The 55,807-nt window shown below is 72.0% G+C and carries 60 protein-coding genes and 1 pseudogene (2 of these 61 only partly in view); 40 read left to right on the top strand and 21 right to left on the bottom strand.

Translation table 11 applies throughout. The features are described from left to right. Positions 1-775: the 3' portion of an NAD(P)H-dependent glycerol-3-phosphate dehydrogenase gene (locus ABD358_RS12790; protein WP_344631070.1), read on the top strand. It extends 227 nt beyond the left edge of the window; only the last 775 of its 1,002 coding nucleotides appear in the window; its start codon lies off the left edge, out of view; the stop codon is at positions 773-775. Positions 776-814: 39 nt separating this feature from the next. Then, positions 815-1,972 (top strand): D-alanine--D-alanine ligase family protein, encoded by a 1,158-nt coding sequence (locus ABD358_RS12785; protein WP_344631069.1) that lies wholly within the window; start codon positions 815-817, stop codon positions 1,970-1,972. Positions 1,973-2,045: 73 nt separating this feature from the next. Here the strand turns inward: ABD358_RS12785 and ABD358_RS12780 are convergent, their stop codons facing one another. Continuing rightward, a complete protein-coding gene (locus ABD358_RS12780; RefSeq protein ID WP_344631068.1) occupies positions 2,046-2,606 on the bottom strand; it encodes a DUF3515 domain-containing protein in 561 nt (186 codons plus the stop codon). A 20-nt stretch (positions 2,607-2,626) separates the two neighbouring features. After that, on the bottom strand, positions 2,627-2,860 hold the full coding sequence (locus ABD358_RS12775) for an Lrp/AsnC family transcriptional regulator (RefSeq protein ID WP_031508244.1): 234 nt from the start codon (positions 2,858-2,860) through the stop codon (positions 2,627-2,629). A 247-nt stretch (positions 2,861-3,107) separates the two neighbouring features. Here ABD358_RS12775 and ABD358_RS12770 point away from each other — a divergent pair, with 247 nt between their 5' ends. Further along, positions 3,108-4,052 carry a thiamine-phosphate kinase gene (locus ABD358_RS12770; RefSeq protein WP_344631067.1) on the top strand — a complete coding sequence of 315 codons (945 nt, stop codon included), beginning with the start codon at positions 3,108-3,110 and terminating at the stop codon, positions 4,050-4,052. A 92-nt stretch (positions 4,053-4,144) separates the two neighbouring features. Continuing rightward, complete coding sequence (gene thiD, locus ABD358_RS12765; RefSeq protein WP_344631066.1) at positions 4,145-4,951, top strand: bifunctional hydroxymethylpyrimidine kinase/phosphomethylpyrimidine kinase; 807 nt, start codon at positions 4,145-4,147, stop codon at positions 4,949-4,951. A 99-nt stretch (positions 4,952-5,050) separates the two neighbouring features. Here thiD and rpmB read toward each other — a convergent pair whose 3' ends face one another. Then, a complete protein-coding gene (rpmB, locus tag ABD358_RS12760; RefSeq protein WP_093662092.1) occupies positions 5,051-5,236 on the bottom strand; it encodes a 50S ribosomal protein L28 in 186 nt (61 codons plus the stop codon). Between the two features lie 270 nt (positions 5,237-5,506). Between rpmB and ABD358_RS12755 the strand changes: the two genes are divergently transcribed. From ABD358_RS12755 to mutM, 9 genes are all read left to right on the top strand, one after another. Further along, positions 5,507-7,204, top strand: coding sequence for a DAK2 domain-containing protein (locus ABD358_RS12755; protein WP_344631065.1), 1,698 nt, complete (start codon positions 5,507-5,509; stop codon positions 7,202-7,204). Positions 7,205-7,261: 57 nt separating this feature from the next. Beyond that, complete coding sequence (gene recG / locus ABD358_RS12750; RefSeq protein ID WP_344631064.1) at positions 7,262-9,517, top strand: ATP-dependent DNA helicase RecG; 2,256 nt, start codon at positions 7,262-7,264, stop codon at positions 9,515-9,517. A 128-nt stretch (positions 9,518-9,645) separates the two neighbouring features. Then, the gene (gene rsmD / locus ABD358_RS12745; RefSeq protein ID WP_344631063.1) at positions 9,646-10,227 is read left to right on the top strand and encodes a 16S rRNA (guanine(966)-N(2))-methyltransferase RsmD; all 582 of its coding nucleotides are present in this window, start codon (positions 9,646-9,648) and stop codon (positions 10,225-10,227) included. Positions 10,228-10,253: 26 nt separating this feature from the next. Further along, positions 10,254-10,733 (top strand): pantetheine-phosphate adenylyltransferase, encoded by a 480-nt coding sequence (gene coaD, locus ABD358_RS12740; protein ID WP_344631097.1) that lies wholly within the window; start codon positions 10,254-10,256, stop codon positions 10,731-10,733. A gap of 70 nt (positions 10,734-10,803) precedes the next feature. Next, a complete protein-coding gene (locus ABD358_RS12735) occupies positions 10,804-12,000 on the top strand; it encodes a cell division initiation protein (protein ID WP_344631062.1) in 1,197 nt (398 codons plus the stop codon). Between the two features lie 144 nt (positions 12,001-12,144). Beyond that, on the top strand, positions 12,145-12,804 hold the full coding sequence (locus ABD358_RS12730) for a YceD family protein (RefSeq protein ID WP_344631061.1): 660 nt from the start codon (positions 12,145-12,147) through the stop codon (positions 12,802-12,804). Positions 12,805-12,806: 2 nt separating this feature from the next. Next, entirely contained in the window at positions 12,807-12,980 is a 174-nt protein-coding gene (gene rpmF / locus ABD358_RS12725) for a 50S ribosomal protein L32 (protein WP_031508259.1), read from the top strand. 19 nt (positions 12,981-12,999) lie between these two features. After that, positions 13,000-13,818 carry a ribonuclease III gene (gene rnc, locus ABD358_RS12720; protein ID WP_344631060.1) on the top strand — a complete coding sequence of 273 codons (819 nt, stop codon included), beginning with the start codon at positions 13,000-13,002 and terminating at the stop codon, positions 13,816-13,818. 118 nt (positions 13,819-13,936) lie between these two features. Then, entirely contained in the window at positions 13,937-14,812 is an 876-nt protein-coding gene (mutM, locus tag ABD358_RS12715; RefSeq protein WP_344631059.1) for a bifunctional DNA-formamidopyrimidine glycosylase/DNA-(apurinic or apyrimidinic site) lyase, read from the top strand. A gap of 82 nt (positions 14,813-14,894) precedes the next feature. On the opposite strand, the gene ABD358_RS12710 is transcribed toward mutM, so the two are convergent. Beyond that, a complete protein-coding gene (locus tag ABD358_RS12710) occupies positions 14,895-15,794 on the bottom strand; it encodes a CAP domain-containing protein (protein ID WP_344631058.1) in 900 nt (299 codons plus the stop codon). 173 nt (positions 15,795-15,967) lie between these two features. Here ABD358_RS12710 and ABD358_RS12705 point away from each other — a divergent pair, with 173 nt between their 5' ends. The 5 genes from ABD358_RS12705 to ftsY all read left to right on the top strand — a co-directional run bounded on the left by ABD358_RS12705 (position 15,968) and on the right by ftsY (position 23,560). Continuing rightward, the gene (locus ABD358_RS12705) at positions 15,968-16,294 is read left to right on the top strand and encodes an acylphosphatase (RefSeq protein WP_344631057.1); all 327 of its coding nucleotides are present in this window, start codon (positions 15,968-15,970) and stop codon (positions 16,292-16,294) included. Positions 16,295-16,574: 280 nt separating this feature from the next. Then, a complete protein-coding gene (locus ABD358_RS12700) occupies positions 16,575-16,784 on the top strand; it encodes a hypothetical protein (protein ID WP_344631056.1) in 210 nt (69 codons plus the stop codon). A 182-nt stretch (positions 16,785-16,966) separates the two neighbouring features. Continuing rightward, a complete protein-coding gene (gene smc / locus ABD358_RS12695; protein ID WP_344631055.1) occupies positions 16,967-20,539 on the top strand; it encodes a chromosome segregation protein SMC in 3,573 nt (1,190 codons plus the stop codon). Between the two features lie 236 nt (positions 20,540-20,775). Beyond that, the gene (locus tag ABD358_RS12690) at positions 20,776-22,209 is read left to right on the top strand and encodes a sugar porter family MFS transporter (RefSeq protein ID WP_344631054.1); all 1,434 of its coding nucleotides are present in this window, start codon (positions 20,776-20,778) and stop codon (positions 22,207-22,209) included. 112 nt (positions 22,210-22,321) lie between these two features. Further along, entirely contained in the window at positions 22,322-23,560 is a 1,239-nt protein-coding gene (gene ftsY, locus ABD358_RS12685) for a signal recognition particle-docking protein FtsY (protein WP_344631053.1), read from the top strand. A gap of 117 nt (positions 23,561-23,677) precedes the next feature. Here the strand turns inward: ftsY and ABD358_RS12680 are convergent, their stop codons facing one another. Continuing rightward, entirely contained in the window at positions 23,678-24,358 is a 681-nt protein-coding gene (locus ABD358_RS12680; protein ID WP_344631052.1) for a bifunctional DNA primase/polymerase, read from the bottom strand. 370 nt (positions 24,359-24,728) lie between these two features. Here ABD358_RS12680 and nsdA point away from each other — a divergent pair, with 370 nt between their 5' ends. The 5 genes from nsdA to ffh all read left to right on the top strand — a co-directional run bounded on the left by nsdA (position 24,729) and on the right by ffh (position 32,184). Next, positions 24,729-26,228 carry a transcriptional repressor NsdA gene (nsdA, locus tag ABD358_RS12675; RefSeq protein WP_344631051.1) on the top strand — a complete coding sequence of 500 codons (1,500 nt, stop codon included), beginning with the start codon at positions 24,729-24,731 and terminating at the stop codon, positions 26,226-26,228. A 174-nt stretch (positions 26,229-26,402) separates the two neighbouring features. After that, positions 26,403-27,758: an ammonium transporter gene (locus tag ABD358_RS12670; protein WP_344631050.1), complete on the top strand. Its 1,356-nt coding sequence runs from the start codon at positions 26,403-26,405 to the stop codon at positions 27,756-27,758. Then, the gene (locus tag ABD358_RS12665) at positions 27,755-28,093 is read left to right on the top strand and encodes a P-II family nitrogen regulator (RefSeq protein WP_344631049.1); all 339 of its coding nucleotides are present in this window, start codon (positions 27,755-27,757) and stop codon (positions 28,091-28,093) included. Before ABD358_RS12670 ends, ABD358_RS12665 begins: the two co-directional genes overlap by 4 nt. A 25-nt stretch (positions 28,094-28,118) precedes the next feature. Next, positions 28,119-30,560 (top strand): [protein-PII] uridylyltransferase, encoded by a 2,442-nt coding sequence (locus ABD358_RS12660; protein WP_344631048.1) that lies wholly within the window; start codon positions 28,119-28,121, stop codon positions 30,558-30,560. Positions 30,561-30,633: 73 nt separating this feature from the next. Next, on the top strand, positions 30,634-32,184 hold the full coding sequence (ffh, locus tag ABD358_RS12655) for a signal recognition particle protein (protein ID WP_344631047.1): 1,551 nt from the start codon (positions 30,634-30,636) through the stop codon (positions 32,182-32,184). Positions 32,185-32,308: 124 nt separating this feature from the next. On the opposite strand, the gene ABD358_RS12650 is transcribed toward ffh, so the two are convergent. Further along, positions 32,309-33,118, bottom strand: a complete 810-nt coding sequence (locus ABD358_RS12650) for a class I SAM-dependent methyltransferase (RefSeq protein WP_344631046.1) — start codon at positions 33,116-33,118, stop codon at positions 32,309-32,311. 217 nt (positions 33,119-33,335) lie between these two features. On the opposite strand from ABD358_RS12650, the gene proS reads away from it, so the two are divergent. The 14 genes and pseudogenes from proS to ABD358_RS12580 all read left to right on the top strand — a co-directional run. Then, positions 33,336-34,751 (top strand): proline--tRNA ligase, encoded by a 1,416-nt coding sequence (proS, locus tag ABD358_RS12645; RefSeq protein WP_344631045.1) that lies wholly within the window; start codon positions 33,336-33,338, stop codon positions 34,749-34,751. Between the two features lie 175 nt (positions 34,752-34,926). Then, entirely contained in the window at positions 34,927-35,517 is a 591-nt protein-coding gene (locus ABD358_RS12640) for a hypothetical protein (protein WP_344631044.1), read from the top strand. A 202-nt stretch (positions 35,518-35,719) separates the two neighbouring features. Next, positions 35,720-36,157: a 30S ribosomal protein S16 gene (gene rpsP / locus ABD358_RS12635; protein WP_344631043.1), complete on the top strand. Its 438-nt coding sequence runs from the start codon at positions 35,720-35,722 to the stop codon at positions 36,155-36,157. A gap of 2 nt (positions 36,158-36,159) precedes the next feature. Then, positions 36,160-36,399 (top strand): RNA-binding protein, encoded by a 240-nt coding sequence (locus ABD358_RS12630; protein WP_344631096.1) that lies wholly within the window; start codon positions 36,160-36,162, stop codon positions 36,397-36,399. A 101-nt stretch (positions 36,400-36,500) separates the two neighbouring features. Then, positions 36,501-37,079 carry a ribosome maturation factor RimM gene (gene rimM, locus ABD358_RS12625; protein WP_344631042.1) on the top strand — a complete coding sequence of 193 codons (579 nt, stop codon included), beginning with the start codon at positions 36,501-36,503 and terminating at the stop codon, positions 37,077-37,079. Then, positions 37,076-37,885, top strand: coding sequence for a tRNA (guanosine(37)-N1)-methyltransferase TrmD (gene trmD, locus ABD358_RS12620; protein ID WP_344631041.1), 810 nt, complete (start codon positions 37,076-37,078; stop codon positions 37,883-37,885). The genes rimM and trmD overlap by 4 nt, the downstream gene beginning before the upstream one ends. Positions 37,886-38,017: 132 nt before the next feature. Continuing rightward, complete coding sequence (rplS, locus tag ABD358_RS12615; protein WP_344326965.1) at positions 38,018-38,365, top strand: 50S ribosomal protein L19; 348 nt, start codon at positions 38,018-38,020, stop codon at positions 38,363-38,365. Between the two features lie 76 nt (positions 38,366-38,441). Beyond that, positions 38,442-39,083 carry a signal peptidase I gene (lepB, locus tag ABD358_RS12610; protein ID WP_344631040.1) on the top strand — a complete coding sequence of 214 codons (642 nt, stop codon included), beginning with the start codon at positions 38,442-38,444 and terminating at the stop codon, positions 39,081-39,083. Further along, positions 39,076-40,131: a signal peptidase I gene (lepB, locus tag ABD358_RS12605; RefSeq protein ID WP_344631039.1), complete on the top strand. Its 1,056-nt coding sequence runs from the start codon at positions 39,076-39,078 to the stop codon at positions 40,129-40,131. The genes lepB (ABD358_RS12610) and lepB (ABD358_RS12605) overlap by 8 nt, the downstream gene beginning before the upstream one ends. Continuing rightward, positions 40,058-40,969, top strand: a complete 912-nt coding sequence (gene lepB, locus ABD358_RS12600; RefSeq protein WP_344631038.1) for a signal peptidase I — start codon at positions 40,058-40,060, stop codon at positions 40,967-40,969. The genes lepB (ABD358_RS12605) and lepB (ABD358_RS12600) overlap by 74 nt, the downstream gene beginning before the upstream one ends. Before the next feature lie 66 nt (positions 40,970-41,035). Then, on the top strand, positions 41,036-41,785 hold the full coding sequence (lepB, locus tag ABD358_RS12595) for a signal peptidase I (protein WP_344631037.1): 750 nt from the start codon (positions 41,036-41,038) through the stop codon (positions 41,783-41,785). A gap of 13 nt (positions 41,786-41,798) precedes the next feature. Next, complete coding sequence (locus ABD358_RS12590) at positions 41,799-42,122, top strand: DUF2469 domain-containing protein (protein ID WP_344631036.1); 324 nt, start codon at positions 41,799-41,801, stop codon at positions 42,120-42,122. Between the two features lie 141 nt (positions 42,123-42,263). Beyond that, positions 42,264-42,638, top strand: a complete 375-nt coding sequence (locus ABD358_RS12585; protein WP_344631035.1) for a YraN family protein — start codon at positions 42,264-42,266, stop codon at positions 42,636-42,638. A 1-nt stretch (position 42,639) separates the two neighbouring features. Continuing rightward, positions 42,640-43,620, top strand: a pseudogene (locus ABD358_RS12580) (YifB family Mg chelatase-like AAA ATPase); the annotation flags it as partial. A 387-nt stretch (positions 43,621-44,007) separates the two neighbouring features. On the opposite strand, the gene ABD358_RS12575 reads toward ABD358_RS12580, so the two are convergent. The 5 genes from ABD358_RS12575 to ABD358_RS12555 all read right to left on the bottom strand — a co-directional run bounded on the left by ABD358_RS12575 (position 44,008) and on the right by ABD358_RS12555 (position 47,309). Next, positions 44,008-44,640, bottom strand: coding sequence for a hypothetical protein (locus tag ABD358_RS12575; RefSeq protein ID WP_344631034.1), 633 nt, complete (start codon positions 44,638-44,640; stop codon positions 44,008-44,010). Positions 44,641-45,020: 380 nt separating this feature from the next. Next, positions 45,021-45,377, bottom strand: a complete 357-nt coding sequence (locus ABD358_RS12570; protein WP_344631033.1) for a hypothetical protein — start codon at positions 45,375-45,377, stop codon at positions 45,021-45,023. Between the two features lie 353 nt (positions 45,378-45,730). Further along, the gene (locus ABD358_RS12565) at positions 45,731-45,949 is read right to left on the bottom strand and encodes a hypothetical protein (RefSeq protein ID WP_344631032.1); all 219 of its coding nucleotides are present in this window, start codon (positions 45,947-45,949) and stop codon (positions 45,731-45,733) included. A 700-nt stretch (positions 45,950-46,649) separates the two neighbouring features. Next, a complete protein-coding gene (locus ABD358_RS12560; RefSeq protein WP_344631031.1) occupies positions 46,650-47,081 on the bottom strand; it encodes a hypothetical protein in 432 nt (143 codons plus the stop codon). Positions 47,082-47,084: 3 nt separating this feature from the next. Then, positions 47,085-47,309, bottom strand: coding sequence for a hypothetical protein (locus ABD358_RS12555; RefSeq protein WP_344631030.1), 225 nt, complete (start codon positions 47,307-47,309; stop codon positions 47,085-47,087). A 493-nt stretch (positions 47,310-47,802) separates the two neighbouring features. Between ABD358_RS12555 and ABD358_RS12550 the strand changes: the two genes are divergently transcribed. Continuing rightward, positions 47,803-47,967: a hypothetical protein gene (locus tag ABD358_RS12550; protein ID WP_344631029.1), complete on the top strand. Its 165-nt coding sequence runs from the start codon at positions 47,803-47,805 to the stop codon at positions 47,965-47,967. Between the two features lie 61 nt (positions 47,968-48,028). Here the strand turns inward: ABD358_RS12550 and ABD358_RS12545 are convergent, their stop codons facing one another. From ABD358_RS12545 to ABD358_RS12520, 6 genes are all read right to left on the bottom strand, one after another. Further along, positions 48,029-48,673, bottom strand: a complete 645-nt coding sequence (locus tag ABD358_RS12545) for a hypothetical protein (protein WP_344631028.1) — start codon at positions 48,671-48,673, stop codon at positions 48,029-48,031. Positions 48,674-48,811: 138 nt separating this feature from the next. Next, positions 48,812-49,006, bottom strand: coding sequence for a hypothetical protein (locus ABD358_RS12540; protein ID WP_344631027.1), 195 nt, complete (start codon positions 49,004-49,006; stop codon positions 48,812-48,814). A gap of 101 nt (positions 49,007-49,107) precedes the next feature. After that, positions 49,108-50,196 carry a hypothetical protein gene (locus ABD358_RS12535; RefSeq protein WP_344631026.1) on the bottom strand — a complete coding sequence of 363 codons (1,089 nt, stop codon included), beginning with the start codon at positions 50,194-50,196 and terminating at the stop codon, positions 49,108-49,110. A gap of 175 nt (positions 50,197-50,371) precedes the next feature. After that, positions 50,372-50,563, bottom strand: a complete 192-nt coding sequence (locus ABD358_RS12530) for a hypothetical protein (RefSeq protein WP_344631025.1) — start codon at positions 50,561-50,563, stop codon at positions 50,372-50,374. Further along, a complete protein-coding gene (locus ABD358_RS12525) occupies positions 50,560-50,808 on the bottom strand; it encodes a hypothetical protein (RefSeq protein WP_344631024.1) in 249 nt (82 codons plus the stop codon). Before ABD358_RS12525 ends, ABD358_RS12530 begins: the two co-directional genes overlap by 4 nt. After that, positions 50,805-51,005, bottom strand: a complete 201-nt coding sequence (locus ABD358_RS12520) for a hypothetical protein (RefSeq protein WP_344631023.1) — start codon at positions 51,003-51,005, stop codon at positions 50,805-50,807. Before ABD358_RS12520 ends, ABD358_RS12525 begins: the two co-directional genes overlap by 4 nt. 614 nt (positions 51,006-51,619) lie before the next feature. Here ABD358_RS12520 and ABD358_RS12515 point away from each other — a divergent pair. Beyond that, a complete protein-coding gene (locus ABD358_RS12515; RefSeq protein WP_344631022.1) occupies positions 51,620-51,820 on the top strand; it encodes a hypothetical protein in 201 nt (66 codons plus the stop codon). 66 nt (positions 51,821-51,886) lie between these two features. Here ABD358_RS12515 and ABD358_RS12510 read toward each other — a convergent pair whose 3' ends face one another. Both ABD358_RS12510 and ABD358_RS12505 read right to left on the bottom strand, forming a co-directional pair. Next, positions 51,887-52,237 (bottom strand): sulfatase, encoded by a 351-nt coding sequence (locus ABD358_RS12510; protein ID WP_344631021.1) that lies wholly within the window; start codon positions 52,235-52,237, stop codon positions 51,887-51,889. Continuing rightward, entirely contained in the window at positions 52,234-52,485 is a 252-nt protein-coding gene (locus ABD358_RS12505) for a hypothetical protein (protein WP_344631020.1), read from the bottom strand. Before ABD358_RS12505 ends, ABD358_RS12510 begins: the two co-directional genes overlap by 4 nt. Before the next feature lie 172 nt (positions 52,486-52,657). Between ABD358_RS12505 and ABD358_RS12500 the strand changes: the two genes are divergently transcribed. Further along, positions 52,658-52,906: a GntR family transcriptional regulator gene (locus ABD358_RS12500; protein ID WP_344631019.1), complete on the top strand. Its 249-nt coding sequence runs from the start codon at positions 52,658-52,660 to the stop codon at positions 52,904-52,906. A 75-nt stretch (positions 52,907-52,981) separates the two neighbouring features. On the opposite strand, the gene ABD358_RS12495 is transcribed toward ABD358_RS12500, so the two are convergent. Both ABD358_RS12495 and ABD358_RS12490 read right to left on the bottom strand, forming a co-directional pair. Then, positions 52,982-54,646, bottom strand: coding sequence for a recombinase family protein (locus ABD358_RS12495; RefSeq protein WP_344631018.1), 1,665 nt, complete (start codon positions 54,644-54,646; stop codon positions 52,982-52,984). Between the two features lie 84 nt (positions 54,647-54,730). Further along, positions 54,731-55,807 carry the 3' portion of a hypothetical protein gene (locus ABD358_RS12490; RefSeq protein ID WP_344631017.1) on the bottom strand. Its footprint extends 156 nt past the window's final position, so only the last 1,077 of its 1,233 coding nucleotides appear in the window; its start codon lies off the right edge, out of view; the stop codon is at positions 54,731-54,733.

Raw genomic sequence — 55,807 nt, 5'->3', positions numbered from 1 at the left:
GCTGGCCGTGCCCTCCCAGACCCTGCGCGGAAACCTCTCCGCGTGGGCGCCGCTGCTGCCGTCCGACACCGTGCTCGTCTCCCTGATGAAGGGCGTCGAACTCGGCACGGCCAAGCGGATGAGCGAGGTCGTCGAGGAGATCACCGGAGCCGGACCGGACCGGATCGCGGTCCTCAGCGGCCCCAACCTCGCCCGGGAGATCGCCGAGCGGCAGCCCGCCGCCTCCGTCGTCGCCTGCCGTGACGAGGCCGTGGCCCGGCGCCTGCAAGCGGCCTGCCACACCCCGTACTTCCGCCCCTACACCAACACCGACGTCGTCGGCTGCGAACTCGGCGGGGCGGTGAAGAACGTCATCGCCCTGGCCGTCGGCATCGCCGACGGCATGGGCCTGGGCGACAACGCCAAGGCATCGCTGATCACCCGGGGACTGGCCGAGACCACCCGGCTCGGCCTGGCGATGGGGGCCGACGAGCACACCTTCGCCGGCCTGGCGGGCATGGGCGACCTGGTCGCCACCTGCTCCTCGCCCCTGTCGCGCAACAACACCTTCGGCCACAACCTCGGCAAGGGCATGAGCCTGGAGGAGACCATCGCGATCACCCGCCAGACCGCCGAGGGCGTCAAGTCCTGCGAGTCCGTGCTGGACCTGGCGCGGCGGCACGGAGTCGAGATGCCCATCACCGAGACCGTGGTCGGCATCGTCCACGAGGGCAAGCCGCCACTGGTCGCTCTGAAGGAATTGATGTCGCGCAGCGCCAAGGCCGAGCGCCGCTGACCGACCGAACACCGCTACGTTAGGTAATCTCGACCGGATATGAGCAGCCAGTCCTCTCCCCAGAACCCCCCGGCGGCCGGCCGCCGGCCGCGCGTCGCCGTCGTCTTCGGCGGACGCAGCTCCGAGCACGCGATCTCCGTGGTCACCGCGGGCGCCGTGCTGCGCGCCATCGACCGCACGGCCTACGACGTCCTGCCGATCGGCATCACCGCCGACGGCCGCTGGGCGCTGACCGCCGACGCCCCCGAGCGGATGGCGATCACGGGCAGCGACCTGCCGAGCGTGGAACAGCTCGCCGAGTCCGACACGGGCTCCGTCACGCTGCCCCTCGAACCGTCCAGCCGCGAGGTCGTCTACACCGAGCCGGGCTCGGTGCCCAAGGTGCTCGGCGAGGTCGACGTCGTCTTCCCCGTCCTGCACGGCCCCTACGGCGAGGACGGCACGCTCCAGGGACTGCTGGAACTCGCCGGCGTGCCCTACGTCGGCGCCGGCGTGCTCGCCTCGGCGGTCGGCATGGACAAGGAGTACATGAAGCGGGTCTTCACCTCCTTCGGGCTGCCCGTCGGCCCGTACACGGTGGTCCGGCCGCGCGAGTGGGAGAGGGACGAGGCCGCCGCCCGCAAGAAGATCGTGGACTTCGCGGGCGACCACGGCTGGCCGGTCTTCGTCAAGCCCGCCCGCGCCGGATCGTCCTTCGGCATCACCAAGGTCGACGACCTGGCCGGTCTGGACGAGGCGATCGCCGAGGCGCGGCGCCACGACCCGAAGATCGTCGTGGAGTCGCTGCTGCGCGGCCGCGAGATCGAGTGCGGCGTCCTGGAGTTCGAGGACGGCCCGCGCGCCAGCGTCCCGGCCGAGATCCCGCCGCCCGCCGCCCACGACTTCTACGACTTCGAGGCCAAATACATCGACTCGGCCGAGGGCGTCGTGCCCGCCCCGCTGACCGGGGAGCAGACCCGCGAGGTCCAGGAGCTGGCGGTGCGCGCCTTCGAGGCGGCCTCCTGCGAGGGCCTGGTCCGCGCCGACTTCTTCCTGCTGGACAGCGGCGAGTTCGTCATCAACGAGATCAACACCATGCCCGGCTTCACGCCCATCTCCATGTACCCGCGCATGTGGGCGGCGAGCGGCGTCGACTACCCCGAGCTGGTCGACCGCCTCATCCGGGCCGCACTGCGCCGCCCGACCGGGCTGCGCTGACCGCCGCGCCGGCCGGGAGGACGAGGAGGGGACGGACGGGCCGCCGCCGGGGAGGGCCGGAGGCGGCCGGACGTCATCCCGTCCCTCCCCCGTCGCGCGGCTTCTCCGCGGGAATCGCCCCGCGCACCGCGTCCGCGAGGTCGACCAGGGCGTTGATCTCCGGGGCGTACGCGTCGGGGACCGTCACGCGCACGAACACCGTCCGCTCGACGGTGGTGAACCGGTAGCCGCCCTCCTGCTCCTCCAGCAGCCAGGGGACGCCGTTCACCTCCGCCAGATCGGGTGTGGGGTTGTACTGCTCGCTGCCGGGCGTGAGCACCCCGGGCCGCGGCACCCCGCAGCCCAGCTCGATCGCCGGGTCCCCCCACACGGCGGCGTACGGCGCCCCGGACTCCGGCTCGGCCCGCGGCTGCCCCCCGACCCGCTCCGGCAGCGCGCCGTGCAGCGCGCGGCAGGCCGCGGCGGCCGGACCCGTGGGACTCGGGACGGGCGGACGGGGGCCGTCCCCGCCCGACGTACAGCCGGCGACCGTGACGAACACGGCCGCGGCGACGCTCAGTGGGACGAGCGGGGAGACGGCCGGGGACACCGGGGACGCGGCCGGAGGGAGGAGCCGGCGGGGCGAGAAGCTCACCGGGCGAGCATACGGGGGAGCTACAGATGCACGACCGGGCAGGTCAGGGTCCGGGTGATGCCCTCCACGCGCTGGATCCTGGCCACCACCATGCGACCCAGGTCGTCCACCGTGTCGGCCTGCGCGCGGACGATCACGTCGTAGGGACCGGTCACGTCCTCGGCCTGGATCACCCCCGGAATCCCGCCGATCACCTCGGCGACGGTCGACGCCTTGCCGACCTCGGTCTGAATCAGGATGTACGCCTGTACCACGGAACCTCCAGGGCGGCTACGAGGATCATGTGGAAAGAAGGGACGCCACGGTACCGCGTGGCCGACACCACAGGGGAGACCCGCACCGCGGGCGGGCGCGGCAGGCGATGGGGCGGCGGGCGGACCGGTCGGCCGCGGCGATACCGTTCGAGCGCACTGACGAAGGGGCACAAGGATGCTGAGTTCTCCCGGGGGGCAGTCTCCCCCTCGTTTCCCTGGGGAAGCCCCCAGGACTCCCGGCCGGACCGTGGGGGAGCTCGGGGAGTTCGGGCTGATCCGCGAACTGACCTCGCGGATCAGCCCCACCCCGGCCGTACGGATCGGCCCGGGCGACGACGCCGCCGTGGTCGCCGCGCCCGACCGGCGCGTGGTGGCCAGTACGGACGTGCTGCTGGAGGGGCGGCACTTCCGGCGCGACTGGTCCACCGCGTACGACGTGGGCCGGAAGGCCGCCGCGCAGAACCTGGCGGACATCGCCGCCATGGGGGCCGAGCCCACCGCGCTCCTGCTCGGGCTCGTCGTCCCGGCCGAGCTGCCGGCCACCTGGCCCACCGAGCTGATGGACGGCCTCCACGACGAGTGCCGGGTCGCGGGCGCGGCCGTGGTCGGCGGGGACGTGGTGCGCGGCGACACCATCACCGTGGCGATCACCGCCCTGGGCGACCTGCGCAACCGCGAGCCGGTCACCCGGGCCGGCGCGCGGCCCGGCGACGTCGTCGCGGTCACCGGCTGGCTGGGCTGGTCGGCCGCCGGGCACGCGGTGCTCGCCCGGGGCTTCCGCTCCCCGCGCGCCTTCGTCGAGGCCCACCGCCGCCCCGAGCCGCCCTACCACGCGGGCCCCGCCGCGGCCGAGCTGGGCGCGACCGCGATGACCGACGTCAGCGACGGGCTCGTCGCCGACCTCGGGCACATCGCCGAGGCCAGCAAGGTCCGCATCGACGTGCGCTCGGCCGCGCTGGACATCCCCGCCCAGATGTCCGACATCGGCCAGGCGGTGGGCGTCGACCCGCTGCAGTGGGTGCTCACCGGGGGAGAGGACCACGCGATCGTCGCCACCTTCCCCCCGGACGCCAAGCTTCCCGCCCGCTGGCGCCGCATCGGAGAGGTGCTCCACCCCTCCGCGGCGCCGCAGGTGACGGTGGACGGCGCGCCCTGGACCAGGGCCGGCGGCTGGGACCACTTCGGGGGCTGAGGACGCGGGGACGGTCCGGGGCCGGGGACCGGGCGGAAGCCCGCCCCGGACCGGACGGCTGACGCGGTGCGCCCCGGCCGTAGGCTGCGGTCATGCGTACACCACCACCGAGAGTGCTCACCGTCGCCGGATCCGACTCGGGCGGCGGGGCGGGCATCCAGGCCGACCTGAAGACCATGCTGGCGCTGGGCACCCACGGAATGAGCGTGATCACCGCCGTCACCGCGCAGAACTCCCTGGGAGTGCAGGGCGCCTGGGAGCTGCCCGCCGAGGCCGTGCGGCAGCAGTTCCGCAGCGTCGTGGACGACATCGGGGTCCAGGCGGTCAAGACCGGGATGCTGGCCACCGCCGAACTGGTCGAGACGGTCGCCGGCCTGCTCGGCGGCCTCGCCGTACCGGTGGTCGTCGACCCGGTCGGGGTCTCCAAGCACGGCGATCCGCTGCTGGCCCCCGAGGCGCTGGAGGTGGTGCGCACCGAACTGCTGCCGAAGGCCGCCGTCGCCACCCCCAACCTGGACGAGGTGACCCAGCTCACCGGCGTACGGGCCGAGACGGAGGCCGACCTGCCGCGCGCCGCGGAGGCGGTGCTGGCCCACGGGCCGCGGTGGGTGCTGATCAAGGGAGGCCATCTGAAGGACGGGGACGCCGCGGTGGACCTCCTCACCGACGGCACCGCCGAGCACTGGCTGCGCGCGCCGCGCCACGACAACCGCCACACCCACGGCACGGGCTGCACCCTCGCCGCCGCGATCGCCGCCGGGCTGGCGAAGGGCCACCCGGTCCCGGACGCGGTCGCGGCGGCCAAGGAGTACGTGACGGGCGCCATCGCCGGGGGCTTCGCCCTGGGCGGCGGCATCGGGCCGGTGGACCACGGCTGGCGCCTGGGCCGGGACGCCTGACCCGGCCCCGCGGCACACCCCCGAGCATGCCGAAAGGCCGGTCCACACGGAGTGGACCGGCCTGGCGGTGACCGGCGAGCGGCCGCGCTGGGCGTTACGTCAGCGCGAGACCTTGCCGGCCTTGATGCACGAGGTGCACACGTTGAGCCGCTTCGGCGTCCGACCGACCATCGCACGCACCCGCTGGATGTTGGGGTTCCAACGGCGGGACGTACGGCGGTGCGAGTGCGAGATGTTGTTGCCGAAGCCCGGCCCCTTGCCGCAGACGTCGCAGTTGGCAGCCACGGGTCACTCCAAAGACTTCAGATGCACTTACAGTGAAATCCCGGCGTCGGCAGGATCAGGATGACCGGCACTGCCAGGGAATTGGTAGAGCCCGACGCGGGTCAGGCAACCGGAGCAGCATACCTCGGCCGTCTCCGGACCACGAAATTACCACGTCCCCGCGGCGGTCCCCCGGCCCCCGGTCCCGGCCGGCCTCCCCGCGGCACTAGCCTTCGGCCGTCGCCGCTGTCCGCCCGGCCACCCGGCCGCCGCCCGCAAGGAGGCCCTCCCGTGCCGCACCCGCTCGACGCCGCCGCGGTGCGGAACTGGTGCGCCCAGGCGCTCGACGCGCTGGGCCGGGACCGCGAGACGATCGACGCGATCAACGTCTACCCGGTGGCGGACGCGGACACCGGCACCAACCTCTACCTGACCGTGGAGTCGGCCGCCCGGGCGGTGGAGGAGGTCTGCGCGGGGGAGCCCACACCGGCCCAGGCCGTGCGGGCCATGGCGCACGGCGCGCTGGTCGGGGCGCGCGGCAACTCCGGGACGATCCTGGCGCAGCTGCTGCGCGGCATGGCCGAGGAGATCGGCGCGCGGGAGGGCGGCCGGGCCGCCGGGGACGCCGAAAGCGCCGGGGACGCCGGGAACGATGCCGAGCTGCTGCGCCGCGCGCTGCGCCGGGAGGCCGCCGTGGCCCGGGCGGCGGTGGCGCACCCGGTGGAGGGCACCGTGCTCACCGAGGCCGAGGCCGCCGCCGGGGCCGCCCGGCACGCCGCCGGCGACTGCGCCGCGGTGGCCCGGGCCGCCTGGACGGCGGCCCGCACGGCCCTGGAGGGCACCCCCGGCCAGCTCCCGGCGCTCGCCCGCGCGGGCGTGGTGGACGCGGGCGGCTACGGCCTGGTCACGGTCCTGGGCGCGCTGGTGGGGGCGCTCTCCGGGGAGCGGCCCCCGGGCCCGGGGGCCGGACGCGCGGACCGCTGCGCGGCGCTCCCGCCGCGTCCGGCGGAAGGGCCGGCGGAGGGACCGGCGGAAGAGGAGGCCGGCGACGCCGCGCGCCACGGGGCGGAGGACGGCCCGGCCTACGAGGTCGTCTACCTGCTGGAGGCCGACGACGACGCCGTCGCCGCCCTCCGCGCCCGGCTCGACGCCCTGGGCGACTCCCTGGTGGTCGTCGGCGGCGACGGACTGTGGAACGTCCACGTCCACGTGGACGACGCGGGCGCCGCCGTGGAGGCCGGGATCGAGGCCGGCCGCCCGTTCCGCGTCCGGATCACCCACTTCGGCACGCAGACCGGCCGGCCCGCCCACCGCACGGCCGACCGCGCCGCGCCCCGCGCCGTGGTCGCGGTGGTGCCCGGTGACGGACTGGCCGAACTGTGCGCCCGGGCGGGCGCCACGGTCGTCACCGTACGGCCCGGGGAGAAGCCCGCCAGCGGCGAACTGGCGCAGGCCCTGCGGCGTACGGGCTCCGGCGAGGTCGTCCTGCTGCCCAACGACCCCGAGCTGCGGCACACCGCCGCGGCGGCGGCCGAGCAGGTCCGCTCCGAGGGGCTGAGGGTCGCCATCGTCCCCACCCGCTCCCCGGTGCAGGGCATCGCCGCGCTCGCCGTCCACGAGCCCGGCCGCCGCTTCGACGAGGACGTCGTCGCCATGACCTCGGCCGCCGGGGCCACCCGGTACGGCGAACTGTCCGTCGCCGAGCGGCAGGCGTGGACCACCGCCGGGATCTGCCAGGCCGGCGACGTGCTCGGGCTGATCGAGGGGGACGTGGCGCTGATCGGGGCGGAACCGGGCGAGGTGGCCGTCGCCGTGCTGGACCGGATGCTCGCGGCCGGGGGCGAGCTGGTGACGCTGGTGGTCGGCGCGGACGCCCCCGAGGGGCTGGCCGAGCGCCTGGAGGAGCATGTGCGGCGGACCCACCTGGCGGTGGACACGCTCGTCTACCGGGGCCGGCAGAACGGCCCCCTGCTGATCGGCGTGGAGTGAGGTCCCCGGCGCCCGCTGCCGGGTCGCGCACCGGCGCTGTCGGTGGGGTGGTGTGCAATGGGGGGCGTGCCCGAGCTGGAAGAGACAGACACCCCGAAGGACCCCCTGACCGAACCGCTGAGGAAGGTGCTCGGCGGCACCACCGCGAAGGTGATGGCCGAACACCTCGGCCTGCACACCGTCGGCGACCTGCTGCACCACTACCCGCGGCGGTACGCCGAGCGCGGTGAGCTGACCCGGCTCGCCGACCTGCCCCTGGACGAGCACGTCACCGTCGTCGCCCAGGTCGCCGACGCCCGGGTGCACACGTTCAACCAGGGGCGCGGCAAGCGGCTGGAGGTCACGCTCACCGACGGCAGCGGAAGCCTCCGGATCGTCTTCTTCGGCCGCTCGGTCCACCACCACCACCGGGAACTGCTGCCCGGCCGCCGAGGGATGTTCGCCGGCAAGGTCGGGGTCTTCAACCGGAAGCTCCAGCTCTCCCACCCCGCCTACGAGCTGCTGGGCGCGGACAGCGGGAAGGAGGCGGTGGACGCGTTCGCGGGGAAGCTGATCCCGCTCTACCCGGCCTGCAAGCAGCTGGAGTCCTGGAAGATCGCCAAGGCCGTCGCCACCGTCCTGGAGTCGCTGGGGGCCACCGGATGGGCGGGGGTCGCCGACCCGCTGCCGTCCGCGCTGCGCGGGGAGTACGGGCTGCCGTCGCTGCCGGAGGCGCTGGAGAAGGTCCACCGGCCGCGTTCGAAGGCCGACGTCGAGCAGGCGCGGTCCCGGCTGAAGTGGGACGAGGCGTTCGTCCTCCAGGTGGCCCTGGCACGCCGCCGCCTCGCCGAGGGCCAGTTGCCGGCCGTGCCGCGCAAGCCCCGCGAGGGCGGCCTGCTGGACGCCTTCGACGCCCGGCTGCCGTTCACGCTCACCGACGGGCAGAAGGCCGTCAGCCGGGAGATCTTCGACGACCTGGCCTCGGAGCACCCCATGCACCGGCTGCTGCAGGGCGAGGTGGGCTCCGGCAAGACGCTGGTGGCGCTGCGCGCCATGCTCGCCGTGGTGGACGCCGGCGGGCAGGCCGCGATGCTGGCCCCCACCGAGGTGCTGGCGCAGCAGCACCACCGCTCGATCACCGAGATGATGGGCGAGCTCGCCGAAGGGGGGATGCTCGGCGGGGCCGAGCACGCCACCAGGGTGGTCCTGCTCACCGGCTCGATGGGTGCCGCGGCCCGCCGCCGCGCCCTGCTGGACCTGGCCACCGGCGAGGCCGGGATCGTGATCGGCACCCACGCCCTGATCGAGGACAAGGTGCAGTTCCACGACCTGGGCCTGGTCGTGGTGGACGAACAGCACCGCTTCGGCGTCGAGCAGCGCGACGCCCTGCGCTCCAAGGGCAGGCAGCCTCCGCACCTGCTGGTCATGACGGCGACGCCGATCCCGCGCACGGTCGCGATGACGGTCTTCGGAGACCTGGAGACCTCCGTGCTGGACCAGCTCCCGGCCGGCCGCTCGCCCATCGCCAGCCACGTGGTGCCCGCGGCGGAGAAACCCCACTTCCTGGCCCGCGCCTGGGAGCGGGTCCGCGAGGAGGCGGCGGCCGGGCACCAGGCGTACGTGGTCTGCCCGCGCATCGGGGACGAGGAGGAGCCGGCCGGCGGCCCCGGCAAGGACGGCGGGGACGGCGAGGGCGGCGAGGGCGCGGACGGCGAGCGCCGTCCGCCGCTGGCCGTCCTGGACGTCGCGGAGCAGCTCGCCGACGGGCCTCTGAAGGGCCTGCGCGTGGCGGTGCTCCACGGCCGGATGCAGCCGGACGCCAAGGACGAGGTGATGCGCCGCTTCGCCGCGGGCGAGGTGGACGTCCTGGTCGCCACCACCGTCATCGAGGTGGGCGTGAACGTGCCCAACGCCACCGTGATGGTGATCATGGACGCGGACCGCTTCGGCGTCTCCCAGCTCCACCAGCTCCGCGGCCGGGTCGGGCGCGGCAGCGCGCCGGGGCTGTGCCTGCTGGTCAGCGAGGCCCCCGAGGGCAGCCCCGCCCGCGCCCGGCTGGCGGCGGTCGCCGGGACGCTGGACGGCTTCGAGCTGTCCCGGATCGACCTGGAGCAGCGCCGCGAGGGCGACGTGCTGGGCCAGGCGCAGTCCGGCACCAGGTCCTCCCTGCGGATGCTCGCCGTCATCGACGACGAGGAGGTCATCGTGGCCGCCCGGGCACGGGCCACCGAGATCGTCGCCGCCGACCCGGAGCTGGAGGGGCTGCCGGAGCTGCGCGCCGCCCTGGACGCCCTCCTCGACGAGGAGCGCGAGGAGTACCTGGAGAAGGGCTGAGGCGGCGCCGGCCGGGGCCCGTCCGCCGGGACCGGTGAGGACCGGACGGCGGACCGCCGCCTATCGTGGGGACGGCGGCCGCCCGGCCGCCGACCACCGCCCCCGGACCTGTGAGGACGACCGAGACGATGACCCGCGTGATCGCCGGAGCGGCCGGCGGACGACGGCTGGCGGTGCCGCCCGGCCAGGGGACCCGCCCGACCTCCGACCGGGCGCGCGAGGGGCTGTTCTCCACCTGGGAGTCGCTGCTCGGCCCGCTGGCGGGACTGCGGGTGCTCGACCTGTACGCGGGCTCGGGCGCGGTCGGCCTGGAGGCGCTCTCGCGCGGCGCGGAGCACGTCCTGCTGGTCGAGTCCGACGCCCGGGCCGTCCGCACCGTCCGCCAGAACGTCCGCGGCCTCGGCCTGCCCGGGGCGGAGGTCCGCGCGGGCCGGGCGGAGCAGGTGGTGCGCGGCCCGGCTCCCGAGCGGCCCTACGACCTGGTGTTCCTCGATCCGCCGTACGCCGTCCCCGACGGCGATCTCCGGGAGATCCTTCTCACACTCCGCGCCCAGGGGTGGCTCGCGGGCGACGCGCTCGCCACCGTGGAACGCAGCACCAGGGGCGGCGAGTTCCGCTGGCCCGCCGGTTTCGAGGAGTTGCGGTCCCGCCGCTACGGCGAGGGCACGCTCTGGTACGGTCGCGCCGCCGAAAAGAGCGACATGTCATGAACCGTCCGGAGAGCGAGGAAACACCAGTGCGCCGCGCCGTCTGTCCGGGGTCCTTCGACCCCATCACCAACGGACACCTCGACATCATCGCCCGCGCCTCCAAGCTCTACGACGAGGTCTACGTCGCGGTGATGATCAACAAGTCGAAGCAGGGCCTGTTCGCGGTCGAGGAGCGCATCGACCTGATCCGGCAGGTCACCGCCGAGTACGGCAACGTACGGGTCGAGGCGTTCCACGGGCTCCTGGTGGACTTCTGCAAGCAGCGCGACATCCCCGCCATCGTCAAGGGCCTGAGGGCGGTCAGCGACTTCGACTACGAGCTGCAGATGGCCCAGATGAACAACGGGCTCTCCGGTGTGGAGACGCTGTTCGTGCCGACCAACCCCACCTACAGCTTCCTCTCCTCCAGCCTGGTCAAGGAGGTCGCGGCCTGGGGCGGAGACGTCTCCCACCTGGTGCCGCCCTGCGTCCTGGCGGCCCTGCGCGAGCGCCTGGCCCGCCCCTGAGCTTCCGCCCGCCCCGGGCTTTCCGGCGTCCGGTGTCGCGCCGGCGGCCGCTGCCCGTACAGTCACCCTCGTGGACGTACAGCAGAAACTCGACGACATCGTCGCGGCGGTACAGAGCGCCCGTTCCATGCCCATGTCGGCCTCCTGCGTGGTCAACCGCGCGGAGCTGCTGGGGAGGCTGGAAGAGGTGCGGCAGGCGCTGCCCGGCTCGCTCGCCCGGGCGCAGGAGCTGCTCGGCGACCGGGAGGAGATGATCGCCGAGGCCCGGCAGGAGGCCCAGCGGATCATCGAGTCCGCCCAGGCCGAGCGCGCCACGCTGATCTCCGGCACCGAGATCGCCCGCCGCGCCCAGGAGGAGGCGGACCGCATCCTGGCCCAGGCCCGCCGGGAGGCCGAGGAGATCCGCGCCGAGGCCGACGACTACGTCGACAGCAAGCTCGCCAACTTCGAGGTCGTGCTGAGCAAGACCATCGGCTCGGTCGACCGGGGCCGGGAGAAGCTCCTCGGCCGCGGCGCCGACCCCTACGGCGAGGAGGACGGCGAGGACCTCCCGGAGCGCTCGACCGACCCCGCGGAGCTGCGGCAGCGCGCCGACGCCTACGTGGAGGCCCAGTTCCGGGCCTTCGAGGCGGTGCTCTCCAAGACGCTGGAGGCGGTCGGACGCGGGCGGCAGAAGCTCACCGGCCACCGCCCCATCGACGAGCTGGGCGCCCACCTCGCCGCCCAGGACGAGCAGGAGCAGCGGCAGAGCGCCGACTTCGACTACCTGGCCGACCTCGCCGCCGTCGCCCAGGCCCCCGCCGCGGACCCGCGGCCCGTCCACGACCCGCGGCCCGTCCACGAGCAGCAGGCCGTCCACGACCCGCAGGCCGGGGACCCGTACGGCTACCAGCAGCCCCAGCAGCCGGCGGGCGTCCCGGCGGAGCAGCCGGGAGACTACGGCTACCCGCAGGAGTACCCCCAGCAGTACCAGCAGGCGGACCCCTACTACGCCCAGCAGGCCGTCCACGAGCAGCAGCCCGTCCACGGGCAGCAGGCCGGGGACCCGTACGGCTACCAGCAGCCCCAGCAGCCGGCGGGCGTGCCCGCGGAGCAGCCGGGAGGCTACGGCTACCCGCAGGAGTACCCCCAGCAGTACCAGCAGGGCCAGATCCCCCCGCCGCCGCCGTACCAGCCCCAGCAGCCCGCCGCACTCGACGAGACCAGCTTCTTCGACACCAGCATGATCGACATGGAGCAGCTGAGGCGGTACGAGCAGGGCCGCTGACCGCGCGGCCCGGCCCGTCCGCGTCCGCCCGGACCGCGTCCGTCCGGCCCGGATTGGACCGCGGCGTCCCGTCCAGTATCCTGGCTCTTCGGTCGTGGTTCGCCCGCGACGTTCGGCTGCCCAGATCGGATTCGGAGTCAGCCGATGTCAGACCGTAGAAAGCAGGAAGCCCTGAACGCCCCCCTCGACCCCCGGTCCCCCCTCGTGCTCGACACGCGCGAGCTGGGGCGTCGTCCCGGTGCGCTCAAGCGGTTCTCCCGTACGGTCCCGGCGCCCAAGGACATGGGCATCGAGATCATCGGGGTGCCGGAGGGTGCGTCCATGCAGCTTGACCTCCGCCTGGAGTCGGTCATGGAGGGGGTGCTCGTCACGGGCACCGTCCGTGCGCCGCTGCAGGGGGAGTGCGTAAGGTGTCTGGAGCCGCTGGAGCAGGAGTGCGAGGCGGACTTCCAGGAGATGTTCTCCTACCCCGACGCCGATGACCGGGGCCGCTTCGCGGACGCCGGCGACGACGCCGAGGACGAGGAGACGTTCCGACTCGAGGGAGACCTGCTCGACCTCGAGCCCGTGCTGCGCGACGCGGTGGTGCTGTCACTGCCGCTGCAGCCGGTGTGCCAGGAGGACTGCCCCGGACTGTGCCCCCGCTGTGGAGCACGGCTCGCGGACGACCCCGGGCACGATCACAACGAGGCCGTCGACATCCGTTGGGCGGCGCTGGAAGGACTCGCCGGCACCATGCGGGACGGCGAGAAGGACGAAGACAACGACCCCCGCACCGCCGGGGACGATCCACAGGAGAAATAGCCGTGGCTGTTCCGAAGCGGAAGATGTCGCGCAGCAACACGCGCCACCGCCGGTCGCAGTGGAAGGCTGCGGTCCCCACCCTGGTGAAGTGCGAGCGCTGCCAGGAGCCCCGTCAGCAGCACATCGCCTGCCCGAACTGCGGCACCTACAACCGCCGCCAGGTCCTCGAGGTCTGATCGGCGGGTGACGGGCTCCATGTCAGACGCCACCACGCCTGAGACCCCGTCCCGCCGAGGCGGGGACGGACCGGAGGCGCAGGAGGCGGGTCTGGTGGATGCGGCCTCGTCCCACACGCTTCTGGAAGGGCGGCTCGGGTACCGGCTCGAGTCCGCCCTTCTGACGCGTGCGCTGACGCACCGCAGCTACGCGTACGAGAACGGCGGACTGCCCACCAACGAGCGTCTGGAGTTCCTGGGGGACTCCGTCCTCGGCCTGGTGGTCACCGACACCCTCTACCGCAGCCACCCCGACCTCCCAGAAGGCCAGCTGGCCAAGCTGCGTGCCGCGGTGGTCAACTCGCGCGCGCTCGCCGGGGTCGCCCGCGGCCTCGACCTGGGTTCCTTCGTCCGGCTCGGCCGTGGCGAGGAGGGCACGGGCGGCCGGGACAAGGCGTCGATCCTCGCCGACACACTGGAGGCCGTGATCGGCGCGGTCTACCTCGACCAGGGTCTCGAGGCGGCCAGCGAACTGGTGCACCGGCTCTTCGACCCGCTGATCGAGGAGTCCTCCACCCTCGGCGCCGGACTGGACTGGAAGACCAGCCTCCAGGAGCTGACCGCGGCCGAGGGGCTCGGCGTTCCGGAATACCTGGTCACCGAGACCGGTCCCGACCACGAGAAGACCTTCACGGCTGCCGCCCGCGTCGGTGGTGTCGCGTACGGCACCGGCACCGGCCGCAGCAAGAAGGAAGCGGAACAGCAGGCGGCGGAGGCCGCCTGGCGAGCGATCCGGGCAGCCTCCGGCACCGACGAGGGGGCCGACCGGAACGATCAGACCACCCAGAAGGTGTCCTGACCGGCACACCGCCCGCGTCCGCACAACCGTCGCCCACCCGCCCGGAAGCCGGGCGGGTGGGCGTTGTGCCCACCGGCGTCCCGACGTGCCGGTGAGCCCAGTGAGCAAGGAGTCGTCGTTGCCCGAGCTGCCCGAGGTGGAGGTCGTCCGGCGCGGACTGGAGCGCTGGGTCGGCGGCCGTACGGTCGCCGAGGTGGAGGTACTGCACCCGCGCGCGGTCCGCCGCCACCTCGCGGGGGCGGCGGACTTCGCCGCCCGGCTGCGCGGGGCGCGGATCGGCGCCCCGCTGCGCCGCGGGAAGTACCTGTGGCTGCCGCTGGCCGGCACCGGCGCCGGCCACTGCGTCCTGGCCCACCTGGGCATGAGCGGACAACTGCTCGTGCAGCCGCACGACGCCCCCGACGAGAAGCACCTCCGCGTCCGCGTCCGCTTCGCCGACGGGGCCGGCACCGAACTGCGCTTCGTCGACCAGCGGACCTTCGGCGGGCTGTCGCTCCACGAACTGACCCCCGAGGGCCTGCCCGACGCCATAGCCCACATCGCCCGCGACCCGCTGGACCCGGCCTTCGACGAGGCGGCCTTCCACGCCGCCCTGCGCCGCCGCAGCAGCACCGTCAAGCGCGCCCTGCTCGACCAGTCGCTCATCAGCGGGGTCGGCAACATCTACGCCGACGAGGCGCTGTGGCGCTCCCGCCTCCACTACGACCGTCCCACCGCCACTCTGACCCGTCCGCGCATCGCCGAACTGCTCGGCCACATCCGGGACGTGATGAACGCCGCCCTCGCCGCCGGCGGGACCAGCTTCGACAGCCTCTACGTCAACGTCAACGGGGAGTCGGGCTACTTCGACCGGTCCCTGGACGCCTACGGCCGCGAGGGTCTGCCGTGCCGCCGCTGCGCCACCCCGATGCGCCGCCGCCCCTGGATGAACCGCTCCAGCTACTTCTGTCCCCGCTGCCAGCGTCCGCCCCGCCCGGTCCGTCCCAGGCCGTGACCCGGCCGGCCCGGGCGCGGACGGGCGCCGTGCGCGCCGCTTCCGTGGCCGGGGTCCGGGAGGGGCCTTGGCGATCGTCCGCTCAGAAGCCGAAGTTCTGCGTCCACCACGGGCCGCCCTCGGCGAAGTGCGCTCCCACGCCCAGGGTCCGGTAGTCGCAGTTGAGGATGTTGGCGCGGTGGCCGGGGCTGTCCATCCAGGCGGCCATCACCGCCTCGGCGTCGGCCTGGCCGCGGGCTATGTTCTCGCCGCCGAGGTTGTCGATGCCGGCCGCCTCGGCGCGGTCCCAGGGGGTGTCGCCGTCGGGGCTGGTGTGGGAGAAGAAGCCCTGCTCGGCCATGGCCTCGCTGTACTGCCCGGCGAGTTCGGCCAGGGCGGGATCGGCGGTGAGCGGGCGGCACCCGGCCTCGGCCCGCTCCAGGTTGACCAGTCTCAGCACCTCGGCCTCGGCGGCCGTCTCGGCGTCGGACGGAGGGGCGCTCGGAGCGGTGGGCTTCTGGGAGGGGGTCTTCCGGGGCGCCGGCTCCGAGGGCTTCTCGGAGGCGCCGGCTCCGTCCGCCGGGGGTGTGCTGTGCGAGGGGCTCGGCCGCTCGGACTTCTCCGGTTTTTCCTTCTTCGGGGAGGCGGAACCGCGTGAGGGGTCGGAGCCGGGAGAAGAGGCGCGGTCTTCACCACCGCGGTCGGCCGTGGAGCCGCCGTGATCGGCGGGAGGCGTCGCGGCGCCCTGGGTCTGCAGGTCCGGTGTCGCGTCCACTCGTATGCCGGAGGAATCGGCGGGGCCGCCGATGGTGTAGGTGCCGTTCGGTCCGGGGATCAGTCCCGAGGCCACCGCCACGGCTCCCATCGCCATCGCGGCCGACGCGCCCAGGAGCCCGGTGCGGACGGGGACCGCGCTCCGCCTGCGCTGCGGGCCGCGGTGGCGTCCGGCCGTCGAGTCGCGTGCCGGTGCGGGAGCTGGTTTGGCGCGGCTGTGGCGTCCCATCTGCTGAAGTCCTCACGTGATCGGCGTCACTGATTCACTCGAAAGAGTGAGCCTCGTTGCCGCGTGACTGTACGGCATCCGGGCGGAGCGGAAGCGCCGTCGGAGGAAATGCGAGCAAGGAAGGAGGTGGGGGGCCGCGGCGGAGGCGCCCGCGTCCGGATACCGTGCGACCCATGGACACGAGCACAGGGGACACGGGTGAGACGGGGGGCGGAGCGGCCGGGGAGACCGTGCGGATGACGGCCTGGGTGCGCGGACGGGTGCAGGGCGTCGGCTTCCGCTGGTACACCCGGGCCAACGCGCTGCGGATCGGCGGACTGGAGGGCTTCGCGCTCAATCTCGACGACGGCCGCGTCCAGGTGGTCGCCGAGGGGACGCGGGAGCGCTGCGAGCGGCTGCTGGAGTGGCTCCGTACGGGTGACACCCCGGGCCGGGTGGACGGTGTGACCGAGATGTGGGGCACCCCACGCGGAGGGTACGGGGGTTTCGCCGTTCGATGATCCGAACTGGTTGCCTTTCGCGCCGTGACGTGCAAGGCTGCCGCCAGATGACCTCCAGGACCCCTGCGAGCGCTCCGGCAGTACGAGTGCCGTCGAGCCAAGGCCGCCGGGGCGTGCGGTGTGATCGTGTTGACCGTCAAACCATTTGGTGAGACGCTGGAAGCCCCGCGCACCGCGACTGTTCGCCTTGGGAATGAAGGCACAACAGGGAACGCGGGTGCGAATCCCTCACGACCCACCACCGTATCGGTCGGTCATTCAGTGTGGAGGACCATCCATCATGGCAAAGGCGCTTCTCGGTTACGTCGGCGGTCCCGACCCCCGAGTCCTCGCCGAGATGCGACGGCTGCAGCAGCGTGTCCAGGATCTGGAATCCGAGCTCCTGCGGATCCAGGCCGAGAACGACGCGCTGTCGGCCGCCGCGGCACGGCACGGCGACTCGCTGCTGGACAGCATGGACGTATCCAAGGCGGAGCCTGCGCTGACCTGACCGGCCTGCCGGTAAGGAAACCGCAGCGCCAGTCCGCTGGAGAAAAGTGCAAGGGACGCTTCGGCGTCCCTTCGTCGTCTCGGGTTGCGGATGTGGCGCTTACCGTGTGATGTGCCCCACCCGGTCAGCCGCGAAACTCGCCTCGGTCGTGAAGTCGGCATCGGGGAGTAAAGTCCGGAAACGTGCACCTCAAGAGCCTGACCCTGCGCGGGTTCAAGTCCTTCGCCTCGGCCACGACACTGCGGTTCGAACCCGGCATCACCTGCGTGGTGGGTCCCAACGGCTCCGGCAAGTCCAACGTGGTGGACGCGCTGTCGTGGGTGATGGGCGAGCAGGGGGCCAAGTCGCTGCGCGGCGGCAAGATGGAGGACGTCATCTTCGCCGGGACCGCCGGCCCCTCCGGGCGTCCCCCGCTCGGCCGGGCCGAGGTCTCCCTCACCATCGACAACTCCGACGGCGCGCTGCCCATCGAGTACTCCGAGGTCACCATCACGCGGACCATGTTCCGCAACGGCGGCAGCGAGTACCGGATCAACGGCGACACCTGCCGGCTGCTGGACGTCCAGGAGCTGCTCTCCGACTCCGGTATCGGCCGCGAGATGCACGTCATCGTCGGACAGGGCCAGCTCGACTCCGTCCTGCACGCCGACCCCGCCGGCCGCCGTGCCTTCATCGAGGAGGCGGCCGGCGTCCTCAAGCACCGCAAGCGCAAGGAGAAGGCGCTGCGGAAGCTGGACGCGATGCAGGCCAACCTCGCCCGGGTCCAGGACCTCACCGACGAACTGCGCCGCCGTCTCAAGCCGTTGGGACGGCAGGCGGCCGTCGCCCGCAGGGCGGCGGTGATCCAGGCCGACCTGCGCGACGCCAGGCTGCGGCTGCTCGCCGACGACCTGGTCGCCCTGCGCGCGGCGCTGGACGCCGAACTCGCCGACGAGGCCGCGCTCAGGGAGCGCAAGGAGGCGGTGGAGGGCGACCTGAGGGAGGCTCTGCGCCGCGAGGCCGAGCTGGAGCAGCGGCTGAAGGACCTCGCGCCGAGGCTGGAGGGCGCGCAGCAGACCTGGTACGAGCTGTCGCAGCTCGCCGAGCGGGTGCGCGGCACCGTGAGCCTGGCCGAGGCCCGCGTCAGGAGCGCCGCGGCCGAGCCCGTCGAGGAGCGCCGGGGACGCGACCCCGAGGACATGGAGCGCGAGGCCGTCCGGATCCGCGAGCAGGAGGCGGAACTCGCCGCCGCGCTGGAGGCGGCGAACCGGAGGCTGGAGGACACCGTCGAGCACCGCGCCGGACTGGAACGGCGGCTGGCCGAGGAGGAGCGCAGGCTCAGGGACGCCGCCCGCGCGATCGCCGACCGCCGTGAGGGACTCGCCCGGCTGCACGGACAGGTCACCGCCGCCCGCGGCCGGGCGGCCTCCGCCCAGGCCGAGATCGACCGTCTGATCACGGCGCGGGACGAGGCGCGCGAGCGTGCCGCGGCCGCCCAGGAGGAGTACGAGGCGCTGCGCGCCGAGGTGGAGGGCCTCGACGCGGACGACGCCGAACTGGCCGAGGAGCACGAGGCGGCCAAACGGGAACTGGCCGGGGCCGAGGCGGCGCTGAGCGTGGCGCGGGAGGCGCTGGCCGCGGCCGAGCGCGAACGCGCGGCGGTCTCCGCCCGCCGGGACGCCCTGGCCCTGGGACTGCGCCGCAAGGACGGCACCGGTGTCCTGCTCGGCGCCGGGGACCGGCTCACCGGACTGCTCGGGCCGGCTGCCGAACTCCTCACCGTCGCCCCCGGCTTCGAGGTCCCCGTGGCCGCGGCCCTGGGAGCGGCCGCGGACGCCGTCGCCGTGGACGGCCCCGCCACCGCGGCCGACGCCCTGCGCCTGCTGCGGAAGCACGACGCGGGCCGCGCGGCACTGCTCCTGGGCGCCCCGCCGCGGGAGGACGGCGGCTCCCCGGGGACGCCGGAGGTGCCCGGGGCGAGACGGGCGGCGGACCTGGTGTCGGGCCCGGACGCCCTGCTGCCCGCCCTGCGGCGGCTGCTGCGCGGAACGGTGGTGGTCGGCACCCTCCAGGACGCGGTGGACGTGGTGACGGCGCATCCGGACCTGGTCGCCGTCACCGCCGACGGCGACCTGCTCGGCGCCCACTTCGCGCAGGGCGGATCCGCGGGAGCACCGTCCCTGCTGGAGGTGCAGGCCTCGGTGGACGAGGCCGACGCCGAACTGGCGGAACTGGAGGCCAGGTGCGAGGAGCTGGCCGCGGAGCGCGAGCGGGCCGACGAACGGCGGAGGGAGTGCGCCGCCGCGGTCGAGGAACTGGGAGCGCGGCGCAGCGCCGCCGAACGGGAGAAGTCGCAGGTCGCCGGACGGCTCGGACGGCTGGGCGGGCAGGCGCGGGCCGCGGCCGGAGAGGCCGAGCGCGCCGAGGCGGCCGTCGCCCGGGCCCAGGAGGCGCTGGCGCGGGCGCGGGAGGAGGCCGAGGCGCTGGCGGAGCGGCTGGCGGCGGCCGAGGAGCAGCCGGGCGAGGAGGAGCCGGACACCTCCGTACGGGACCGGCTCGCGGCCGACGAGGCCGCCGCACGGCAGACGGAGATGGAGGCCCGTCTCCAGGTCCGCACCCACGAGGAGCGCGTCAGGGGGCTCGCGGGCCGGGCGGACGCCCTGGACCGGGCGGCGCGCGCGGAGCGGGAGGCGCGGGAGCGGGCCGCCCGCCGGCGGGCCCGGCTGCGGCACGAGGCCGAGGTGGCCTCGGCCGTCGTCTCCGGGGCCCGGCAGCTCCTGGCGCATGTGGAGGTGTCCCTGGACCGGGCCGGGGAGGAACGGGAGGCCGCCGAGCGGACGAGGGCCGAGCGCGAGCGGGAGCTGGCCGTGGAGCGCACACGGGGCCGGGAGCTTAAGGAGGAGCTGGACAAGCTCACCGACTCCGTGCACCGGGGCGAGGTGCTGGGAGCCGAGAAGCGGCTGCGGATCGAGCAGCTGGAGACCAGATCCCTGGAGGAGCTGGGCGTGGAGCCGGAGGTGCTGATCCGCGAGTACGGCCCCGACCAGCCCGTGCCGCCGTCCCCGCCCGCCGAGGGCGAGGCGCTGCCGGACGACCCCGACCACCCGCGCAACAGGCCGGTCCCGTTCGTCCGCGCCGAGCAGGAGAAGCGGCTGCGGGCGGCCGAGCGGGCCTACCAGCAGCTCGGCAAGGTCAATCCGCTGGCCCTGGAGGAGTTCGCGGCGCTGGAGGAGCGGCACCGGTTCCTCAGCGAGCAGCTGGAGGACCTGAAGAAGACCCGGGCCGATCTCCTCCAGGTCGTCAAGGAGGTGGACCGGCGGGTCGAGGAGGTCTTCACGGAGGCGTACCACGACACGGCGCGCGAGTTCGAGGGCGTCTTCTCGCGGCTCTTCCCCGGAGGGGAGGGGCGGCTGGTCCTCACCGACCCGGACGACATGCTCACCACGGGGGTGGAGGTCGAGGCCCGGCCGCCGGGAAAGAAGGTCAAGCGGCTGTCGCTGCTGTCGGGCGGGGAGCGCTCGCTGACGGCCGTGGCGCTGCTGGTGTCGATCTTCAAGGCGCGCCCCAGTCCGTTCTACGTCATGGACGAGGTCGAGGCGGCGCTGGACGACACCAACCTCCAGCGGCTGATCGGGATCATGAGGGAGCTGAGGGAGAACTCCCAGCTCATCGTGATCACCCACCAGAAGCGGACCATGGAGGTCGCCGACGCGCTGTACGGCGTCTCGATGCAGGGCGACGGGGTTTCGAAGGTCGTCGGCCAGCGTCTGCGCTGAGGGCTTCAGACGGCGGCCCTGCTCGCAAAATCTTCACTTCTTGAACAAGGGAGGTGATCAATTACTCCTTGTCTGAGACTTACTCGCCTATTGACTTCAAACTTTGAAGGAATAGTCTCGGGGTGGACGCTCCTTCCTTCAAAGCACGGCATGCCCTCGTGTACGCCGGGTAGAAGGCGGCAACCATTTGACACCCCACCCGGCACCGTCGCCGGGCACCGCAGGAGTACTACACCGTGACCAGCACCGCGCAGGTGAGGCCGGAAGCGCCGGACGCCCCGGCCGTACGGCACCAGCACCTCAGGCACGTCGTCTTCATCGCCGCCGCCGCGGCCATGGGAGGCTTCCTCTTCGGCTACGACAGCTCAGTGATCAACGGAGCAGTCGAGGGCATACGCGGCAGATTCGCCGTCGGCTCGGGCGCTCTCGCCCAGGTCATCGCGGCCGCCCTGATCGGAGCGGCGGTCGGCGCCGCCACCGCCGGACGGCTCGCCGACCGGCTCGGCCGCATCCGGGTGATGCAGATCGCCGCCGTGCTCTTCACCGCCAGCAGCATCGGCTCCATGCTGCCCTTCGCCCTGTGGGACCTCGCCTTCTGGCGCGTCCTGGGCGGTGTCGCCATCGGCATGGCCTCGGTGATCGCCCCCGCCTACATCGCCGAGGTCGCCCCGGCCGAGTACCGCGGCCGGCTCGCCTCCTTCCAGCAGGCCGCGATCGTGCTGGGCATCGCCGTCTCCCAGCTCGTCAACTGGGGTCTGCTGAACCTCGCCGACGGCGAGCAGCGCGGGGAGCTGCTGGGCATCGAGGCCTGGCAGCTCATGCTCGGGGTCGCGGCCGTTCCGGCCGTCCTCTACGGCCTGCTGACCCTGCGCATACCCGAGTCGCCGCGCCACCTCGTGGCCCAGGGCCGCAGGGACGAGGCCAGGGCCGTCCTCGCCGGCGTCGAACCCCGGGGCACCGATCTGGACGCCAGGATCACCGAGATCGAGGAACGCATGCGCGGCGAGCGCAAGCCGAGCCTGCGCGACCTGCTGGGCGGACGCTTCGGCCTGCTGCCGATCGTCTGGGTGGGCATCGGCCTGTCGCTGTTCCAGCAGCTGGTCGGGATCAACGTGATCTTCTACTACAGCGCCTCGCTGTGGCAGTCGGTCGGCATCGACCCCAACAGCTCGTTCTTCTACTCCTTCACCACCTCGATCATCAACATCGTCGGCACCGTGATCGCGATGCTGCTGGTGGACCGGATCGGCCGCAAGCCGCTGGCCCTCATCGGCTCCGCGGGCATGGCGCTCTCGCTCGGCGCCGCCGCCTGGGCGTTCTCCCACAAGAGCGGCACCGGCGAGAACATCGCCCTGCCCGACACCCAGGGCACCGTCGCCCTGGTCGCCGCGCACTCCTTCGTCCTCTTCTTCGCCCTCTCCTGGGGCGTGGTGGTCTGGGTGATGCTCGGCGAGATGTTCCCCAACCGCGTCCGCGCCGCGGCCCTCGGCATCGCGGCCGGAGCCCAGTGGGTGGCGAACTGGCTGATCACCGTCACCTTCCCGAGCCTGTCGGAGTGGAACCTGTCGGGCGCGTACGTCATCTACACGGTCTTCGCCGCGCTCTCGATCCCGTTCGTCCTCAAGTGGGTGCCGGAGACCCGGGGCAGGGCGCTGGAGGACATGGGGTGATCCCCGCCGCGCCGCCGCCCCGGGCTCCGGCGCGCCGGGGCGGCGCGCGACGCCGCCGGGGGACGGGAGGGACCCGTGCCGCGGCCGGTCGTGGCCGATACTGGGTGGCGTTATGGACATCGTCATCCTTGCCGTAGTCATCGCCGTGGTCGCCGTCGCCGCCATCAGCGGGCTCGTGGTCACCACCACCCGCCGGAGGAAGGCGCCGCCGCTCGACCGCTCCGCGCCCCCGACCATCACCGCGCCGCCCCCGACCGAGCCGCAGGTCGGTGAGGAGGCCGAAACCCCCCGTGACGAACAGCGGCGCACCATCGAAGAGGTCGACCTGCCGCCGTCGGGCGCCACGGACGCGGCCGTCGCCGAGGCGCCCGACGTGCCCGAGGCGCCGGCGGCACCCGAGATCGAGGTCCCGGCCCCCGCGGCCGGCCGGCTGGTGCGGCTGCGCGAGCGCCTGTCGCGCTCCCAGAACACCCTGGGCCGCGGCCTGCTGACACTGCTCTCCCGGGACCGCCTCGACGAGGACACCTGGGAGGAGATCGAGGACACCCTCCTCACCGCCGACGTCGGCGTCGCCCCCACCCAGGAACTGGTCGAGCGGCTCCGCGAGCGGGTGCGGGTGCTGGGCACCCGCACCCCCGAGGAGCTGCGCGCGCTGCTGCGCGAGGAGCTGCTGAACCTGGTGGGCACCGACCTGGACCGCACCGTCCACACCGAGGGCGGCGTGTCGTCCGAGGGCGTGGTCCGGCCGGGCGTGGTGCTGGTCGTCGGCGTCAACGGCACCGGGAAGACCACCACCACCGGCAAGCTCGCCCGCGTCCTGGTCGCCGACGGCAAGTCGGTCGTGCTCGGCGCCGCCGACACCTTCCGCGCCGCCGCCGCCGACCAGCTCCAGACCTGGGGCGAGCGCGTGGGCGCCCGGACCGTCCGCGGTCCGGAGGGCGGCGATCCGGCGTCGGTCGCCTTCGACGCGGTCAAGGAGGGCATCACCGAGAGCGCGGACGTCGTCCTGATCGACACCGCGGGACGGCTCCACACCAAGACCGGCCTGATGGACGAGCTGGGCAAGGTCAAGCGGGTCGTGGAGAAGCACGGCCCGGTGGACGAGGTCCTGCTGGTCCTGGACGCCACCACCGGCCAGAACGGACTGATCCAGGCCCGTGTCTTCGCCGAGGTCGTGGACATCACCGGCATCGTGCTCACCAAGCTCGACGGCACGGCCAAGGGCGGCATCGTCGTCGCCGTCCAGCGCGAGCTGAAGGTACCGGTCAAGCTGGTGGGCCTGGGCGAGGGAGCGGACGACCTGGCTCCGTTCGAGCCGGAGGCGTTCGTGGACGCCCTGATCGGCGACTGACGTCCCGGACCGGCATCCCGGACGCGGCGGGAACGGGAAGGAGACGACGGGCGTCCGCCGCGGACGGCACGGGCGCGGCGGGCGCCGGAGGGGGACCCGGCGGGGGCGCCCGGACTCTCAGCCGTGCGGCAGTTCGCGGTGGCAGACGTATGCCAGGGCGCCCAGCAGGAGCCGGGCCTGCGGAGGGCGGCCCGCCGCCTCCAGGGTGGGCGGGCGCAGCCACCGGACGGGGCCGAGACCGCCGAGGTCGGAGGGCGGGGCCGTGATGTGGTCACCCGGGCCGAGCCCGCGCAGGTCCAGCACGGTGTCGTCCCAGCCCATCCGGTACAGCAGCCGGGGGAGCTCGGCCGCGGCACCGGGGGCGACGAGGAACCAGGCCCGGCCGTGCGGGGTGACGGCGACCGGCCCGAGCGGCAGCCCCATCCGCTCCAGACGGGCCAGCGCGCGCCGCCCGGCCGCCGCGGACACCTCGATGACGTCGAAGGTGCGGCCCACCGGCAGCAGCACCGCCGCTCCGGGCACCCGCTCCCACGCCCCGGTCGCCTCGTCCAGCGTCGCGCCGGCGGGCACCGTGAGCGCCGGATCGAGGGGGTGGGCGCCGGGGGAGGGGCAGTCGGGGACCCCGCAGGAGCACTCCGTACGGCCGCCCCCGCGTGTCGCACGGGCGCCGGGGACGACGTCCCAGCCCCACAGACCCGTGTACTCGGCCACGGCCGTGCACACCGACGCGCGGTCGCGGCGCCGGGCGCCGGACCGCAGGTCCCGGATCTCGCGGATGCTGCCGATCGTGAAGCCCATGCCCCCTCCAACGGGTTCCGTGCGCTGTTGGTTACGAACCGGTCCACCGCCGTGGCTGTCGGTGACGATCTCTGCCGGGGGAGCGCGATGGGTGGCGCGCGCCTCTGGCGTGCGTCGCTGCAACCGGTCATGGCTGTTCGTGCCAAGTGAACCGTGTGAAGGGCCACTTGAGGTCGTGTGAGGGGGTGGCGAATGGTGGCGGTTTTGCAATTTCACTCGCCGCGTCAGTGATCGTAGGATTACTTTCGGTTCACACAGTGGCGGAGAGCACACGGAAGACGTCCGGCGTGCGCCCGTCCCGGAGGCATGCCGTCAGGGCGTGCGGCCCGGGGTACGGGCGACGCGCACGGACCGGGATGGGGGCGTTCCAGTGGGCGGCAACGGGAACAGCGGCGGCACCGGTACCGCTGGTAAGCGCCCGAACGGGCAGCTCGCCTCGTGGTTCGTGCGCAGCGGCTGGTCCAAGGGCGAACTGGCCCGGCAGGTGAACCGCCGCGCACGGCAGATGGGCGCCCACCACGTCAGCACCGACACCTCCCGGGTGCGCCGCTGGCTCGACGGGGAGCAGCCGCGCGAGCCGATCCCCCGCATCCTCTCCGAGCTGTTCTCCGAGCGCTTCGGCTGCGTGGTCGCCGTGGAGGACCTGGGGCTGCGCACCGCCCGGCCGACGGCCTCCGCCGGCGGGGTCGACCTGCCCTGGACCGGGCCGCAGACCGCGGCGATGATCGGCGAGTTCTCGCGCAGCGACCTGATGCTGGCCCGCCGGGGCTTCCTCGGCACCTCCCTGACGATGGCCGCCGGACCCGCCCTGATCGAACCGATGCAGCGCTGGCTGGTGCCCACGCCCGCGGGCCCCTCCGTCCCCGAGCGGCCGGCCCGCGGCCCGCGGCAGGGGAGCGGACTGTCCGGCCCCGAGCTGGACCTGCTGGAGCAGACGGTGGTGATGTTCCGCAAGTGGGACGCCCAGTGCGGCGGCGGGCTGCGCCGCAAGGCCGTCGTCGGGCAGCTCCACGAGATCACCGACCTGCTCCAGGACTCCCACCCCGAGCCGGTGCGGCAGAGGCTGTTCCGGGTCACCGCCGAACTGTCGGAACTGGCCGGGTGGATGAGCTACGACATCGGACTCCAGCCCACCGCGCAGAAGTACTTCGTCCTCGCGCTGCACGCCGCCAAGGAGGCCGGGGACCGCCCCCTGGGCGCGTACGTGCTGTCCGACATGAGCCGCCAGATGATCCACCTGGGCCGTCCCGAGGACGCGCTGGAGCTGATCCACCTCGCGCAGTACGGCAGCAGGGAAGGAGCCACCCCCCGCACGCAGGCCATGCTGTATGCGGTGGAGGCGCGCGCGTACGCCAACATGGGCCGGCCCGACAAGTGCCACCGGGCGGTGCGGATGGCCGAGGAGGCCTTCGCCGAGATCACCCCCGGCGACGCCGACCCCGACTGGATCGGATTCTTCTCCGAGGCCGAGCTGAACGCCGAGAACGCCCACTCCTACCGCGACCTCGCCTATGTGGCGGGCCGCAGTCCCGCCTACACCTCGCTCGCGCGGCCGGCGATGGAGAAGGCCGTGGAGCTGTTCGCCCGCGAGTGCGGCGAGGACGGCAGCGGCCACCAGCGCTCCTACGCGCTCAACCTCGCGGGGATGGCCACCGTCCACCTGCTGCAGCGGGAGCCCGAGCAGTGCGCCGTCCTGGCCGGGCGGGCCCTCGACGTGGCCAAGCGCCTCCGTTCCGAACGGGTCAACACGCGCATCCGCAAGACCGTGGCCACCGCGGCCCGCGAGTTCGGGGGCGTCGCCGAGGTCGTCGCCCTGAGCGAGCGGCTCGCCGGCGAACTGCCGGAGGCCGGGGCGGCCCTCGCGGGCTGACCCCGCCCTTGTTCCGGGGGAAGCGCACGTTCATTCCGGCGTAACACGGCACGCGCCTTCGTCACGGCCGTGAAACACCGCGCGGCACCGGGCGAAACGGGGCTCGGAAAACCTGTGGCTCATCCCGATCCCCAGATCCGCCCCCACGGGTCGCGACGCGAGGAGACGCCCACATTGAACGGCGCGGATACCGCTTTCGTACTGATCAGCGCGGCGCTGGTCATGCTGATGACGCCCGGCCTGGCCCTGTTCTACGGCGGCATGGTCCGGGCCAAGAGCACCCTGAACATGCTCATGATGTCCTTCGTCTCCCTGGGCGTCGTGAGCGTCCTCTGGGTGCTCTACGGCTACTCGCTCGCCTTCGGCACCGACACCGGAGGACTGATCGGCAGCCTGGAGTTCGCCGGTCTGGACGGCATCGGCCCCGAGGCGCTCACCGGAGGCGACGAGGGCATCCCGGTCCTCGCCTTCGTCCTCTTCCAGATGATGTTCGCGGTCCTGACGCCCGCCCTGATGAGCGGTGCGCTGGCGGACCGGGTGAAGTTCGGCGCCTGGGCGGTGTTCATCACCCTGTGGGCCACGATCGTGTACTTCCCCGTCGCCCACTGGGTCTGGGCCGAGGGCGGCTGGCTGTTCGAGATGGAGGTCATCGACTTCGCCGGCGGCACCGCCGTCCACATCAACGCCGGAGTCGGCGCGCTCGCCGCGGCCCTGGTGGTCGGCAGGCGGATCGGCTTCCGGAAGGAGCCGATGCGTCCGCACAACCTGCCCATGGTGGTCCTGGGCGCGGCCCTGCTGTGGTTCGGCTGGTTCGGCTTCAACGCCGGCTCCGCGCTGGCCGCCGACGGCACCGCCGCCACCATGGCCCTGAACACGCAGATCGCCACCGCCGCGGCCGTCCTGGGCTGGCTGGCCTACGAGCGCGTCCGCCACGGGGCCTTCACCACCCTGGGCGCGGCCTCCGGCGCCATCGCCGGCCTGGTCGCCATCACCCCGGCCGGCGCGCACGTGGGCGCCGTCGGCGCGATCGTCATCGGCCTGGTCGCCGGCGTGGTCTGCTCCTGGGCCGTCGGCCTGAAGTACAGGCTCGGCTACGACGACTCCCTGGACGTCGTCGGCGTCCACCTCGTCGGCGGCGTGGTCGGCACCCTGCTGGTCGGCTTCCTGGCCGTGGACGGCGTGGGCGGCGTCGGGCAGTTCGGCAAGCAGGCCGTCGGCGCCCTCTCCGTCATGGCCTTCTCCTTCGCGGTCTCCTGGGTGCTGGCCAAGCTGATCGACGTCACCATCGGCTTCCGCGCCGGGGAGGACGAGGAGACCGCCGGCCTGGACCAGGCGTACCACGCCGAGACCGCGTACGACTTCAGCGCGGTGGGCGGCTCGCCCGCGTCCCGCGGCACGGCCGGGGCGTCCGGCGGCGACGGCGCGACCGTGCCGTCCGGGAAGAAGTCCGGCATGCAATCCGACGAGAAGTCCGGCGAGAAGTCCGGCGAGAAGTCCGGCGAGAAGGTGGACAAGAAGGTGGACGCGTGAAGCTCATCACCGCAGTCATCAAGCCGCACCGGGTCGACGAGGTGAAGGAGGCGCTCCGGGCGTTCGGCGTCCAGGGCCTCACCGTCACCGAGGCCAGCGGATACGGGCGGCAGCGCGGCCACACCGAGGTGTACCGCGGCGCGGAGTACACCGTCGACCTGGTGCCCAAGGTCCGCGTCGAGGTCCTGGCCGAGGACGAGGACGCCGAGCAGCTCATCGACGTGATCGTCAAGGCCGCCCGCACCGGGAAGATCGGCGACGGCAAGGTCTGGAGCGTCCCCGTCGAGACCGCCGTACGGGTCCGGACCGGCGAGCGCGGCCCGGACGCCCTGTGAGCCGGCGGCGGAAGCGGACGACCGCATGACCGCGGCGCTCCTCCCCGGACCCGCCGGCGGGTCCGGGGAGGAACCCGGCGGCTACGCCGCGGCCCGGCTGCGCCTCCTCACCGGGGAGGCGCCGTCCGGGCCGCGGCGCCGCGCCGCCCTGGCCGGACTGACCGACGCCTGGCTCGCCGGACTGCTCGGCGAGGCGGGCGAGGGGATCGCGCTGGTCGCCGTCGGCGGCTACGGCCGCGGGGAGCTCTCCCCGCGCAGCGACCTCGACCTGCTCCTCCTCCACACCGGGCGCACGCCCGAGGAGGTCGCCGCCGCCGCGGACCGGATCTGGTACCCCGTGTGGGACCTCGGCATCGCCCTGGACCACTCGGTGCGCACCCCCGACGAGGCAGGGCAGGCCGCGGCCGCCGACCTCAGGGTGCAGCTCGGACTGCTGGACGCCCGGCACATCGCCGGCGATCCGGCGCTCACCGCGGACCTGCGCTCCGCCCTGCTCGCCCAGTGGCGGGCCGACGCGCCCCGGCGCCTGGCCGAACTGCGCGAGACGGTGGAGGAGCGGGCCCGCCGCCACGGCGAACTGCGCTTCCTCCTCGAACCCGACCTCAAGGAGGCCCGCGGCGGGCTGCGGGACGCCGGCGTCCTGCGCGCCGTCGCCGCCTCCTGGCTCGCCGACGCCCCCCGCGAGGGGCTGGAGGAGGCCCGCCGCACCCTGCTCGACATCCGCGACGCCCTCCACCTGACCACCGGACGCGCCGGCGACCGGCTCGCCCTGCAGGACCAGGACCAGGTCGCCGAGGCCCTCGCGCTGCCGGACGCGGACGCCCTGCTGCGCCGGGCGTACGAGGCGGCGCGCGTGATCGCGTACGCCGCCGACGTCACCTGGCGCGAGGTCGGCCGGGTGCTGGGCTCGCGCGCCCGGCGCCCCGGGCCGCGCGTCCCGCTGGCCGGGGACGTCGTCGAGCAGGAGGGCGAGGCGGTGCTGGCCCGCACCGCCCGCCCCGAGCGCGATCCCGTCCTGCCGCTGCGCGCCGCCGCAGCGGCCGCCCAGGCCGGCCTGCCGCTCGCACGGGCCGCCGTGCGCCGGCTGGCCGCCGCCGCGCCGCCGCTGCCCGTGCCCTGGCCCGCCGAGGCCCGCGAGCAGTTCGTCACCCTGCTCGGCGCGGGGGAGGCCGCCGTCGGGGTGTGGGAGGCGCTGGAGGCCGAGGGGCTGATCGACGCCCTGCTGCCCGACTGGGAGCGGGTGCGCTGCCGCCCGCAGCGCAACGCCGTGCACCGGTGGACCGTGGACCGCCACCTGATCGAGACCGCCGTACGGGCCCGGTCCCACGTCCGCCGTGTCGGCCGCCCCGACCTGCTGCTGGTCGCCGCGCTGCTCCACGACATCGGCAAGGGATGGCCGGGCGACCACAGTGTCACGGGCGAGACCATCGCCCGTGACACGGCCGCCCGGATGGGCTTCGACGCCGCCGACACCGCCACCCTGGCCGCCCTGGTCCGCCACCACCTGCTGCTGGTGGAGACCGCCACGCGGCGCGACCTGGACGATCCGGCCACCGTCCGCGCGGTGGCCGACGCCGTCGGCGACGCCGGGACGCTGGAACTGCTGCACGCGCTGACCGAGGCCGACGCCCTGGCCACCGGCCCCGCCGCCTGGTCGGCGTGGCGCGCCGGGCTCGTGGCCGACCTGGTGCGGCGGGTCGGCGCGGCCCTGGCGGGCGGAGGCACGGACCCCGTCCGTCCCGCCCCCGTCCGGCCCGCCCCCGGGGCCGGACGGCTCGCGGCCGAGGCGCGGCGCACCGGAGGGCCGGTGCTGGCCCTGCGCACCCGGACCGAGGCCCCCGCCGCCTCCTGCGCCGGACCCGGCCAGGAGCCCGGCGCCGCCCCGGCCGGTCCCGAACCGGTGGGTGTCGAACTGCTCATCGCGCTGCCCGACCGGCCGGGCGTCCTGCCCGCCGCGGCCGGCGTCCTGGCGCTGCACCGGCTGACCGTCCGCGCGGCCGACCTGCGCACCGCCGGTCCTCCCGGGGAGCCGCCCGTCCTGCTGTTGAACTGGCGGGTCGCCGCCGAGTACGGCTCGCTGCCGCAGGCCGCCCGCCTCCGCGCCGACCTGGTGCGCGCCCTGGAGGGCTCCCTGGACGTTTCGGCCCGGCTCGCCGAGCGCGAGGCCGCCCGGCGCGTCACCCGCCGCCGCGGCGCCGGGGCGCCTCCGCCGCGGGTGACGGTCGCACCGGCCGGATCGAGCGCGGCGACGGTCGTCGAGGTGCGGGCCCAGGACGCCCCCGGACTGCTGTACCGCATCGGGCGGGCGCTGGAGGACGCGGGCGTCACCGTGCGCAGCGCCCACGTCGGCACGCTCGGCGCCGACGCGGTGGACGCCTTCTACGTCACCGGCCCCACCGGCGCCCCGCTGCCCCCCGGGGAGGCCGCCGCGCTCGCCGCCGGGCTGGAACGGGCCCTGGGCGGCTGACCTCACCTGCGGCGGCCCGATACCCTTGGAGGTCGACCGCCGTCACCGCCAACGCGAAGGATCCGCGACCGACGTGTTCGACACTCTCTCCGATCGCCTCACAGCGACGTTCAAGAACCTCAGGGGCAAGGGCCGCCTGAGCGAGGCGGACATCGACGCCACGGCGCGCGAGATCCGCATCGCCCTGCTGGAGGCGGACGTCGCCCTGCCCGTGGTGCGGGCCTTCATCAAGCAGGTCAAGGAGCGCGCCCTCGGCGCGGAGGTCTCCAAGGCGCTGAACCCCGCACAGCAGGTCATCAAGATCGTCAACGAGGAGCTGATCGGCATCCTCGGTGGCGAGACCCGCCGCCTGCGGTTCGCCAAGAACCCCCCGACGGTGATCATGCTCGCCGGTCTCCAGGGCGCGGGCAAGACCACCCTGGCGGGCAAGCTGGGCCGCTGGCTCAGGGACCAGGGGCACACCCCGCTCCTGGTCGCCTGCGACCTCCAGCGCCCCAACGCCGTCAACCAGCTCACCGTCGTCGCCGAGCGGGCGGGCGTCGGCGTCTACGCACCCGAGCCGGGCAACGGCGTCGGGGACCCGGTCAAGGTGGCCCGGGACTCGATCGAGTACGCCCGGACCAAGCAGTACGACGTGGTCATCGTCGACACCGCCGGCCGCCTGGGCATCGACCAGGAGATGATGCGGCAGGCCGCCGACATCCGCGACGCGGTCAGCCCCGACGAGGTCCTCTTCGTCGTGGACGCCATGATCGGCCAGGACGCGGTCAACACCGCCGAGGCCTTCCGCGACGGCGTCGGCTTCGACGGCGTGGTGCTCTCCAAGCTCGACGGCGACGCCCGGGGCGGTGCCGCCCTGTCGATCGCGCACGTCACCGGCCGCCAGATCATGTTCGCCTCCAACGGCGAGAAGCTGGACGACTTCGACGCGTTCCACCCGGACCGCATGGCGTCCCGCATCCTGGGCATGGGCGACGTCCTCAGCCTCATCGAGAAGGCCGAGCAGACCTTCAGCCGGCAAGAGGCCGAGAAGATGGCCGCCAAGCTGGCCAAGGGCCCCAAGGAGTTCACCCTCGACGACTTCCTGTCCCAGATGGAGCAGGTCCGCAAGATGGGCTCCATCTCCAAGCTGCTGGGGATGATGCCCGGAATGGGGCAGATCCGGGAGCAGATCAACAACATCGACGAGCGCGACGTGGACCGCACCGCCGCGATCATCAAGTCGATGACCCCGGCCGAGCGCACCGACCCCACGATCATCAACGGCTCGCGGCGGGCCCGCATCGCCCGCGGCTCCGGCGTGGACGTCAGCGCGGTGAAGAACCTCGTGGAGCGCTTCTTCGAGGCCCGCAAGATGATGTCGAGGATGGCCCAGGGCGGCATGCCGGGGATGCCCGGGATGCCGGGCATGCCGGGGATGGGCGGCCAGCGGAAGAAGGGCAAGCAGCAGAAGAAGGCCAAGGGCAAGCAGCGCTCGGGCAACCCGATGAAGCGCAAGGCCGAGGAGCAGGAGCTGGCCGAGCGCCGCGCCGCCCAGGGCGGAGCCTTCGGGCTGCCCGGCGGACAGGCGCCGGAGGACTTCGAGCTGCCCCAGGAGTTCAAGGACCTGCTTCCGCCGAAGTGACGGCCGCCGCGGTCCTCCGCGGTTCCCCGTGGCGCGGCCTCCCGTGCCGAGGCCTCCCGTGCCGAGGCCTCTCGTGGCGAGGGGCGGACACCCGTGTCCGCCCCTCTCGCCGCGCCGCCGCGCGTCACGTCATGGCGACCACGTAGCGGAAGAGGTTCTGCATCCACACCGTGCCGTCGGGCCGCACGTGGGGCCGCAGCGCCTCCGACAGCTCCTTGGTGACCTGCTCCTCGTCCGTCGCCCGGACGGCCGCGTCGTACAGCCCGGTCGACAGCAGTCCCCGGACCGCGCTCTCCAGGTCGGCGTAGCCGAAGGGGCACGCCACCCGCCCCGACCCGTCGGGACGCAGCCCGGCCCGCCGCGCCAGGTCCTCCAGATCGTCCCGCCCGCCCGGCCGCCAGCACCGCCCCGCCGCGCGGCGGGGCTCGGCCAGCCGCTCGGCCACCCGCAGCGCGGGGGCCGCCGCGCAGCGCTCCGCCGGGCCCCAGCCCGCCAGCACCACCGGCGTGTCCCGCCCGGCCACCTCGGCCACCCGGGCGAGCACGGCGGGCTCGGGCAGGGTGTCGAAGGCGGTCACCAGGTTCGGCGGCGGGCCCTCGCGCAGCGCCGCGGCGTCCGGTCCGCCGTCCGGCCCGCAGGGCAGCACCCGGGCGGTCCAGTGCCGCGCGCCCCACTGCGGCTCCGGCAGCAGCCGCTGCCGGGCCAGTTCCAGGCGCGCCTCGTCGCTGTCCGTCCCCGTGACGGTGGCGCCGCGGGCGGCGGCCATCACCAGCGCCAGCCCGGATCCGCAGCCCAGACCCAGGACGTGCGTGTGCCGTCCGACCTCGAACCGCTCGTATACCGCCTCGTAGAGCGGAACCAGCATCCGTTCCTGAATCTCCGCCCAGTCCCGGGCGGGCCGCGGGAGGTGCCGCTGTGCGAGCGTGGGTGCCATCGCAACATCCCCATTCCGATGGAAGGATCGCCGGATACCCGGCCGCCGTCTCGTCCCCCGAGAAGTCCCTGTGCTCGAATGCCAGGGAACTGCGCATCTGTCCCCGAGTCCAGAGGGTGCGCCGGAGTGTTTCGCCCGCGCCGCCCGCGCGCACTCCTTACGTTGCCCCGACGGGCCGGTTCACGCATCCGCAGCAGAGCGCCGTAACATGCCCGTCATGGCAAAGGCTCCCGTGCTCACCCCCCAGGCGGACGACTTCCCCCGCTGGTACCAGGACGTGATCAGCAAGGCCGAACTGGCCGACAACGGGCCGGTGCGCGGCACCATGGTCATCCGCCCGTACGGGTACGGGCTCTGGGAGCGGATGCAGCGGGAGATGGACGCCCGGATCAAGGCCGCGGGCGCCGAGAACGCCTACTTCCCCCTGTTCATCCCGCAGTCGTACCTGACGAAGGAGGCCGAGCACGTCGAGGGCTTCGCCCCCGAGCTGGCGGTGGTCACCCACGGCGGCGGCAAGGAGCTGGAGGAGCCGGTCGTGGTCCGGCCGACCTCCGAGACGATCATCAACGACTACTTCTCCAAGTGGGTGCAGAGCTACCGCGACCTGCCCCTGCTGGTCAACCAGTGGGCCAACGTGGTGCGCTGGGAAATGCGTCCGCGGGTGTTCCTGCGAACGAGTGAGTTCCTGTGGCAGGAGGGGCACACCGCCCACGCCACGTACGAGGAGGCGCGCGACTACGCCGCCCGCATCCACCGCGAGGTCTACGCGGACTTCATGGTGAACGTCCTGGCCATCGACGTCGTGCTGGGCCGCAAGACGCCCAAGGAGCGCTTCGCGGGCGCCATCAACACCCTCACCCTGGAGGGCATGATGGGCGACGGCAAGGCCCTCCAGATGGGCACCAGCCACGAACTGGGCCAGAACTTCGCCAAGGCCTTCGACACCCGCTACCTGTCCAGGGACGGGGAGCGGGAGCTGGTCTGGCAGACCTCCTGGGGCACCTCCACGCGCATGGTCGGCGGCCTGATCATGACGCACGGCGACGACAACGGCCTGCGCATCCCGCCGCGGCTGGCCCCCGTCCAGGCCGTCGTCCTGGCGATCAAGGGCGACGAGGCGGTGCTGGCGAAGGTCCGCGAGGTCGGCGACCGGCTCGCCGCGGCCGGTGTCCGGGTGAAGGTGGACGACCGCACCGACACCCCCTTCGGCCGCCGCGCGGTGGACTGGGAGCTCAAGGGCGTCCCGCTGCGCGTCGAGATCGGGCCGCGCGACCTGGAGAACGACACCGCGATGCTGGTCCGCCGCATCGCCGGGGGCAAGGAGCCGGTGGCGGTCGACGCCCTGGCCGAGCTGTGCCCCAGGATCCTCGAGGAGGACCAGGAACTGCTGCTGCGCCAGTCCCGCGAGCGCCGCGAGGCGCGCACCACGGACGTGCGGACCGTGGAGGAGGCGGCCGAGGCCGCCGCCGCGGGAGGCTGGGCGCGCATCCCGTGGGCCGACCTGGGTCCCGAGGGCGAGGCCAGGCTCGCCGAGCAGGCCGTCACGGTCCGGTGCCTGGTGGGCGAGGACGGGTCGGTGCCGGAGTCCGACGACGCCCCGGGTACGTTGGCCGTGGTCGCCCGCGCCTACTGACGGGCTCCGCCGGCGGCCGGGTCCATCCCGGCTTGGGGCGGGTGGGGACGAGTCCTCCCGGATCGGCGCACCCGCCCCCTCGGCGCGCATCGCCCATGAACTGACTGGTACGTGCAAATTATTTGGGATGCCCCGTAATCGGAACACCGGGACACTCCGGCTCGTTGTTCACGACGTGAGCACGACACCACCTGTACTCGCCGCCGAACTGGCACTCGCCTGGGCCGACATTCAACGGCACCACCCCGAGCTGCCCGATCTGGCCGCGCCCGAATCGCTGATCGGAGAGTCGTCGTCCGCCTGCGGCGCCGAGCTCTCCTTCGAGAGGCTGCTGCACGAGGCCGTCCACGGGATCGCCGCCGCGCGCGGAGTCCGGGACACCTCGCGTGCCGGCCGTTACCACAACCGCCGCTTCCTGGCGATCGCCGAGGAACTGGGGCTGGAGCACTCCGACGAGCCGCATCCGAGCAGCGGCTTCTCCCTGGTCGCCATGAAACCCGAGACCAGGAAGCGCTACCGGCCCACCATCGAGCGGCTGCAGCGCGCCCTGCGCGCCCACCGCGCCGCCACCACCACCGACACCTCCCGCGCCTTCCGGGGGCCCGCCGCGCGGCACGGTTCGTCGGGCGGCGGCGTGCGGGTCAAGGCGGTCTGCGACTGCGGGCGCAACGTCCGGGTCGTCCCGTCCGTCCTGGCCCAGGCACCGATCATGTGCGGAGCCTGCGGTCAGCCGTTCCGCATCCCGGAGGCCGTCGGAGTGGGCTGAGCCGCACCGGCGGCCGGTGCCGGGGACCGGGGGGAGACCGGCTGCCACGGCGAAGTGTGGCACAATGGGCGGCTGTACTCGACAGCCGCACAGGACCCCTCTCTCCTCCGGCTGACGCGTCCACTCGGACACTCGGGTACCACCACCCCACGTGGCACCCCGCCGTGTCCAACCACGCCAAAGACCAGGAGACACCACAGCCGTGGCAGTCAAGATCAAGCTGAAGCGACTGGGCAAGATCCGTTCGCCTCACTACCGCATCATCGTCGCCGACTCCCGTACGCGTCGCGACGGCCGGGCCATCGAGGAGATCGGTCTGTACCACCCGGTGCAGAACCCCTCGCGCATCGAGGTCGACTCGGAGCGCGTCCAGTACTGGCTGGGTGTCGGCGCGCAGCCGACCGAGCCCGTCCTGGCCATCCTGAAGGTCACCGGCGACTGGCAGAAGTTCAAGGGTCTGCCCGCCCCGGAGCCGATGAAGCTCCCCGAGCCCAAGGCCGACAAGCGCGCCGTCTTCGAGGCCGCCGCCAAGGAGTCCGCGGACGAGCCCCAGGGTGAGGCCATCACCCAGAAGAGCAAGAAGGCCGACAAGAAGGCGGACGAGGCCGAGGCCGGAACCGCCGAGTCGACCGAGGCGTGACCATGCTGGAAGAGGCCCTCGACCACCTGGTGAGGGGCATCGTCGAGCACCCCGACGAGGTGCAGGTCGCCTCCCGCAACCTGCGTCGCGGGCGCGTGCTGGAGGTCCGGGTGCACCCCGACGACCTCGGCAAGGTGATCGGCCGCAACGGCCGCACCGCACGCGCGCTGCGCACCGTCGTGGCGGGCCTCGGCGGCCGGGGGGTCCGCGTCGACCTCGTCGACGTCGACCAGGTCCGCTGAGGATCGCGGCAGACACACAGCACAAGGCACCGGCACGGGCCGGGAGCGGCACCGCCGCTCCCGGCCCGTGCCGGTGCACGGACACACGGAGTTGACGAGCAGTGCAGCTGGTAGTCGCGCGCATCGGCCGCGCCCACGGCATCAAGGGCGAGGTGACGGTGGAGGTGCGCACGGACGAGCCCGAGGTGCGGCTGGCCCCCGGCGCGGTCCTGGCCACCGATCCCGCATCCGCCGGCCCGCTGACCATCGAGAGCGGACGCGTCCACAGCGGGCGCCTGCTGCTGCGCTTCGAGGGAGTGAAGGACCGCACCGCCGCCGAGGCGCTCCGGAACACCCTGCTGATCGCCGAGGTCGACCCGGAGGAACGCCCCGAGGACCCCGACGAGTACTACGACCACCAGCTGATCGACCTCGACGTCGTCACCCGCGACGGAACGCCCGTGGGGCGGATCGAGGAGATCGCCCACCTGCCCTACCAGGACCTCCTCGTGGTGCGGAAGACGGACGGCGGCGAGGTGCTCGTCCCCTTCGTCGGCGAGATCGTCCCGGAGATCGACCTGGAGGAGCAGCGCGCGGTGATCGACCCGCCGCCGGGGCTCCTCGACGACCGGGCCGAGATCGCCGGCCCCCGTCCGGACGGGACGGACGGCGGCGGACGGGACGGGGACGGGACCCGATGAGGCTCGACGTCGTCACGATCTTCCCCGAGTACCTGGAGCCGCTGAACGTCTCCCTCGTCGGCAAGGCACGTGCCCGCGGCCTGCTCGACGTGCGCGTCCACGACCTGCGGCAGTGGACCCACGACCGGCACAACACCGTCGACGACACCCCCTACGGCGGCGGCCCCGGCATGGTGATGAAGCCCGAACCGTGGGGCGAGGCGCTGGACGCGGTCATCTCCTCCGGAGAGGGCGACCCGGTCCTCGTCGTCCCCACGCCCAGCGGACGGCCGTTCGACCAGACGGTGGCCGTCGAACTGGCGGAGAAGCCCTGGCTGATCTTCACCCCCGCCCGCTACGAGGGCATCGACCGCCGCGTCATCGACGAGTACGGCGAGCGTCTGGACGTGCGCGAACTGTCCATCGGCGACTACGTCCTGGCCGGCGGGGAGGCTCCCGTCCTGGTCATGGTGGAGGCCGTCGCACGGCTGCTCCCCGGCGTCCTCGGCAACGCCGAGTCCCACCGCGACGACTCCTTCGCCCCGGGCGCCATGGCCGACCTCCTCGAAGGCCCCGTCTACACCAAACCCCCGCTGTGGCGCGGCCGGGGCATCCCCGAGGTGCTGCTCAGCGGCCACCACGGGCGGATCGCGCGCTGGCGCCGCGACCAGGCGTTCCTCCGCACCGCGCGGTACCGTCCCGATCTCATCGAGCGCTGCGACCCCGCGGCGCTGGACGCCGAGGACCGCAAGCTCCTGGCGGAACTGGGCTGGACCGAGCTCCCGGACGGCCGATTTGGGCGGACCGCCGAGGACATGGAAGAATAGGCCGCTGCCTCACGCCCGGCGCGCGACCCTGCCACAGGGGGACCGACGCCCGCCCGGTGCGGTGGCTCCCGAATCATTCCAACGAACCGTTCCGCCGGTGGCCTGTGGCACCGGCGAGGAAAGCAGACCGTCATGCACCTGCTCGACAGCGTCGACGCCGCGTCCCTGCGCAGCGACATCCCGAAGTTCCGCCCCGGCGACACCGTCAACGTCCACGTGCGCGTCATCGAGGGCAACCGCTCCCGCGTGCAGCAGTTCAAGGGCGTCGTCATCCGCCGCCAGGGCTCGGGCGTCCGCGAGACCTTCACCGTCCGCAAGGTCAGCTTCGGCGTCGGCGTGGAGCGCACCTTCCCGGTGCACACCCCGGTCGTCGAGAAGATCGAGGTCGTCACCCGCGGTGACGTCCGCCGCGCCAAGCTGTACTACCTGCGCGAGCTGCGCGGCAAGGCCGCCAAGATCAAGGAGAAGCGCGAGCGCTGATCCGCGGCCGCGCGGGGGCGGCGGTACCGCACCGCCCCCGCCGCGGACCGTCGTGCGCCGGGTTAGTCTCGGCTCGATGGACACCGACGCACAGCACACACGGCCCACGGAGCGCGACCGCTCCCCGGTCCCCTCGACGGGACGGGGACACCGGTCGCGCTCCGCGCGTCTGGGGGCGGCACTCGCCGTCTCGGCGCTGCTGCTCTCGGCGGTCCACGCGTTCGTGGCGGAACCCTTCCGCATCCGGAGCGACTCGATGGCGGACACCCTCGGCGTCGGAGACCGTGTCCTGGTGAACAAGCTGGCATACCGTTTCGGCAACCTTCCGCGGCGCGGGGACGTTGTGGTCTTCGACGGCACCGGATCGTTCGACCGGGAGCCGTCGGACGCGTCCGACTACGTCAAGCGCGTCGTCGGAGTCGGCGGGGACAGGGTCACGTGCTGCGACGAGCGGGGGAGGATCGAGGTGAACGGCGAACCGGTGGACGAGAGGTACCTGCATCCCGGCGACCGGCCCTCGGCCGTCCCGTTCGACGTCGAGGTCCCTGAGGGACGGCTGTGGGTGATGGGCGACCACCGCTCCCGCTCCCGGGACTCCCGCGACCTCCTCGGCGCCCCCGGCGGCGGCACCGTGCCGGTGGACCGGGTGATCGGCCGGGTCGACTGGGTCGTCTGGCCCGCCGGCCGCTGGACCTCCCTGCGGGGCCGCCATGGGTAGACGAGGAAGGCCCAGAGGGCACCGGGCGGGCGGCGCCGCGCCCGAGGAGCTCCGGGAGCCCCGGACGACGCTGCGCGGCCCCGGAGAGGGACGGGCGGACCGCCGGCGCGCCGCCAAGCGGATCAAGCGGCGGCGACGGCTGTCGGTGACCAAGGAGATACCCGTCCTGGTGGGCGTGGCGCTGCTGATCGCGCTGGTGCTCAAGACGTTCCTGGTCCAGGCGTTCGTCATCCCCTCCGGCTCGATGGAGCAGACGATCAGGATCGACGACCGGGTGCTGGTGGACAAGCTCACGCCCTGGTTCGGCGCGCGCCCCGAACGCGGTGACGTGGTCGTCTTCAAGGACCCCGGGGGCTGGCTGCCGCCCGAGGAGAAGCCCGAGCGGAACGACCCCGTGGGGATCAGGCAGGGCAGGCAGTTCCTGACCTTCATCGGCCTGCTGCCCTCGGACGACGAGCAGGACCTGATCAAGAGGGTCATCGGGATCGGCGGCGACACCGTCGAGTGCTGCGACGACAGCGGCCGGGTGACGGTCAACGGGACGCCGCTGAACGAGCCGTACCTCCACCCCGGCAACGCCCCCTCGCAGATGCGCTTCAAGGTGAAGGTCCCCGAGAACCGGATCTTCGTCATGGGCGACCATCGCGCCAACTCCGCCGACTCCCGTTACCACCTGGACGATCCGGGGAACGGGACCATCCCGGAGGAACTCGTGGTGGGCAAGGCCGTGGTGATCGCCTGGCCGTACTCCCACTGGCGACGGCTGGAGGAACCCGAGACCTACGCGTCGGTACCCGATCCGCGCGGCGAGCCCGCCTCCGCGGCGGCGGACGGGGAGAATGGCACGGCCGACGACATGGTGCGGATCCCGAGCCCTGCGGAACTCCCGCTCGTTATGGGAGTGGTGGGCCTGCACCGGCTGAGGCGCGGGCGACGGCGCGGTACGAACAGTGTGAGGAGTGGATGTGGGGGACGTGGCGGTTGGAGCGCGCTCCGACGCGGACGGACCGGAGAGGCGGGCCGGCGACGAGCCCGTGGAGCGCGGTGAGGAACCGACCGCGGAACCGGACGGCGGAGAAGACACAGCGGACGTGACGGACAGAAAGCAACAGCGCTCCTTCCTGAAGGAACTCCCCCTGCTGATCGGCATCGCGCTGATCCTGGCACTGCTGATCAAGACGTTCCTGATGCAGGCGTTCTCCATCCCCTCCGACTCGATGCAGAACACCCTGCAGCGGGGGGACCGGGTCCTGGTGGACAAACTGACCCCCTGGTTCGGGGCCGAGCCCGAGCGCGGCGAGGTCGTCGTCTTCCACGATCCGGGCGGCTGGCTGGACGAGAGCACGCAGAGCGACCCCGGCGGCATCGCAGGCGCCTTCCAGGAGTTCATGAGCTTCATCGGGCTGATGCCCTCCGCCGAGGAGCAGGACCTGATCAAGAGGGTCATCGCGGTCGGCGGCGACACCGTGGCCTGCGAGAAGAACGGCCCCGTCACGGTCAATGGCAAGGCCCTGGACGAGGAGTCCTACATCTACCCGGGCAGCACTCCGTGCGGCAGTGAGGGCTTCGGCCCGGTCAAGGTGCCCGAGGGACGGATCTGGGTGATGGGCGACAACCGCCAGAACTCCCTGGACTCCCGCTTCCACCAGGACCTCGAGGGGAACGGCACCGTCCCCGTGGACGACGTCGTCGGGCGCGCCGTCGTCAAGGCGTGGCCGATCGACCGCTGGGGCACCCTCCCCGTGCCGGACACCTTCGAGGAGAAGGGCCTGGCCGCGGCGCCCGCGGCGATGGGGCTGGCGGGCGCGATTCCGCTGGTGCTGTGGCGCAGGAGGAGGAGGGCCGCCGAGGCGGCACGGGCGGCGGCTCCGCGGGACGGGGCCTGACCCGCGCGCGTACCCGGGGGTAGGGTGCGGCCAGGCCGTTGGCGGAACCAGACCCCGGGAGCGCGAGTGACTGGAACAGGACGTGCCCGAGGAGCCCGCGGCCGTCTGGGCCGCACCCTGTCCTCACTGACAGCGGTGGTCGGCTGTGTGCTCTTCCTGGGCGGTTTCGTGTGGGCGGCCGTGCTGTACCAGCCCTACGCCGTGCCCAGCGACTCCATGGTGCCCACGGTGAACGCCGGGGACCGGATCCTGGTCCAGCGCGTCGACGGGGACCAGGTCAGACGCGGCGACATCGTCGTCTTCCGGGACCCGGCGTGGGGCGAGCTGCCGATGATCAAGCGGGTCGTGGGCGTCGGGGGCGACACCGTGGAGTGCTGCGACAAGGAGGGAAGGCTGACCCTCAACGGCGAAGCCCTCGACGAACCGTATCTGCGGCGGGACGAGCAGGCCTCCTTCACGGATTTCGAGGCGGCCGTGCCCGAGGGGCGCCTCTTCCTCCTCGGGGACCACCGCATCGACTCGGTCGACTCCCGGATGCACCTGGAGGACGCGGCCAACGGTTCCGTGGAGCGGGACGCGGTGGTGGGCCGGGTCGACGCCGTGGTGTGGCCGCCGGCCAGGGCCGGGATGACGGAGCGTCCCCGGAGCTTCGCCGATCTGCCCGGTGGCGTCTCCCGGCCGGGACCGCTGGGGTCCGCCGCGGCGGCGATCGCCGGCGGTGTCGCGCTGATCCTCGTCGGCGCCGTGGCCGGAGCGATCACCGCGGTCCGCGGAAGGCGGGCGCGCCTGACGCACAATGGGGGGACGCACGGCTGAAGGGGAACATGCCATGAGCGCCGAGGATCTCGAGAAGTACGAGACCGAGATGGAGCTGAAGCTCTACCGGGAGTACCGGGACGTCGTCGGGCTGTTCAGGTATGTGATCGAAACCGAACGGCGCTTCTACCTCACCAACGACTACGAGATGCAGGTGCACTCGGTCCAGGGTGAGGTCTTCTTCGAGGTGACGATGGCCGACGCCTGGGTGTGGGACATGTACCGCCCGGCCCGCTTCGTCAAGCAGGTGCGGGTCCTCACCTTCAAGGACGTGAACATCGAGGAGCTGAACAAGAGCGACCTCGACCTGCCCGAGGACTCCGGCTTCAAGAGGTGACCGGGGCGTTCGGCCGTACCCGGAGCAGCTCACCCACACGGGTGAGCGACTTGTCCACAACCCGCCGGTTCTCCACCGAATCGGGCCATGATCACCCTGCCGTCTCCCCGTCCGCCACAGTCGGACCCGGAGGTGGTACCGATGAACGGCAGGAACGCACTCGGACGCTACGGCGAGGACCTGGCCGCCCGGCGGCTGCGGGAGTCGGGCATGGCCGTCCTGGACCGCAACTGGCGCTGCCGGAGCGGTGAGATCGACATCGTCGCCCGGGACGCCGACGCACTCGTCATCTGCGAGGTCAAGACCCGCAGAGCCGGCCCCTACGAACACCCGATGGCAGCGGTCACCCCGCGCAAGGCGGCACGGCTGCGCAGACTCGCCGCCCGCTGGCTGACCGAACGATGGCTCACCCGGTACGGCCGGCCGCCGACCGGGGGAGTGCGCATCGACCTCGTCGGCATCGTCCTGCCCGAACGCGGCGCACCCGTGGTGGAGCACGTCAGGGGGGTGGCCTGAGATGGGGTTCGCCCGCACCTGCTCGGTCGCCCTCGTCGGAGTCGAGGGCGTGGTGGTCGAGGTCCAGGCGGACCTCGAACCGGGCCTCGCCACCTTCACCCTGGTGGGCCTGCCCGACAAGAGCCTGGTCGAAAGCCGCGACCGGGTCAGGGCCGCCGTCGTCAACTCCGGCATCGACTGGCCGCAGAAGAAGCTCACGGTCGGTCTCAGCCCCGCCTCGGTGCCCAAGAGCGGCAGCGGCTTCGATCTGGCCGTGGCCTGTGCGGTTCTCGGAGCGGCGGAACGGATCGACCCCCGTGAGCTCACCGGGCTGGTGATGATCGGCGAGCTGGGGCTCGACGGCCGGGTCCGGCCCGTCCGCGGCGTCCTCCCCACCGTCCTGGCCGCCGCGGACGCCGGGTACCGCCAGGTCGTCGTCGCGGAACAGACCGCGGCCGAAGCCGCCCTGGTGCCCGGCGTCTCCGTGCTCGGCATCCGCTCCCTGCGCCAGCTCGTGGCCATCCTGACCGACACGCCCGTGCCGGACGAGGACGGCCCGGGCGAGGACGGTGCCGCGGCTCCGATGCTCGCAGGGCTCGCCATGCCCGGCTCGGGAAAGGGCATCGCGGGGATCGGCGGCGACCGCCCCGTGGACCTCGCCGAGGTCGCCGGGCAGGCCACGGCCCGCAGAGCCCTGGAGGTGGCCGCCGCGGGCCGTCACCACCTCTTCCTGAAGGGACCGCCCGGCGCGGGCAAGACCATGCTCGCGGAACGGCTGCCCGGCCTGATGCCGCCCCTCACCCGGGAGGAGGCGCTGGAGGTCACCGCAGTCCACTCCGTGGCGGGAGCGCTGCCCCCGGGGCGGCCTCTGGTCGAGAGGCCGCCGTACTGCGCCCCGCACCACTCGGCCACCATGGCCTCCCTCGTCGGAGGCGGCAGCGGGCTGCCCCGGCCGGGGGCCGTCTCCCTCGCCCACAACGGCGTGCTCTTTTTGGACGAGCCGAGAGATCCGGACTTACTCCGTGTGGCATCGGTTCTCTCACAAGGGGCCGAGTGCCTGTCAAGCGGACACTGTGGATTTGTGACGCGGTTCACAGCGTCAGGCCGCGCCAGTCTGCGTCAGTCCGCGTCAATGCGCTGTGCGTCGTTCTCACGCCCCGTCAGGGCGTGGCGGGCGCCTCGCTCCAGGCTTGACGCAAACGCTCGCGAGAGGCGCCGCTGGGCCGCTTCTCGCCGATCACCTGCCGGTCGACGTCCGGCCAGGTAGGGGAGGGGTGGGGGTATGACCCCTTGGGTCGCAGTTTCCGCACCGCTACGTCTTACCGCCCGCCAAATCGCCACGGTCCCAGGGTCGTGACCTCAGAGAGCGAACACACAGCACAGGCGGGCGTCAGCGCATGAAAAGACTTGCGATGGCCAAAACCACAAAGTTGATTGCCCAGCCGTACATCAACATGACGGACCGAGATCTGACGGGCTCTGCTGTCTCTCGAACCTGCACATCAACAAGGGGGGCACCCAGGCACCTGACGGGACGCTCTGGGCCGTCCACAAGCAGAGAAATGTTGACTTTCTGCTTCCGGGTCAGCAAGCAAGGGGGAACCTCGATCCGGTGACGAGCTCCCGCAGAAATGCCTACGCTCGGCGCCACGGTGCCAGTCGGTTGTGACGCAACTTCAAGGACGGCCACAACGTCGGCGCCGAGGTCGTACACGATGGGTTGGCCCGCGTGGAACTGAGCCGCAGTGATGTCGCGTCGGCCCGTGTTCCTCAGCTCCAGCTCGACCACGCGCGGACGTTGCACGGTCGTGCCGTGATGAGCGACTGTCAGGGCGCCGGTCTGGCTGTGCGAGGCGACGAAGAGGGACGTGTTCGCGAGGGTCCAGTACGCCAGGCGCCGTTTGGGGTTGCTTGCTCGCAGCGTCGCGAAGGCACCCAAGAAGCCAACCGCCACGGCGACAAGTGTCGTGATGGCGAACTGCCAGAACGAGCCGGATTCATACCAGGGCGTCGCGATCAACATGAGCCGGAGTGTATGGATTCGAACTGCGTTGCGTCGCCCGTTCGCCACACGAAGGCCAGCTCGCGGAGACGGGGCGGGCATCTCTGGGAGAGCCCGCCCTCCATCCCCGTATCCCCTGTGGCGCGCTTACGCCGCCGCGCGCCTCGATCGCATCCGGCAGGCCGCGGAGCACCAGCGAGCGTCACAGCGTCGCCCTGCCAGGGAGGCGCCGCATGCCTCGCACTGGCCTGCCGCGGGTCGAGTGGCCTCCCGCTCGTCGCGCTGTCGGCAGGTGCGGGAGCAGTAGACGTGCTCGACGGAACGAGGCTCGAACGGTGCCAGGCAGCGAGCGCAGAGCCCTTCGTTCCATCGGCGGTCGAGTTCTTCCTGAGTCGGCCGGCTCACGCTTCCACCTCCTCCACAGTGAGCGTGTCGGCGTCCGTGACCAGGTGGGCGATCCCGACCAGGAAGAGCGTGTTCCCGGTCGCCTTCGCCCCGGAGAACTGCCGGATGACCCGGTCGTACTGCCGGTGGGCTCCGATGGTTCGGGGGTGGTAGTGCTCGGGGTGCTCGCAGTAGACGGCTCCCGGCGCGTAGTCGGAGTGCATCGGCTCGGTCTGTTCCTGGTCACACCAGCCTCGGTAGCTGAGCTCTGCTGCGGGCTTGCCGGTGTCGACGCAGGCCAGGTCTCGTGCCTTACCCAGCGCACGGGCGGCATGGGTGTGCGCCAGCTTGTACGACACCGTGCCGGTCTTCATGCGCGGGTCAGCGTGCCAGTCCCGCTCTGCGCAGTTCTTCGTTCGGCCGGACGCGACGTTGCGGATGTGCAGGAGCTTCGCCACGCCACCGCAAGCACACTCGAACCACGCCCGCTCGGCGTCGCCCGCGATACGGCGAACGAGGGTCAGTTGTCCGTTCGAGGATGTCCAGCCAGGGCGGTACTTCTGAGCGCCAGGGCGAGGGGTGTTGCGCCCCTTCTTCGTGTACCTGGCGCGCTGTCTGGCATTGTGCCGGTCGAGCTTGCAGGAGTCGCAGAACCGAGGAGCAGGGCCACGCTTGCCCGTGCGCTCGATCGGGTTCGGACAGGTCTCACAGGTCAGGGTCGGTACGGTCACGCTGCAACCTCCTCAGCGTTGTAGGTGATGGTCATGGCTCGCTCATCGAGCGCGAAGCGGGGGTCAGGGAAGCGCTGTGCGTCTGTCTCGACGTGCAAGCGGAGCGAGAGCGCCAGACCCTCACGGATGGTGTGTGAGCCGGTCAGGGCGCCACCTGAGACCGAACCGAAGCCCTTCACTTCGTGGCCGGTGATGACGTCCAGGACGAGCGCCACGGCGTCAAGAGCGTCCGTCGTGTCGGCGTCCGGGTAGCCGTGTCCCTTCGTGGCGTAGAGCGAGACGTCGAGCCAGCGGGCTGACCCGCGGCCCTGGTGTGCGTCGGCGGAGACGAGCCAGACGTCTACGCCGGGGAGCGTGAGGGAGTCGAGCAGGGCCGACAGGCGCTCGCCAGCGAGGCGAGTCGAGTAGTGCAGGTGTGAAGCGAGGATGGCGGAGCCTTCTTCCTGTAGGGGTTGGGTACTGCGAGGGAGCGCCAGCGACCGGCAGTCCTCGGCGTAGTAGCGACGGCGAGAGAAAGTGGCTTGCCGTCTTGGGAAGTGGGGCGCTACCGCGCCCCCAGTGAGTAAGCGGGCATGCGTCAGGGGCGCCCGTAGGGCGCCACAGAGCAGAGCTGCAAGACGTCTTCGGTTGGTGCCGGGCGGAAGCCCGGCCACAGCGCAGAGCTACTTACTGCTTGCTCTCGCCGTTGCCCGAGACGGACTGTGTCTGTCCGCGCGGAGACTCCGCCAGGAGTCGAGCACGACAGTGCTCTTACTCTGGCCAAAACTTCTCAGCAGGACGGGGGACTCTTACTCTGGCCAAAACTTCGGGATGGATCGGCGATGCGCCGGGCCTCCTTACTCTGGCCAAAACTTCTCGACGAGCAGGAGCGGGCTCGGGGGCCGAGCCGGGGACTCCTACTCTGGCCAAAACTTCTCAGGCGGCATCGTCGAGCCAGTCGTCAGCGTCGACCCAGCCCAGCCACTCCGTGGCCCGGTCTCCGGGCTCCAGGCTGAACGTCGTTTTCGCTCCGCGCTTGGCGCCGATCGTCTCGACCGTCAGCCACCCGGCCTCGACGAGCACCTGTACGCCTCGCTCGGTGTACGCGCGCTCTCGACCGGCGCTGTCCCGGACGCCCACGGCATCCGCCAGTGAGCGCCACGGCACAGTTACGCGGGAGTCGTCGCCACAGAGCCGGGCAAGTTGCTTCGCCACCCGTTGGCCGCTGCGAGGTACGCACTGGATCACGTCGGCGTACCACTGCGCCGCCTGTCCGGTCGGTGGGTAGTGCTCGGCCGCCAGGGCGTACCCGCGCTTCCGTAGCTTGGTTCGGTTCTCCTCGATCTTGGGGAACAGGTCTTCCAGCACGGCTCACCGCACCGGCCGGGAGAGCTGCCAGGTGTCGTAACCGAGGCGCCGAAGCCAGCCCTCCTCTTGCAGCGAGCGAAGGCCAGACTCGAACTCGGCCCCGGAGATCGAGCACTTCCGAGCCAGCTTTCGAGGGGAGAGCCGGAACGGCTCGCTCGCGGGGAGCGTGAGGTAGCGGGACGTGTAGCCGACCCAGGAAGGGGCGGCAGGGTTGTTGGTCTTGGGCACGAGTGTGCGACCTCCTTCAGGAAGGCCGAGGGCAGCGCACAGCTACGCCTCGGCGTGGTGATGGGAGATCGCGCGTACCGTTCGCGCTCGGGGTGCCCTCGGCTTCCCCTGCCAGCCCCTCGGGATGGCGGCCTCTCACGGAGTGGCCAGCTCTACCGCCGTCGCACGGCGGGAGCTACGGTGCGCCTCGAAGAGGCGGAAGAGATCTTTTACATGATCGTGAAGAGGCTCGTCAACTTTGCGTCGGCCTGTGACCTGTCAGCCGAGTCGACTCAGGGCAATCGATGCACTCGGGAGTGAGCTTCGTTGCCGTCGGGATCACCTCCAAAACCGTTACGTGCCACTGCAAGCCGGGTAGGCTCAAGTCGCCCAAGATTCCCGGTACTCCGGGTTGGGGTGCGGCACCTGATGAGGCGTAAGCGAGGAGCCCCGGCAAAGGGGGCTTGGGCCCTCGCGCCTGCGCCTGTGCCACACCGCAACCGGAAGGAGCCACATGGACATGGCGGGCTGGATGGTTCTCGGAACGATGGCGGTCGTCTTGGGGTCCAGATTTCTGGGGAACCTCATTGACCAGGTTCCGAAGCTGTCCAAAAAGGTGATCGCTGCGATTCGAGCCGTGCGCGACGTGCGCGACGAGATCCGGATGTACCGCAGTTGATCAGCCGGTCGCGCTGGGGGACCCCTACCGCAGCGCGACCGGACCAGAGATCAAGCCCTTCTCATGTTGCGGCACCCCCGACGACGGCGAGCACTCGACTCGCCCGCTTCCAGGACAGCCGGCACTCGGCCTGAAGTGCGGAGACGGTGAGGCGCTTGCCCGATCGGGCGTACTTCCGCGCCACCTCTCGGGCCTGCTCGATCACCTGTGCCTCGGTGCGTCGAGCTGGGAGCGTCGACCCCTTGGCGGTCGCTCGACTCTCCACCCTCGGGACAGGCTTCGCCTCAACGGCAGGAACGAGGGAAACGACGACACGGGAAGCGGTCTCCGCGGACAGGAACAGAGCGACGGTGGCAGTCAGGCCGTAGGCGACGAGGAGAGCAGTCGGTGCGTTGCCGTACCGGTCGGCGAGGGCGTGAGCGACGTTGACGAGGGCAGAGCTACCGGCGAACGCGGCAACCGAGGTGATGGCGAAGCGGCGGCCTCGACGGTCGGTGAGGACGAGGGCGCCGAGCATCCCAACGAGCGTGCCAGCGTCGGGCAGGAGCGCCCAGGACACTGCGGCGTAGGTGGGTAGCCCGATCGTCTCGGCGGCGTAGTAGGCGGCGGGGAACGTGCTCACGAACGCCAGGGCGGCGACGAGAGAGAGGGCGACGAGGAGCAGGACGGTAGCCACTCTCTTTGCGGCGGGGGTGGTGCTGGACATGAGGTGTTCGGGTTCTCCTTCTGTGGTCAGGCAGACGAGAGGCGCCCCGGTCGGCGAGCGACTGAGGCGCCTCTGTACGTGAAGTGGAAGACGTACGTACGTGAGCCGGCACGCGGTCGACGTGCGCGGCCGGGGTGGTCAGGCGTTGCGCGCCTCGGCTCGGGCGACCTCGCGCACGTAGCGGTCGTGGGCCATGTGGCGAAGGGCAGTGCCCTTGTACTTCGCAGTCCGAGGGGTGGGCTTCTCGGGGGAGGCGATACGAACGGCCACGCAGGCGAGGGTGAAGACCTCGACGAGGGTGGCGGCGTAGATGGCGGCGAGAGCGTAGGTCATGCGGAGGGTGCTCCTGTTCGGGTTCCAGTGAGGACCGTGGTCTGATCGGCCCAACAACGCCCCCGGTCTGCGGACCAGGGCCAGGGGCGAAGTTGGAGCGATCAGGCGGTCTTACTGGTCAGCACCACGCGCACGCCGACGTTCTGGGGGTTGTCGGTCTGCATGTCGAAGTGCGACACCTTCTCGACCACGCCGACGCCACGGAAGAACTTGTCGACCATCGCCTGAGTGCCCTTGCCCGCAGCCGCGCGCACGGCCTCGATCGGGAAATTCGGCGTGTTCGACTGGACCTTGTACTCAGCCTCGACGGTGACGGTCCGGGTGTTGCCGTCCTTCTTGACCTTGAACCGCTTGGACTCGGGGCGTGCGCTCATGTCCGGGGCGGAGACGCCACCACCAGGGGACACGGTGAGGCCACCAGCCATCTCGCGCTGAACCGGGAAGGCTCGAACCATCTCGATGGACAGGGTGCCGATGACCGCGTTCACGTCGCGCTCGGTGGGGTCCTTCGTGATCACGGGGACCGAGGCGTACGCGCTGAGCTGCTGCACTCGGATCACGTCCACGACGAACCCGTCCCGGCGCTCAGTCTGCGTCGTGGGCTCGAAGCGCAGGTTCCAGCCTCGGGCGTCGAACTCTCGGACGACGTCCCGCTTGTCGATCTGCTGGAAGTGGGGGAGGCGGAAGCTGCGGATCGTCAGTCCTGCCGTGAGGATGCCGCCCTTTTCGCTCGCCTTGCCGTCCTGTGTGATCACGACGATCGGGCCAGTCGCCAGGTGCTCGGGCGCCTCAGCCGGGCGAAGGAACGTCGGGATCACCTCGGCCGCGTAGGGGATGACCTTTGCCACGGCCTCGGCGACGAGAGCGGCCAGCCGCTTGTCTCCGTTCGGCAGAGACTCGCGGAGTCGCTTCGCGGTGCGCTCCTGTCCCTCGGCGAGCAGTCGGGCGTACTCGACACCGTGGAAGGCTTCGGCGTAGTCGGCCGGGGTGAAGCCGACCGAGCCGGTACCGAGCTGGCGACGGTAGGCGTTCAGCCGTCCCTCGGCCTCGGCCGCCTGCTCCTTGCGCTCCTCGATCAGGGCGTGAGCCTCGGCCGCTGCCTCTTCGAGGGCGGGCAGCTTCTTGGTCACCTCGGCCTCTTCGGCGGTGATGAGGGCGGCGAACGTCTTCGGGGTGGTCTTGGTAGCCATCTGTTCGGGTCTCCTGTTCTGGCACGGGCTGCGTGCCGGTCATGGGGTTGGGTAAGAGCCCGCGCGCGTGAGCCGGCCGTCAGGCCGCGGCGGCGCTGAGAGGCTGCGTGCGGGCATGAGAAAGCCCCCGTGGCCATCGGTGGCCAGAGGGACGGAGCGGCTGAGAAAGGGGCCGTCAGCCCTGTTCTTCGCGTGCCGGTGTGTACTCCTGGGCGAGGCGCTGCATGTCGTCGGGATCGACGTAGACGCTGTGCCGGATGGTCAGATACGGGAAGTCCGTGCCGGGGTGTTGGAGAGCGCGGAGCAGCGTCTTCGGCTTCACGCCCAGACGGGCGGCGGCGTCGGCGAGAGGGATGAAGTAGCTCATCGGCCACTCACTCGACCGCGCCATGCGGTCCACGCCGCGGCCCACTCTTCCCAGTTGTCGTAGATCCACTGACGATCGAGGGCGGTCTTCGGCCGCACGGTCTCGTCGTAGTCCCAGGCATCCGGCAACTTGCCCTCCATGCGCAGGTGGAAGGCGAAGGCGCGGACACGGGATCGAGGCTCGCCCAGCCACTCGGCGGTTTGGATGGCGTTGGTCCAGACTCCACCGTTGTCGCGTCTGCTCATCGGCCAACACCTCGACAGGCGGCTTCACGCTCGACGGAAGCGGCGGTGTAGAGGACGACGTTCCCGAGCTTCAGCATCTCCAGTTGGGTTCTGGTGCCGTGACTCCGGTGTGTGCGGAGGGTGGAGGCGGTGACGCCGAGTCGTTCGGCTGCCTGGGCGGTGGACAGGTACTCCACGCCGTTGATGTTGAGAGGCACTGGCTGGCCTCCTTCCTCCCGCTCGATGCGGGCTTGGTGGGCTTGGTGTTCGGGTTCGTCTCGTCGGCGCCGCCGTCTGTCGAAGGGCCGAAGAGAACACCCCCCGCCAGCCGCCCAGGAGGTAAGCGGCCAGCGAGGGGTGTGGGTGACGTCGAACCGTGGAGGCACGCGCCTGACCAGGGCGCGCGGTCGACGTCGGAGGGCGCGTGAGGAACCCGAACGGAGCGCGCGCACCGGGGGAGAGACAGGGGGAGGAGAGGGGTGGACGGCGTCGCCGACTGCCGCACCCAGAAAGAAGAACGTCCGACCGGTCAGGTCGGGTGAGCGGGGGGAAGAATCTCTTACTTACTGATACGGAGCGAGCGGGCCATGTTGGAAAGAGTCCGAGCAGTGACGCTGGTCACCCGTTGAGCGAAGAGCGAACGCCACTCACTTACAAGGATCGGATGAGTGGACCGGTTGTTGCAGGTCCTGAGTAGTGACGCCGATCGCTTGTCGGGCGAGGGGCGAAGATCCCTCACTTACTGATACGGAGCGAGCGAGGTACTTGTCAGGGTCGACGAGCCGTGACGCTGGTCACCCGGTTGTCAGACCCTCGGCCTACCGTCCTCGGTATGGACGACATGAGCCCGCAGGAAGTGGGAGCCCGCTTCGGCGCGATGATCCTCGGGGCAGAGCTGAGCGAGGAGCCGCCTCCGCCAGACTCCCCCCTCGGTCGGGTCAGGGCATGGGGCGAGCAGTACGGCACGGAGAAGCTGACTCCCGAGCACGTACAGGCAGCGATCGAGGGTCAGCCGCTCCCACCTCCCGAGTAGGAGCCGGACATGACAGAGCCCCTACCTCCTCGCCTTCGAGGGGCAGGGGCTCTCGCCTTGTTGGAATCAGCGCGTCAGGCAGCGCCTCAGAAACTCGGCCGTTTCTTTCGCCTCGGGGGCGACGCCCAGTCGCTCACCTCGCAGACGGGCCACCTCGACCGCGTCGACCACAGCGTGAGCCAGGAAGCGAACGGCCATCTTCAGCTCTGCTCGGGATGAGCTCACCTCATCGGCCACCGACAGAGCTCGGGCCATGTCCACCTCGGCCGTGGTCAGCATCCCCTCTTCCATCGAGTCCGCCATTCTGGAAAGGAGGGATGATCCGTCGCCGGTCGACAGGTACGCAGTCTTGCCGTCCTCGCGCCACGGCAGGCGTCGGAGCTGGGAGGGTGCCGGCTGGCTCTCGATCTCGCTCATGCAGCACGCTCCTCGACTCGGCCCTGTCGGGCTTGCTCCTCGAACGCCAGGAAGTACGGCCGGACGAGTGCCACCTGTTCCGCCTCCAGGACGTAGCGAGGGGACGGCTGTGCGCTCCTGTGGCGGACGATGCGGGCTCCTCGGGTCATCGGGTCCAGGAGCACCGAGGGGACGGCTGTGCGGGGTGTGTGCGCCTTCCTGTGCCTGCCTCTGCCGCGGGTGATCAGGGCCAGTAGGGTTTGCAGCATCGTTGTTCGACTCCTCGACAGTCGACGGCGTAGACCCTCGGACGGCTGACTCCGTCCGGGGGTCGCTTCGTGTTGGTGCCTGTCCACAGAGTAACTGCGTCATACCGCGGTTGTCTGCGTCATGCCGCAGCCTGCCCGAGCGGGCTCCTGTCTACCGCCGCAGCATGAGTGCATGACAGAGAGCGCAGGACTGCCCCTGTACCGGTGGCAGGAGATCGCCCAGGACATCACCGAGCAGATCCGTACGGGCAGGCTTCCCGTGGGCGCTCGGCTCCCTGGCGAGCGCCTGCTTTGCGAGGAGTACAGCGCCGCGCTCGGCACGGTCCGGCGAGCAGTCCGGGAGCTGAAGGAGCAAGGCTTGATCGGAGTCGTACCGGCCAAGGGGACGTACGTCCTGCGGAAGCCGCAAGACAACGAGTAGACCCCGCCTGCCAGTGAGTGACAGACGGGGTCCGGTTACGTAGGGTCGACGGCCGGCTGAGCGGACAGTAGTCGGTCAGGCCGTGATCGCCGTGCGGTCCAGGATGATGCGGCCCAAGTTCATCGGAAACGACAAAGCCACTCGGCCGCGATGCAGGACACGGACCTTGTCCGTCTCCCTGGCGTTGGCCGCATCAATGTCGACCAAGCGCTCAACAAGGCCAGGGAGCTGCGGCAGCTCCTCGCCGTGGACGACGGCCCGAACACCTGCCTCCCGGAGTTCCTTGTTCCTGGCCGCAGGATCGGTCAGCCGCTCGAACCGCTCCCGGTAGGTCTCGCCGGTCGGCTCGTCCTCCCAGCAGTCCGGCTCGTTCGGCACGGCGAGCAGGGCTTCACGCCGAGCCTCCAGGCGAAGGAAGCTCTCCCGGTACTCCTTCTTGCCCAGCTCGGATGAGTAGAGACCCGCTTCCCTGTCCTCCCGCAGCTCCGCCAGCGCGCGCGTGACGTCCTCGATCGCTGCCCTGTTGTCCGTGCCGGGGATGAATCGGCGCCTCACCACTTCCAGGTGCCCGACTGCGTCAAGGAATGCGTCCGTGATGGTCGACTCCAGGAGGTCAGCCCGGATCGCTTGGTTCTGCCCGCACTCAGCACCGGAGATGTTCCGAGAGCTGCACCGGTAGTACATCCAGTGACGGCCGTTGTTCCGGTACATCGGACGGCCGCAGACGCAGAACGCCACCCGAAGGAGCGGGCTCCTGTCGTAGCGGTTGCCGTGGTTCGGTCGAGAGTTCTCCGCGAGCTTCGCTTGCAGCCGATCCCACTCGGCTCGGGTGAGCAGAGGCTCGGCACGCTGCAAGGGCTGACCTTTGGCGTCCCGTACGAGCCGGGTGCGCGTCCCCTTCTTCCCGTTCGGAAGCTCGACCTCTTCCGTCATCTCGACCCGGCCGAGGAGCGTGTGCGAGCGGAGCATCCTTGTCAGGTTGCCGACGCGCCAGAGAGCCCCCTTCGGCTCCTTGCCTGCCCTGATGCGCTGAGCATCGAGAGACGTCGGAACCTTCCCCTCGTTCAGCCAGCGGCAGACGGCGTTGAGCGCTTCCCCGTCCTCGACGACGCGCCGCACGATCTCACGGACCATGCCTGCCGTGTCCGTGCCGTAGACATCCGGGACGAGTTTCCAACCGTCCGTCTCGGGGTCCTTCTCTGCCCGGTAGCCGTACGGCACGAAGCCGCCACGCCACCGACCGGAGCGCATGAGGTGAGCGAACGACGACTTCGCCCGGAAACGGATCGCCTCAAGCTCGCCCTCGGCGAATGCGGCGATCAGAGAGAAGAGGATCTTCCCCATCGGCGTGGACAGGTCGAAGCCGTCCTCTACCGAGGCGAGAGCCTTCCCCTTCTCTTCGGTCCACTCGACGAGCTGCCAGACGTGCAGCACTCGACGTGAGACGCGGTCGAGCTTCCATGCGCAAGCGATGTCCCACTCATCGGCTCGGCTCGCCTCCCAAGCTCGGCGCTCCTCGACCTCGGAGACGTCCTTGCCGATGGTGGAGGGGAGCCACTTCCCCAGCTCCGGGCGCTGCCACGGAGCGACCGCGCCGGATACGTCTACGTCCTCGGCCCACCCGACGATGGTGTGCCCTCGGTCCTCGGCCCATCGCTCGATGGAATTCCGCTGCCGTACGACAGACGTACTCTCGTCCGTCGCTCTGCTCAGTCGGAGCACTCCCAGTACGCGCGCCACTACCTGATTCTCCTGTCCTGTTCTGCGTTCGATGATGGAGGGGAGGGGAGGCCAGCCGGTACCGGCCTCCCCGTGACGCTGCTCTCAGAGGCCGGCTGCCTGCCGTAGGGCTTCGATCGATACGGCGATCTCCTCGAAGGTGGGCTCTGCGGTGATGCAGTCGGACAGGTAGAGGCTGAAGATCTTCCGGCCGTCCTCGGTCACTCCTTCGAGGGAGAGCCCGCCGTCCTCTCCTTCCATCGCCTTGATGCCGTAGGGGAGGAGTCCGCGGAGGGCATCGGCGAGCAAGGCGTCATGCAGGGTGGCTCCACCATCGGACAGGGAGACGTTTTCAGTGGCCGGGGGAGTGACCAGGACACCCGTCCCGGCGATCACGTCCACGATGGCAGTGAACGGGTGCAGGTCGATCGTCTGCATGCCGTGCGCCTCGGGAGCGAAGCGCTCGTCCGCCTGCCACTCGACGAGAGCCTGAGCGTCCGCAGGGTCATCAAGCGTGCACGTAAGGGCGGGCTCCTCGGCCACCTTGCCCACGACGTTCAGAGGGGCACCGACAGGCTTGGTCCCGGTAGTGCCGTCCTGTCGGACGAACGTGACCACGGACTCGGAGACAGCCGTCACCGTGGCGTCGCAGTCGTAGAACCGGATCACGTCGCCAACCTCGACGGCAGGAGCGTCCTCGATCATCTCGGCCACGGCAGGCTTCACCGTGCGCTCGAAGCGAGAGCCGGGGTAGACCGTGGCGGCGCACTGCGGGGTGGTGCCGTTCGCCGCACGGAAGGCGTAGCAGACCCGGAGCTGAGCAAGGCTGCTCTCCACGCGCTCGACGCGAGTCACGGTGGCCTGTCCGTCGTGGAAGTGGATCACGTCGCCCTCGGCCAGCGACTCAGCACGGACGGACTCGGTGGGCACCACCTTGACCCGGACGTACTCGCCTACGGCGTACTCGGCATCCAGGTTGAAGCCGAGCTCACGGGAGGACTCGGAGGTGAGTTCCGCGGAGACGGTCTGCGCGTCGGTGTCGACGGAGACGGAGACGATCTCCCGCTCCTCCCGCATGGCGTCGGTCGCGACGATCATGCCGGGCTTCAGGTCACGGGCGGGGAAGAGCGTCCATTCGCCCTCGCCGTAGATGCGCTCGACGTGCCGGTGCGCAAGCTCCTT

It is taken from the genome of Streptomyces glaucosporus (assembly GCF_039533345.1).
In the GTDB taxonomy this organism is placed as follows: Bacteria; Actinomycetota; Actinomycetes; order Streptomycetales; family Streptomycetaceae; genus Streptomyces; species Streptomyces glaucosporus.
This window is presented reverse-complemented; position numbering and strand designations above follow the sequence as displayed.

Coding starts and splice junctions, on each gene's coding strand:
- ABD358_RS12785 (WP_344631069.1), top strand. CDS start 815: ATGAGCAGCCAGTCCTCTCCCCAGAACCCCCCGGCGGCCGGCCGCCGG.
- thiD (WP_344631066.1), top strand. CDS start 4,145: ATGCGTACACCACCACCGAGAGTGCTCACCGTCGCCGGATCCGACTCG.
- recG (WP_344631064.1), top strand. CDS start 7,262: ATGGGGGGCGTGCCCGAGCTGGAAGAGACAGACACCCCGAAGGACCCC.
- rsmD (WP_344631063.1), top strand. CDS start 9,646: ATGACCCGCGTGATCGCCGGAGCGGCCGGCGGACGACGGCTGGCGGTG.
- ABD358_RS12730 (WP_344631061.1), top strand. CDS start 12,145: ATGTCAGACCGTAGAAAGCAGGAAGCCCTGAACGCCCCCCTCGACCCC.
- rnc (WP_344631060.1), top strand. CDS start 13,000: ATGTCAGACGCCACCACGCCTGAGACCCCGTCCCGCCGAGGCGGGGAC.
- ABD358_RS12710 (WP_344631058.1), bottom strand. CDS start 15,794: ATGGGACGCCACAGCCGCGCCAAACCAGCTCCCGCACCGGCACGCGAC.
- ABD358_RS12705 (WP_344631057.1), top strand. CDS start 15,968: ATGGACACGAGCACAGGGGACACGGGTGAGACGGGGGGCGGAGCGGCC.
- ABD358_RS12700 (WP_344631056.1), top strand. CDS start 16,575: ATGGCAAAGGCGCTTCTCGGTTACGTCGGCGGTCCCGACCCCCGAGTC.
- ftsY (WP_344631053.1), top strand. CDS start 22,322: ATGGACATCGTCATCCTTGCCGTAGTCATCGCCGTGGTCGCCGTCGCC.
- ABD358_RS12680 (WP_344631052.1), bottom strand. CDS start 24,358: ATGGGCTTCACGATCGGCAGCATCCGCGAGATCCGGGACCTGCGGTCC.
- ABD358_RS12660 (WP_344631048.1), top strand. CDS start 28,119: ATGACCGCGGCGCTCCTCCCCGGACCCGCCGGCGGGTCCGGGGAGGAA.
- ABD358_RS12650 (WP_344631046.1), bottom strand. CDS start 33,118: ATGGCACCCACGCTCGCACAGCGGCACCTCCCGCGGCCCGCCCGGGAC.
- proS (WP_344631045.1), top strand. CDS start 33,336: ATGGCAAAGGCTCCCGTGCTCACCCCCCAGGCGGACGACTTCCCCCGC.
- ABD358_RS12630 (WP_344631096.1), top strand. CDS start 36,160: ATGCTGGAAGAGGCCCTCGACCACCTGGTGAGGGGCATCGTCGAGCAC.
- trmD (WP_344631041.1), top strand. CDS start 37,076: ATGAGGCTCGACGTCGTCACGATCTTCCCCGAGTACCTGGAGCCGCTG.
- rplS (WP_344326965.1), top strand. CDS start 38,018: ATGCACCTGCTCGACAGCGTCGACGCCGCGTCCCTGCGCAGCGACATC.
- lepB (WP_344631040.1), top strand. CDS start 38,442: ATGGACACCGACGCACAGCACACACGGCCCACGGAGCGCGACCGCTCC.
- lepB (WP_344631039.1), top strand. CDS start 39,076: ATGGGTAGACGAGGAAGGCCCAGAGGGCACCGGGCGGGCGGCGCCGCG.
- ABD358_RS12590 (WP_344631036.1), top strand. CDS start 41,799: ATGAGCGCCGAGGATCTCGAGAAGTACGAGACCGAGATGGAGCTGAAG.
- ABD358_RS12585 (WP_344631035.1), top strand. CDS start 42,264: ATGAACGGCAGGAACGCACTCGGACGCTACGGCGAGGACCTGGCCGCC.
- ABD358_RS12575 (WP_344631034.1), bottom strand. CDS start 44,640: ATGTTGATCGCGACGCCCTGGTATGAATCCGGCTCGTTCTGGCAGTTC.
- ABD358_RS12570 (WP_344631033.1), bottom strand. CDS start 45,377: ATGAAGACCGGCACGGTGTCGTACAAGCTGGCGCACACCCATGCCGCC.
- ABD358_RS12550 (WP_344631029.1), top strand. CDS start 47,803: ATGGACATGGCGGGCTGGATGGTTCTCGGAACGATGGCGGTCGTCTTG.
- ABD358_RS12545 (WP_344631028.1), bottom strand. CDS start 48,673: ATGTCCAGCACCACCCCCGCCGCAAAGAGAGTGGCTACCGTCCTGCTC.
- ABD358_RS12540 (WP_344631027.1), bottom strand. CDS start 49,006: ATGACCTACGCTCTCGCCGCCATCTACGCCGCCACCCTCGTCGAGGTC.
- ABD358_RS12535 (WP_344631026.1), bottom strand. CDS start 50,196: ATGGCTACCAAGACCACCCCGAAGACGTTCGCCGCCCTCATCACCGCC.
- ABD358_RS12530 (WP_344631025.1), bottom strand. CDS start 50,563: ATGAGCTACTTCATCCCTCTCGCCGACGCCGCCGCCCGTCTGGGCGTG.
- ABD358_RS12525 (WP_344631024.1), bottom strand. CDS start 50,808: ATGAGCAGACGCGACAACGGTGGAGTCTGGACCAACGCCATCCAAACC.
- ABD358_RS12515 (WP_344631022.1), top strand. CDS start 51,620: ATGGACGACATGAGCCCGCAGGAAGTGGGAGCCCGCTTCGGCGCGATG.
- ABD358_RS12510 (WP_344631021.1), bottom strand. CDS start 52,237: ATGAGCGAGATCGAGAGCCAGCCGGCACCCTCCCAGCTCCGACGCCTG.
- ABD358_RS12505 (WP_344631020.1), bottom strand. CDS start 52,485: ATGCTGCAAACCCTACTGGCCCTGATCACCCGCGGCAGAGGCAGGCAC.
- ABD358_RS12500 (WP_344631019.1), top strand. CDS start 52,658: ATGACAGAGAGCGCAGGACTGCCCCTGTACCGGTGGCAGGAGATCGCC.